Source organism: Lentimicrobium sp. S6 (assembly GCF_013166635.1).
Lineage (GTDB): Bacteria > Bacteroidota > Bacteroidia > Bacteroidales > UBA12170 > UBA12170.
Window position 1 is genome coordinate 1 of record NZ_JABKBZ010000048.1, and the last position, 42,403, is coordinate 42,403.

At 34.6% G+C, this 42,403-nt stretch carries 33 protein-coding genes; 18 read left to right on the forward strand and 15 right to left on the reverse strand.

Going from position 1 to position 42,403, the window contains the following annotated elements; all coding sequences use genetic code 11:
* Nucleotides 1–97: 97 nt before the first annotated feature.
* Nucleotides 98–2,902 (forward strand): type I restriction endonuclease subunit R, encoded by a 2,805-nt coding sequence (locus HNS40_RS14805; RefSeq protein ID WP_172282193.1) that lies wholly within the window; start codon nt 98–100, stop codon nt 2,900–2,902.
* 170 nt (nt 2,903–3,072) lie between these two features.
* Here HNS40_RS14805 and miaA read toward each other — a convergent pair whose 3' ends face one another.
* The 4 genes from miaA to HNS40_RS14825 form a co-directional block, all read right to left on the reverse strand.
* Nucleotides 3,073–3,972, reverse strand: a complete 900-nt coding sequence (miaA, locus tag HNS40_RS14810; RefSeq protein ID WP_172282194.1) for a tRNA (adenosine(37)-N6)-dimethylallyltransferase MiaA — start codon at nt 3,970–3,972, stop codon at nt 3,073–3,075.
* A gap of 21 nt (nt 3,973–3,993) precedes the next feature.
* Complete coding sequence (locus HNS40_RS14815; RefSeq protein WP_172282195.1) at nt 3,994–5,211, reverse strand: hypothetical protein; 1,218 nt, start codon at nt 5,209–5,211, stop codon at nt 3,994–3,996.
* Between the two features lie 9 nt (nt 5,212–5,220).
* Nucleotides 5,221–5,619, reverse strand: coding sequence for an Rrf2 family transcriptional regulator (locus tag HNS40_RS14820; protein ID WP_172282196.1), 399 nt, complete (start codon nt 5,617–5,619; stop codon nt 5,221–5,223).
* A 393-nt stretch (nt 5,620–6,012) separates the two neighbouring features.
* Nucleotides 6,013–8,277: an aconitate hydratase gene (locus HNS40_RS14825; protein ID WP_172282197.1), complete on the reverse strand. Its 2,265-nt coding sequence runs from the start codon at nt 8,275–8,277 to the stop codon at nt 6,013–6,015.
* A 192-nt stretch (nt 8,278–8,469) separates the two neighbouring features.
* Between HNS40_RS14825 and HNS40_RS14830 the strand changes: the two genes are divergently transcribed.
* The 5 genes from HNS40_RS14830 to HNS40_RS14850 are packed head-to-tail and all read left to right on the forward strand — an operon-like array spanning nt 8,470 to nt 12,172.
* Entirely contained in the window at nt 8,470–9,051 is a 582-nt protein-coding gene (locus tag HNS40_RS14830; protein WP_172282198.1) for an SIS domain-containing protein, read from the forward strand.
* Nucleotides 9,041–9,739, forward strand: coding sequence for a hypothetical protein (locus HNS40_RS14835; protein ID WP_172282199.1), 699 nt, complete (start codon nt 9,041–9,043; stop codon nt 9,737–9,739). The genes HNS40_RS14830 and HNS40_RS14835 overlap by 11 nt, the downstream gene beginning before the upstream one ends.
* Nucleotides 9,711–10,262, forward strand: coding sequence for an HAD-IIIA family hydrolase (locus HNS40_RS14840; protein ID WP_172282200.1), 552 nt, complete (start codon nt 9,711–9,713; stop codon nt 10,260–10,262). The genes HNS40_RS14835 and HNS40_RS14840 overlap by 29 nt, the downstream gene beginning before the upstream one ends.
* A gap of 6 nt (nt 10,263–10,268) precedes the next feature.
* Nucleotides 10,269–11,717, forward strand: a complete 1,449-nt coding sequence (locus HNS40_RS14845) for a sodium:solute symporter (RefSeq protein ID WP_172282201.1) — start codon at nt 10,269–10,271, stop codon at nt 11,715–11,717.
* Between the two features lie 2 nt (nt 11,718–11,719).
* The gene (locus HNS40_RS14850) at nt 11,720–12,172 is read left to right on the forward strand and encodes a GNAT family N-acetyltransferase (RefSeq protein ID WP_172282202.1); all 453 of its coding nucleotides are present in this window, start codon (nt 11,720–11,722) and stop codon (nt 12,170–12,172) included.
* Nucleotides 12,173–12,440: 268 nt separating this feature from the next.
* On the opposite strand, the gene HNS40_RS14855 is transcribed toward HNS40_RS14850, so the two are convergent.
* From HNS40_RS14855 to HNS40_RS14865, 3 genes are read right to left on the reverse strand one after another with little or no spacing between them, the layout of a single operon-like run.
* The gene (locus HNS40_RS14855; RefSeq protein WP_172282204.1) at nt 12,441–13,127 is read right to left on the reverse strand and encodes a DUF2490 domain-containing protein; all 687 of its coding nucleotides are present in this window, start codon (nt 13,125–13,127) and stop codon (nt 12,441–12,443) included.
* A 15-nt stretch (nt 13,128–13,142) separates the two neighbouring features.
* Entirely contained in the window at nt 13,143–13,907 is a 765-nt protein-coding gene (locus HNS40_RS14860) for a polyphosphate polymerase domain-containing protein (RefSeq protein WP_172282206.1), read from the reverse strand.
* A gap of 1 nt (nt 13,908) precedes the next feature.
* Nucleotides 13,909–14,643 carry a hypothetical protein gene (locus HNS40_RS14865; protein ID WP_172282208.1) on the reverse strand — a complete coding sequence of 245 codons (735 nt, stop codon included), beginning with the start codon at nt 14,641–14,643 and terminating at the stop codon, nt 13,909–13,911.
* Between the two features lie 452 nt (nt 14,644–15,095).
* Between HNS40_RS14865 and porQ the strand changes: the two genes are divergently transcribed.
* The 3 genes from porQ (at nt 15,096) to malQ (ending at nt 19,303) form a co-directional block, all read left to right on the forward strand.
* Nucleotides 15,096–16,142, forward strand: a complete 1,047-nt coding sequence (gene porQ, locus HNS40_RS14870) for a type IX secretion system protein PorQ (protein ID WP_172282210.1) — start codon at nt 15,096–15,098, stop codon at nt 16,140–16,142.
* A gap of 134 nt (nt 16,143–16,276) precedes the next feature.
* Nucleotides 16,277–17,653, forward strand: a complete 1,377-nt coding sequence (locus HNS40_RS14875) for an MFS transporter (RefSeq protein WP_172282212.1) — start codon at nt 16,277–16,279, stop codon at nt 17,651–17,653.
* A 159-nt stretch (nt 17,654–17,812) separates the two neighbouring features.
* The gene (gene malQ, locus HNS40_RS14880) at nt 17,813–19,303 is read left to right on the forward strand and encodes a 4-alpha-glucanotransferase (protein ID WP_172282214.1); all 1,491 of its coding nucleotides are present in this window, start codon (nt 17,813–17,815) and stop codon (nt 19,301–19,303) included.
* Between the two features lie 214 nt (nt 19,304–19,517).
* Here the strand turns inward: malQ and HNS40_RS14885 are convergent, their stop codons facing one another.
* Complete coding sequence (locus HNS40_RS14885) at nt 19,518–20,180, reverse strand: DUF2461 domain-containing protein (protein ID WP_172282216.1); 663 nt, start codon at nt 20,178–20,180, stop codon at nt 19,518–19,520.
* Between the two features lie 40 nt (nt 20,181–20,220).
* Here HNS40_RS14885 and HNS40_RS14890 point away from each other — a divergent pair, with 40 nt between their 5' ends.
* Together HNS40_RS14890 and HNS40_RS14895 are read left to right on the forward strand one after the other, a co-directional pair.
* Nucleotides 20,221–21,039: a hypothetical protein gene (locus HNS40_RS14890; protein ID WP_172282218.1), complete on the forward strand. Its 819-nt coding sequence runs from the start codon at nt 20,221–20,223 to the stop codon at nt 21,037–21,039.
* Nucleotides 21,039–23,165, forward strand: a complete 2,127-nt coding sequence (locus HNS40_RS14895; RefSeq protein ID WP_172282220.1) for a hypothetical protein — start codon at nt 21,039–21,041, stop codon at nt 23,163–23,165. The genes HNS40_RS14890 and HNS40_RS14895 overlap by 1 nt, the downstream gene beginning before the upstream one ends.
* Here the strand turns inward: HNS40_RS14895 and HNS40_RS14900 are convergent.
* Nucleotides 23,155–24,156 (reverse strand): DUF3078 domain-containing protein, encoded by a 1,002-nt coding sequence (locus HNS40_RS14900; RefSeq protein ID WP_172282222.1) that lies wholly within the window; start codon nt 24,154–24,156, stop codon nt 23,155–23,157. The genes HNS40_RS14895 and HNS40_RS14900 overlap by 11 nt on opposite strands.
* Nucleotides 24,157–24,517: 361 nt before the next feature.
* Here HNS40_RS14900 and HNS40_RS14905 point away from each other — a divergent pair, with 361 nt between their 5' ends.
* The 3 genes from HNS40_RS14905 to HNS40_RS14915 all read left to right on the forward strand — a co-directional run bounded on the left by HNS40_RS14905 (nt 24,518) and on the right by HNS40_RS14915 (nt 28,049).
* Nucleotides 24,518–25,978, forward strand: a complete 1,461-nt coding sequence (locus tag HNS40_RS14905) for a hypothetical protein (protein ID WP_172282224.1) — start codon at nt 24,518–24,520, stop codon at nt 25,976–25,978.
* A 168-nt stretch (nt 25,979–26,146) separates the two neighbouring features.
* A complete protein-coding gene (locus HNS40_RS14910) occupies nt 26,147–27,238 on the forward strand; it encodes an amidohydrolase family protein (RefSeq protein ID WP_172282226.1) in 1,092 nt (363 codons plus the stop codon).
* Nucleotides 27,239–27,344: 106 nt separating this feature from the next.
* Complete coding sequence (locus HNS40_RS14915; protein ID WP_172282228.1) at nt 27,345–28,049, forward strand: phosphoadenylyl-sulfate reductase; 705 nt, start codon at nt 27,345–27,347, stop codon at nt 28,047–28,049.
* Between the two features lie 39 nt (nt 28,050–28,088).
* Here HNS40_RS14915 and HNS40_RS14920 read toward each other — a convergent pair whose 3' ends face one another.
* From HNS40_RS14920 to uvrA, 5 genes are all read right to left on the reverse strand, one after another.
* A complete protein-coding gene (locus HNS40_RS14920) occupies nt 28,089–30,479 on the reverse strand; it encodes an ATP-binding protein (protein ID WP_172282230.1) in 2,391 nt (796 codons plus the stop codon).
* A 124-nt stretch (nt 30,480–30,603) separates the two neighbouring features.
* The gene (gene murA, locus HNS40_RS14925; RefSeq protein ID WP_172282232.1) at nt 30,604–31,908 is read right to left on the reverse strand and encodes a UDP-N-acetylglucosamine 1-carboxyvinyltransferase; all 1,305 of its coding nucleotides are present in this window, start codon (nt 31,906–31,908) and stop codon (nt 30,604–30,606) included.
* A gap of 16 nt (nt 31,909–31,924) precedes the next feature.
* Complete coding sequence (locus tag HNS40_RS14930; protein WP_172282235.1) at nt 31,925–32,620, reverse strand: DUF4290 domain-containing protein; 696 nt, start codon at nt 32,618–32,620, stop codon at nt 31,925–31,927.
* A gap of 99 nt (nt 32,621–32,719) precedes the next feature.
* On the reverse strand, nt 32,720–35,026 hold the full coding sequence (locus HNS40_RS14935; RefSeq protein WP_216663651.1) for an ATP-dependent helicase: 2,307 nt from the start codon (nt 35,024–35,026) through the stop codon (nt 32,720–32,722).
* A gap of 13 nt (nt 35,027–35,039) precedes the next feature.
* Nucleotides 35,040–37,859 (reverse strand): excinuclease ABC subunit UvrA, encoded by a 2,820-nt coding sequence (gene uvrA, locus HNS40_RS14940; protein ID WP_172282237.1) that lies wholly within the window; start codon nt 37,857–37,859, stop codon nt 35,040–35,042.
* 195 nt (nt 37,860–38,054) lie between these two features.
* On the opposite strand from uvrA, the gene HNS40_RS14945 reads away from it, so the two are divergent.
* From HNS40_RS14945 to HNS40_RS23750, 4 genes are all read left to right on the forward strand, one after another.
* Complete coding sequence (locus tag HNS40_RS14945) at nt 38,055–38,639, forward strand: RNA polymerase sigma factor (protein ID WP_172282239.1); 585 nt, start codon at nt 38,055–38,057, stop codon at nt 38,637–38,639.
* 60 nt (nt 38,640–38,699) lie between these two features.
* On the forward strand, nt 38,700–38,870 hold the full coding sequence (locus tag HNS40_RS14950) for a hypothetical protein (RefSeq protein ID WP_172282241.1): 171 nt from the start codon (nt 38,700–38,702) through the stop codon (nt 38,868–38,870).
* A 221-nt stretch (nt 38,871–39,091) separates the two neighbouring features.
* Nucleotides 39,092–40,231, forward strand: a complete 1,140-nt coding sequence (wecB, locus tag HNS40_RS14955; RefSeq protein WP_172282243.1) for a non-hydrolyzing UDP-N-acetylglucosamine 2-epimerase — start codon at nt 39,092–39,094, stop codon at nt 40,229–40,231.
* 310 nt (nt 40,232–40,541) lie between these two features.
* A complete protein-coding gene (locus tag HNS40_RS23750; protein ID WP_371742947.1) occupies nt 40,542–40,727 on the forward strand; it encodes a hypothetical protein in 186 nt (61 codons plus the stop codon).
* 273 nt (nt 40,728–41,000) lie between these two features.
* Here the strand turns inward: HNS40_RS23750 and HNS40_RS14965 are convergent, their stop codons facing one another.
* Nucleotides 41,001–42,293: a P-loop NTPase fold protein gene (locus tag HNS40_RS14965; protein ID WP_172282244.1), complete on the reverse strand. Its 1,293-nt coding sequence runs from the start codon at nt 42,291–42,293 to the stop codon at nt 41,001–41,003.
* Nucleotides 42,294–42,403 lie beyond the last annotated feature (110 nt).

Genomic DNA, 42,403 nt, shown 5'->3' on the forward strand with positions numbered 1-42,403 from the left:
AAATATTTAGGAAAATTAATGTGTGAAAATGAAACAAATTAATGTGTAAATTTAGCCTAGAAATTATAGCTGTTCACACTGGCACAATAACGTCGGTATGACTGGCACAATAACGCCGGTATATCCAATATTAGAACGCTTCGATAGAATAGCTAAGAAATATGGAATACTGAGGATTCTTAAAAAAGGATTAGAAGTGGAAGATGCTCATTTTATCTTTTTATATCAATATCCCCTAGCCAGCAGTGCACAACAGGTAAAAGAGAACTTTGAGAAAAACGAGTTTAGCGTCACACGCCAAGTGCAGTATAATACCGAAAATCTCCGCGAGGAAATAGATATGGTGGTTTTTATCAATGGAATAGCCATAGCAACCCTAGAGCTCAAAAATGCATGGACTGGCCAAAATGCTCGGGTTCATGGCATCAAACAATACAAATACAAAAGAGACATCCGCCAACCCTTATTAAACTTTGGCCGTTGCCTGGTTCATTTTACTGCCGATACCGACGATGTGTTTATGTGTACTCATTTAAAAGGTGCCAAATCCTTCTTTCTTCCATTTAATAAAGGTCATGATAATAGCAAAGGCAACCCACCAAATCCCTTTGGTCATAGAACCAGCTATTTATGGGAAGAAGTTTTTAGTAAAGTTAATCTGAGCCATCTCATACAGCATTTTATTCGCTTCGATGGAAAAGCCAGCGATGCCTTAAGTAAAAGAACATTATTCTTCCCTCGCTATCATCAAATGGATGTAGTGAAAAAGATGTTGGCCGATGTGAGCGAAAAAGGAATAGGCGAAACCTATCTCATTCAACATTCTGCCGGTTCAGGCAAATCCAACTCCATTACTTGGGCCGCCTATCAACTAATCGAATGCTATCCCAAACATGAGCAAGCAAAAGGCATTAAAAGCTTAGAGCAACCTTTATTCGACTCTGTAATTGTAGTCACAGATAGGCGATTGCTCGACAAGCAATTGAGAGACAATATCAGCGATTTCTCCGAAGTAAAGAATATTATTGCTCCTGCACATTCCTCAAAAGAATTACAAGAGAGCTTGGAGCAGGGCAAGAAAATCATCATCACCACCATACAAAAGTTTCCTTTTATTGTGGAAGGCATTGCCGATTTGAGTCATAAAAACTTTGCTGTGATTATTGACGAAGCACACAGTTCACAAAGCGGACAAGCAGCCAGTAAGATGAATCAGGCAATGGGGCAGCAAAGCGAAGAGGAAGAAGACGGACAAGACAAAATACTCAAAGCCATGCAAGCCCGCAAAATGAAGGGTAATGCCTCCTATTTTGCTTTTACCGCCACACCCAAAAACGCTACTTTGGAACGCTTTGGGAAAAGGCAGGCTAATGGAAGCTTCGAGCCTTTCCACCTCTATTCCATGAAACAAGCCATTGAGGAGGGTTTTATATTAGATGTATTGGCCAATTATACCACTTATAAAAGCTATTATGAGATTGAGAAATCCATAGAAGACAATCCCCTATTCGATACCATGAAAGCTCAAAAGAAACTAAGAGCCTATGTGGAACGTGATAAAAGAACCATTGCCACCAAGGCAGAAATTATGATGGAGCATTTTATCAGCAAGGTATTCAGAACCAAAAAGCTCAAAGGAAATGCCAAAGCCATGGTGATCACGCAGAATATAGAATCGGCCATTAGGTATTATCTATCCATCACTAGAATATTAGAAAGTAAAGGAAATCCTTTTAAAATATTGATTGCTTTTTCTGGAGATAAAACGGTAGATGGCATAGAATATACCGAAACGAGCATCAATGGTTTTGCAGAAAAAGATACCCGAAAGAAATTTGAGGAGGATGAATATAAAATGTTGGTAGTAGCCAATAAATACCTCACTGGTTTTGACCAACCCAAGCTCTGTACTATGTATGTAGACAAGAAGCTACAGGGTGTATTAGCTGTACAAGCCCTCTCCCGCTTGAATCGTTCTGCCGATAAATATGGCAAGAAAACTGAGGATTTGTTTATCCTCGATTTCTTTAATCAAGTGGATGATATCAAAGCATCCTTCGACCCTTTTTATACTAGCACCACCTTAAGCGAAGCCACCGACATTAGTGTATTGCACGATTTAAAAGACATGCTCAACGAAGTGGGTGTTTATGAATGGTCGGAGGTAGAAGAATTTAATCAGTTATACTTTGATGCCGCCGATGCTCAGCAATTGAGCCCTATTATAGATTTGGCTGCCAACAGATTCAATAATGAATTAGAATTGGAGGATGAACAAAAAGCAGACTTTAAAATAAAAGCCAAGCAATTTGTGAAAATCTATGGTCAAATGGCTTCCATCATTCCTTTTGATGTATTGAATTGGGAGAAGCTATACTGGTTCTTAAAGTTTCTGATTCCAAAACTCATTGTTATTGATAAAGAGGATTCCTTGATTGATGAGCTATTGAACTCAGTTGATTTATCTACCTACGGATTAGAACGCACAAGAGTAAATCAGTCGATTAGCCTCGACGAGTCCAATACAGAGTTGGAACCACAAAACCCAAATCCAAGAGGAGCCCATGATACAGGAGAAGAGCTAGACCCATTAGACGAAATCATCAGAAACTTTAATGAGAGATGGTTTCATGGCTGGGAAGCCACACCCGAAGACCAAAGGATTAAGTTTATGCAAATCTCTAAACATATTCAGCAGCATCCCGATTTTAAAGATAAGTTTGCGGAGAATCCAGATTCTCAAAACCGCGACTTGGCCTTGCATAAAATGATAGACGAAGTCCTCACCCGCCAAAGAAGACAGGAATTGGATTTATACAAACTTCATTCAAAAGATGAATCCTTTAAGCAAGCCTTTTTTGACACTATGAAACGCTTAATTGATTATGGGGATGTTGGGTAAGAAATAATTAAGCAAAATTTGAGATTTCTCCCTACGGTCGAAATTGGAGGAGAAATCTTATTCACCTTTTAAATGATTAGATTTCTATTAATTTATTATACACATAATACAATTTTTTGGTAAATATTAAATTACCAGCAAATAACTCAAGAGAATTGTACTTCGCTGTTTTACCTCAACAATGGCATCAACTCCATCATCTTCTGTTCATGGGTTAGATTTCCATTGAGCCAATGAATTTCGAATCCTTGTTTTTCCATTCTTCGGAACCAGGTCATTTGTCTTTTTGCGAATTGATGAATAGCTGTATTTAGCCTACGAGACATTTCATCGTAGCTGATTTCATCGCTTAAATACTGAGTAACGAAACGATATTCCAAACCATAGAATTTCAGCTTTTCTGCACTCACTCCTTGTGCTAGCAATTCTTCTACTTCTTCTATCATTCCACCTTTTAAACGCTCCTCTAAACGATCTGTAATTCTCGATCTCACTACTCTCCTATCAAAGTCTAAACCAAGGATAATAGTATTAATCTCAGGAAAGCTAGTATCAATATCGGGATTTTCATCATAATAGGTCTGTATTTCGATGGCTCTTAATAATCTATCGCGATCTGAAACATCTGTGGTATTATGCAATGCCTTAAAGTTCTCCAGAATTTCTTCCAGTTCTTGATCGGATTTTAGTTCTAAATCTTCTCTTAATACCTCATTTTCTGGAACATTAATTAACTTATAGCCTTTAAGCACAGATTCTATATACATTCCTGTACCACCACAGAGAATTGGGAAGCTGCCATTTTTCTCTATTTGCTCATAAGCCTTTAAAAAGTCTCTTTGAAACTCAAAAACATTATACTCATATCCAGGCTTAACGATATCGATTAAATGATGAGGAATCTGTCTATCCTCATACACATATTCCGAGAGGTCTTTTCCGGTTCCGATATCCATACCACGGTATACTTGACGGGAATCTGCGGAGATGATTTCTCCGTTTAATTGAGCGGCCACATAAACTGCAAAGCTAGTTTTTCCGGTGGCTGTAGGTCCTAATATTGTTATCATAAATGAATAAAAAGTGCAAATTTAAAACAAAGATTGTATCCTTCGGTATTTATATTCTAATTTTGTCAATTCATCTCTCAATATGCTCATATTATCCATATTTAGAGGCTCATCTGTTTTTGAAAAGTCTAGATAAAAGCAAGCAAATTCTTTATCATTTTCGGCAAACCACTTGAGGTTGACCATTAAATCTTCAATATCTCCTTTTGAATAAGAATCATGATTTTCTTTGAGATACTGTAGAATCCGTAGGCCATCCACTAATTCTTCACAAGCACGAATGAATTTCGCTTCTTTTTTATTATTTTTTCTTAAAGGGGCCCAAGGTTCTTCTTTTTTCAATTGCTTCTTTAAAAAGCCCGACATGGGAAAATCTATATTTTTTGAAAAGAGTTGTGAAAAAGCATCATAAGTCTGCTTAACATGTTGAAATAATGGAGGAGGGTAAAAAGGATAACTCGACCAATCACCTGTATTTCCTTTTATCATTGCTGGACCAGTACCAAAGTTAACTCGATCAGAAAAACGAGCCTGTGGGTATATCTTCACCTCATTATATTGATGAAGTGGAGCCATCTTCCTCATATGTTGCAGAAAATAGAAGTCTTCACCACTGGATTTGGGGCTTATTCCACCAATCTTAGTATAATTCTCGACTGTTGTTGCCATTCCTGAACCTATGGCACTAAAGGCATAAGGATTCGATATGAGTAGCATATTTATAGCATATACTCTCATATAGAGCTCATATCTTAATATGGCCATATCCTCTTCTTGCCTAGCAGTTAATTTATGATAATAGGGATTACTATGGGCTGAAAATGATTGAGTATTATTGAAAATGGATATAAGGGATTCAAAGTAGTTTGGAGGATAATAGGTATCGGCATCTACTGAAATAATGAGATCCTTCTTTTCCCCAAGTTCGGCAGCGAGGTCCATACTCAACTTTCTTGCCCAACCCACTCCCTTTTTTTTACCAATCCAACCTTTTCCAATAGAGCTTCTATCAATAATATGAATATCTAAATCACTAGACTCCTCTAAAAACTTTATACTATTGGCATTGTCATAGCAAATCTCAAGTTTATCATCATGTTTCCACCATTCATCAGCTTGGTTTACACAAACAATAAGCTTAAAGTTCTGATAACTTTGTAATCTGAAAGATTTTAATAAATCAGGGAGATTTTCATATTCATTCAGAACAGGCAAACAAATATATAAAATAGGATTCAATAGACTAGGCTATATATACTTATCAATAGTTTCTGCTTCCAAATAGGTTCTAAGATCGGAAGTAACTTTATGTATAATTCCACCCATCAAACATTTATCAAAAGGACAAACGGGACGTTCCATAGGGCAACCTTCAATTTCTATTGGTCCTTCTATGCTTTCATAGATATCATAAAGTGTGAATTCATTGGGTTTCTTCTTGAGCTTAAATCCTCCATTAGGACCTCTACTTGAAGCAACCAAGCCTTGCTTTCCGAGTCTTTGCATCACTTTTGCCAGGTGGTTCTTACTAGCTCCAGTAGCCTCTGCAATTTGATTTACGTTAATGAGTTTATCACTAGCTGCTATTAACACAACCGCATGTATGGCTAGTGAAGCAGCTTCAGATATATTTACAACTTTTGACATGATAGGTTTGTTTGCTGCAAATTTAACAATAATTTAGGTATTCGCGATACTAGATACTTATTTAGAGTGATTTCACACAAGAGATTCGGAAAGATGGACAAAAGTATAAAAAAGTATTCAAATACCAAATCCCTTAAAACCCAAATTCCAGGGCAAACGCCTACTTTTATTTTATCCGTGTTAATTTGTGAAAATTACTTTCAGTGAGCTCGCTTCGCTTCGGTTAGCGGAATCCGTGCTTAGATTTTCTCTTTATTAAAATATATGTCGATTCTAAATCATGAACCTAAAGATATGAGTCTGCCCTGACCCAAATTCGATTTCACACATAAAAAAAGCCGAAAACAAATATGTTCTCGGCTTTTCTTTTTACAGAACCTTACTAATCATAGTTTAAGCATTCTGCTTTTTAATCAAGTTCAAAGCACTTCCTGCTTTAAACCAATCAATTTGACTTTGATTATAAGTATGGTTTACTAAAATATCATCCTTCGTTCCATCTGCATGGTTTAATACCACTGTTAATGGTTTTCCAGGAGCAAATTCAGTAAGTCCAATAATGTCGATATTATCATCTTCTTTGATCAGATCAAAATCGGCTGGATTAGCAAATGTCAAACCTAACATTCCCTGCTTTTTTAAGTTTGTTTCGTGGATACGAGCAAAAGAACGAACGAGAACAGCTTTAACGCCCAAATTACGTGGCTCCATAGCTGCATGCTCTCTAGAAGAACCTTCGCCATAATTCTCATCTCCCACTACAATACTTCCCATACCAGCAGCTTTATATGCTCTTGCAACGGCTGGCACTTCTCCTTTTTCACCTGTCAACTGATTCACTACTTCATTGGTAGCTTCACCAAAATAGTTAACTGCACCAATGAGCATATTATTGGAAATATTATCTAAATGTCCTCTAAATCTCAACCAAGGGCCAGCCATAGAAATATGGTCAGTAGTACATTTTCCTTTAGCTTTAATCAGAAGTTTCATGCCTTTAATATCCTCACCATTCCATGGCTCAAACGGAGTTAATAACTGTAATCTCTCTGAATCAGGGCTCACTACAACTTCAACACCACTTCCATCAGCCGATGGGGCTTGGTAACCATTATCCTCAACAGCAAAACCATTAGTTGGCAATTCATCTCCTTTTGGAGGATCTAACATCACCTCTTCACCATTTTTATTAATCAGCTTATCTGTTAACGGATTGAAACCTAAGTCACCAGAAATAGCAATAGCAGCCACCATTTCAGGAGAAGCTACAAAAGCATGGGTATTTGGATTTCCATCAGCACGCTTGGCAAAGTTTCTATTGAAAGAATGAACAATACTATTTTTCTTAGCATCTGAGGCTCCATCTCTATCCCACTGACCAATACATGGTCCGCAAGCATTGGTGAAGATTTTAGCATTTAAATCTTCGAATATTTTAATCAAACCATCTCTTTCAGCTGTAAACCTTACTTGCTCAGACCCAGGGTTAATTCCGAATTCAGCTTTTGCAACCAAGCCTTTATCAACAGCTTGCTTAGCAATACTAGCTGCTCTAGCCAAATCCTCATAAGAAGAGTTGGTACAAGAACCTATTAAACCCCAATCCACTTTTAAAGGCCATCCATTAGCTTCTGCTTTTGCACGCATTTCGCTAACTGGAGTTTGTAAATCTGGTGTAAATGGACCATTCACACTGGGCTCTAATTCATCTAAATTAATTTCAATCACTTGATCAAAATATTTTTCTGGATTGGCATATACTTCCTCATCGCCAGTAAGATATTCCTTTACGCCATTAGCCAAATCAGCAACATCGGCTCTATCTGTGGCACGTAAATAACGCTCCATGCTTTCATCGTAACCAAAAGTAGAGGTGGTTGCTCCTATTTCAGCTCCCATATTACAAATGGTTCCTTTTCCGGTTGCTGATAAAGATTGAGCACCTTCACCAAAATATTCAACAACAGCACCTGTTCCACCTTTTACAGTGAGTATTCCAGCTACCTTAAGAATAATATCTTTTGCAGCGGTCCATCCATTTAATCGACCAGTCAATTTAATACCAATTAACTTTGGAAATTTCAGTTCCCAAGGCATACCAGCCATGACATCAACAGCATCGGCTCCACCAACTCCAACAGCTATCATACCTAAACCACCGGCATTTACTGTATGAGAATCTGTACCTATCATCATTCCCCCAGGAAATGCATAATTCTCTAGAACTACTTGATGAATGATACCTGCTCCAGGTTTCCAAAAACCTATACCATATTTATTAGATACGGATTCTAAGAAATTATATACTTCATTATTTTTATTGATGGCTTCTTGTAAATCTTTACCAGCACCAATTTTTGCTTGAATAAGGTGATCGGCATGTACTGTAGAAGGAACAGCTGCTGTTTGTTTTCCAGCTTGCATAAACTGCAATAAAGCCATTTGCGCCGTAGCATCTTGCATAGCAACTCTATCTGGAGTAAAATCAACATAAGACTCTCCTCTTGAAAAAGCTTCTGTTGGGTTTCCTTCATCAAGATGAGAATAAAGAATCTTCTCGGCCAGTGTTAATGGTTTTCCAACCACTTTTCTAGCAGTATCTACTCTTTCAGCGAGCTTAGAGTAAACTCCTTTGATCATTTCTATATCGAATGCCATAAAATTGTGTTTTTATTATTTTCAAATATGCTTGTTATAAAAGGCAAATTTAATAAAAACGAAGGGATTTGAAAAGATAAAAAAGTCTAAAAAGACCATTTATAAATAGCATTTTTTAGTTTTTTAGAATCAGCATATAAGCTCCGTAAAAAATAAAATAAATGTGTAGTTTTGCAGCAAACACAATTATATATGTCAGTAGAAAAAGCTTTAAAAGAAAGCATAGAGTTAAAAAAGACAGTACTTGAACATCCTAGTATTACTAGTGATTTAAATATATTAGCCCAAAAAGTAGTCGATAGTTTTAAAAAAGGAGGACGCGTTTATTTTTGCGGAAATGGAGGCAGTGCAGCCGATGCACAACACCTTGCGGCAGAACTCAGCGGAAGATACTATTACGATAGACCTCCTCTTGCGGCTGAAGCACTTCATGTGAACACCAGCTACCTTACTGCTGTAGCTAATGATTATAGCTATGATGAAATATATGCTAGACTATTCATTGCTTTTGGCCAACCTGCCGATGTATTGATAGGCTTGTCTACCAGTGGAAACTCTAAAAATGTAATTAGAGCATTTGAAGAGGCCAATAAAAAAGGGGTCCTTACAGTAGCTTTCACAGGTGAAACTGGTGGAAAAATGAATGAAGTAGCTGATATGATATTTAAGATACCTAGTACGGATACTCCAAGAATACAAGAAGTCCATATGCTATTAGGCCACAGCCTTTGTGAGATTGTTGAACAAAAAATGTTTCCTAGAAATGACCAATGAAGCGATAATTATTTTAGATCCAGATGATTTAAAAAACAATCATCAACTATTATTTGAAGAGATAAAAGGAAAACCATTCTTACATTATCAACTCAGCTATTTGGCGGAAAACCTCTTCAAGCATATTGTATTCTTAATCCCAGAAAATGACAATAGAGTTCAACGTCTTTTTGGTGAAGAATACATGGATATAAAAATAACTTATCTAGATTGGCATCCTAAATTCGGAAATGGAGGGAATATATTCAATGCCTTAGATTTTATAAAAGACACCTTTGCTTTTGTATTCTCTGCAAAGAATTATTTCAGATTGAATTTAAGAAAAGCCGATGATTTTAGAAGAATGAGAGATTCTAAAATTCTTCTCATCGGAAAAAAGACAACAGATTATGAAATTGATAAAATCAAGCTATTTTTAGATTTCAAAGGAAAAATCACTAATATATCCGAATCAATTATTACAGAAGAGGAAAACGCCTACAATACAAACACTTGGCTTATCAATAAAGTCTACTTTAAGAAACAATTTGCCAAGCTAAGCTTCTCTCTCTTTAATGATTACCTCAAAAAAGAATATAAAGAAAATCCTCAATATTGTTTGGCATGTAGACAATATTTTATCACAATGGAAGAAAATAAAGACTTAGAAAAAGCAAAATATGAATTTGCAGAATACTATTACCACTAAACGATTTTTATTTCTCGATAGAGATGGGGTGATCAATAAGCGAAAGGTTGGCGGCTACATTACTAAATGGGAAGATTTTGAAATACTACCCGGTGTATTAGAAGCTATTACTGTTTTCAGTAGCTATTTCGATCGTATCATCATAGTCACTAACCAACAAGGTATCGGTAAAGGTTTAATGTCAGCCGATTCGTTACAATATATTCATGAGCAATTTGGGAAATTGGTAGAAGAAAACCATGGCCATATTGATGCATTCTATTATTGTCCCATGCTGAAATCCGAAGCCGATAATTGTAGGAAACCAGGTATAAAGATGGCTTTAAAAGCTCAAGAAGATTTCCCAGAAATAGACATGAGCAAAAGTATGATGATTGGTGATACGGCTAGCGATATGAACTTCGCTAAAAATGCTGGAATGACTGCTATCCTTTTGCAAAACGAGCATACCATTGAATCCGACTTAACACTGAGTAATTATTCAATCAAAACTTTAACTGAAGTTTCTAATCTACTTAAATAAAACAACTTGACTCACACAACCATATTGCTTGTTTTTGCACTTTATACGCTTTTATTATTTGTCATCAGCTGGTGGACAAGTAGAAAAGCAGGTAACTCAAGTTTCTTCTTAGGAGATAAAAAATCGCCATGGTATGTGGTGGCTTACGGAATGATTGGCGCCTCATTAAGTGGTGTTACTTTCATTTCAATCCCAGGAACAGTTGGTTCAAATGGCTTTAGCTATATGATGATTGTTTTGGGATATTTATTGGGATATTTTGCTATTTCTAAAATATTACTACCCTTATATTACCGACTCAATTTAACCTCCATTTACACCTATTTATTGGATCGATTTGGTAATTCTAGTTATAAAACTGGAGCCTCTTTCTTTTTATTATCTCGTATTATCGGAGCTTCTTTTCGAATGTTTTTAGTGATAAATGTACTTCAATTATTTGTGTTCAATGCTTTAGGAATTCCATTTTGGATTACTGTATTTGGATTTGTTGGCCTCATTCTACTCTATACTTATCAAGCAGGTATAAAGACGATTGTCTGGACAGATACCCTTCAAACTACTTTTATGCTTCTTGCTGTAGGTATAACTATTTATTTTATTTCTGATGATTTACAAATCAGCATTGGAAACTTATACCAAAGCATTGATGCCGAAGGCTTAACCAAAATGGTAAATTATAATTGGAATAGCAAAACACATTACCTTAAACAATTCTTTTCTGGAGCCTTTATTGCCATTGTGATGACTGGTTTAGATCAGGATATGATGCAAAAAAACTTAAGCTGTAAAAATGTAAAAGAAGCTCAAAAGAATATCATCTCTTTAAGCTGGGCTTTGGTTCCTGTAAATTTCATATTCCTTAGCCTTGGAGGAATTCTTTTTTATTATGCTCAAACCAAAGGAATTATCATAGAAGGAACTACAGATAATCTTTTCCCAACCATCGCCTTAGATCATTTAGGAATAGGTGCAGGAGTCGTTTTTATCATTGGGCTTATTGCTGCAGCTTATTCTAGTGCAGATAGTGCTTTAACTTCATTAACCACCTCTTTTTCTATTGATATTCTCGGAATTGAAAGAAATACCAAGCTCACTATAAAAGATAAAGAAAAGCAAAGAAAAAGAGTTCACCTGGGAATGGCTGCTGTTTTGGTTTTAGTAATTTCTGCTTATCAATTAATTAATGACCAGGCGATTATAACAAAATTATTCACTATTGCTGGCTATACCTATGGGCCACTACTTGGCCTTTTTGCTTTTGGATTATTTACAAAACGAAGAATTAAAGACTCGTGGACTCCACTTATCGCTATTCTTGCTCCGCTTCTCTCTTATTTTATTAAAGTTTACGCTCCTCAAATTATAGATGGATACGAAATCGGATTTGAACTCTTAATTATCAATGGAGCAATTATGTTCTTGGGTTTATTCCTCATCTCAAAAAAATCGTAATTATGAACTATCAAATCACAAATGCCACAGAAAAACATATAGAAATTATAACTGATTTTCAGTTAAGGATGGCTCTCGAAACAGAGTCTATTCATCTTGACAAACCTACTGTTTTAAAAGGAGTTTCCGCAGTTTTCAACGACAAGAGTTTAGGCCAGTATTTTATAACCAAGGATAATGATAAAGTAATTGCTTCATTAATGATTACCTACGAATGGAGCGATTGGAGAAATGCCAAAGTTTGGTGGATACAAAGTGTATTTGTGATTCCAGAATACAGGCGAACAGGTGTATTCAGTCAGGTCTATCAACATATAAAAACAATTGTAAAAGAAGACGTTACTATTGGAGGACTTAGACTTTATGTAGATAAAACTAATGTTTCAGCTCAAAATACCTATAGCAAAGTTGGTATGAATGGGGAGCATTATCAGTTATTCGAGTGGATGAAGTAGCTTTATTGCTTGCCATAATATGCCGTCTTTTCTTGTTAGACTTGTACTGAAACCAATTACTTCGAATAAGTTCAGCACATCGCAATTACATTAGCATACTATTTGTTTTCAGAGTTCTCACAGATAAATATTTTCCTGCGTTCGTGAGCTCCCTTCGGTCGGTTCATACGTCTCAAACCTGCTGTTTCCTTATTAAGCAAAACAAGATATTTAGGTTCTTGGTAGACGCTAGTAATAAATGAAAAACAAAAATCATCAATGTTTTTCGTTAATTCAAATCAACAGAATAGGAAACCAATAAAATATAAGCTCGCAATGGCATATATTTGTAATATTCTCTTTGAATTCTATATGCCAAGCTTAAGTCCGACCATTTATTTATTGGATAACTGGCTCCAATAGTATATCGCATTTGCGCAGTTAACCATTTCAATTCACCATTTAAACCTAGATAATGTTCAATGGCGATAAAAGGCTCAATCTTGTTTTTTCTAACATCGTAGCTGAGCTCAAACTTTGAACGAAATAATTGTTCGCTATATTCCTGTTTATAATTGCTATAAAACCATTGTTGTTGGTAGCGTCCACGAATATCATAAGAGAATCGTCCAAATTTATTATCATAAACCAAGTCTAAATTCCATCGATGAATAGAGGTCTTACCAAATTCGTAATAATCAATAAAACGATATCGAGTTCCTAAAGAAAAGCGTTTATTTAACTTGTATTTCACACCTAGGTCCCAGTGGTATTGTTTTAATAATTCCGAGTTTTCTCTCGTCCTAATTCCCAGTTGGGTATCCAATCGAAACTTCTTATTGATTTTATATTTCGCTGAAATATCTCCCCAGATTTGAAAATCCTCCTCTTGAGCAGTAACTGGAAATGCTATTACAAACCCAATCATCACAAAAAGTAAGATAGATAAATATTTATAGACTAATTGATTAATCATTTTGGTTGAATTTGCTTATAAAGAGTCAGTTCCCATGGTTTTACTGATCATAGAAAACCGTCTCTTAAACCGATTAAATTTAAGATCTTTATGAAAAATATACATACCAGTGATAAATTTACTAAAGCCATTTGGATAGATATGAAACTCCTTTAGCTTACGCTGGATTTCACTCATTCCACCAGAACGCTCCGACTTTACCTCTAAAACTACTAATTTCTCTAATTTAGTCATTTCATCATTGTCACTCTCCCCAAAGCTCACATTCAAATCTATGGTTACACGTTCAGCACTTATTCTATTCACCAACATGATTCTTTGAAAGCTATTATTGAGCACATGTTCGAGATCATTCATACTAAAAGGAGTATTTTCAAGGATAAACTTCTTATCCTTTTCTGTATTGACATTATATAACCTTCTAGTTTTCTCAGTATTTCCTTTATTGGATTTGAATTTTATTTCTAAGAAATCCTGACCTGTCAACATATATTTTCTTCGACGAATCTTATATCTATTCAGTTTCCCATTTTGATGCCAACGCAACATTTGCCTATCTGCAGTATCGTAATAAACACTTTCATAGGGCATTATTCTAATGCCTTCAATTTCTAGTACATGATAATACTGCCTTATAGATTCTAGAATAGGAGCTAGATATTCTTCATTAAAATAGAACTTGGTATCTACCCTATCCATCAAACTCACTCTATCCATTTCTTTCAACGAAATAGCTTCCATCTTGTCAACTACTGCAATAGCTTCCTTTAAATCACTCATATTAATCTATTATATCTAACCTACCAACATTAACTGCTTGATTATTCTCTTCAATGTTAACATTAATAATGACCGGTATTTCATCTTGAGGATCCAACATTTCAGGATCACGACTATAAGCGAATATTTCATATTCACCCTGTGGTAATAATTGAAATACAAAAGAACCATCATGGTAGGTTCTAATTCTATCAAAATAATAATTATCAAGCTTACGAGCTATATAAACGTATTCATTTCTCACATAAAAACTATCTTTTAAAATAGTCATCTCTGAATTATAGTCATAAGCAAAAAGCCTTCCAGAAATGGAGTTTGACCCTTCATAATTTGTTACTTTATCCAAAACCAACATATCCTCAACAGTGACTTTTTTTCCATTTTTTTTAATAGCAACATCTCTCTCTACTACAACTTTACCACTTGTAGATTGACCTGTACTATCATCAGAATAAGTATATACACGATAATTACCTTTTCTCAAATATCCAAAATGATATGTTCCATCATAATGAGTTTCTGTTTTATCAGAATAGAAATCATCATCACCATAAACGATATAAACATCTTGAGATAGAGCTGGGAAATTAGCATAAGTGGTTTGAAAATCATCACTAACCAATTTCATATTTACTGTGCCCGAAATAGATGCTGTTCCGCCTTCACCCTCTTTTTTTGTACAAGAAGAAATAACTATTATTATTGCCAATAAGCCCAATGACCACCATTTTTTCATGAGTATTCTTTTTATTATACAGTTTGTGTAAATTTTGAACAAAGATACAATTCTATTAAAACCTCAGACATATATCCATTCTTAATCCTCACGTATTAATACTTTTTAATATTAATAATTAGGGCTAAAAATGGTTGCAAAGGAATTAGACTTTAAAAATAGTAAATAGTTTAAGCTCCAATTGTTTTTTTTAAATCTATTGGTTTGCCTAAAGACAAACCCAAATCCAACAATCTCATTAACAAGGCAATAATAAATGATATTCACACTAATTTTGTAAAAAACACAAACTAGCTAATTACTATAGTAATAAGCCATTTAAAATACAACTCTTTTTCATAGGATTTAATATATTTGCATCTGCTCATTTTTTGAAGATGTTTTTTTAATTTGGAACAATATAACCATTATAAACATCGTTAGTAGAGCAATTCATAAACAAATATTTTATTGTGAGAAAATTTACTTTAAGCTTACTTCTGACATCTCTTTTATTTGGCACTTTAGCATTTGCACAAAGTGGAGAAAAACATACTTATAAATTCCTTACGCTTCCAAACTCAGCCAGAATAGCAGGTCTAGGAGGAAATTTTGCAACCATTAATGATAATGACATTAATATGGCTGTTGCCAATCCTTCCTTGATTAATCCTAAAATGCACAATAACCTTGGGATGAGTTTTGTGGATTATCACTCCGATGTTAATTATGGATATGCTACCTATGGTAGACATTTCAATAAAATTGGAAGTTTTGTTGGAACCATGCAGTTTATTGATTATGGAACATTCGATTATGCGAATGAAACCGGCGATGTGCAAGGTAATTTCTCAGCTGGCGAATATGCCATGAATATAGGTTGGGGACGTTCTTTAGATAGTACTTTCTTCATTGGAGCCAATTTAAAAGGAATTTATAGTAGCTTAGAAAGTTATAATAGTTTTGGTTTAGCTGTTGATGTGGCAGGAACCTATTATAATGAAAAGGCAAAATTTACAGCCTCATTAATCTTTAGCAATATTGGTCGTCAAATTACTACCTATAATGGCTATAACGAAACCCTTCCTTTCGAAATAAAAGCTGGTCTTTCTAAGACCTTACAACATATTCCATTAACTTTTTCTGTGTTATTTACGAATCTTCAGAAATGGGATTTAACTTACCCAGAAACAGAATCATCATCTGGTTCGTTTAATAGTGAAGAAAGTTCTAAAAGTGGAATAGCTGATTTTAGTGACAAATTAATGCGTCATATTGTGATTGGAGCCGAACTTAGACCATTTAAAGTTATCCGTTTACGAATTGGCTATAATTATTTAAGAAGACAAGAAATGGCCATAGAAAGCAAACCCGGAACTGTAGGTTGGTCATGGGGATTAGGTGTAAAAGTTTATAAATTCGAAGTAGCCTATTCTCGTAGTGCTCAATACCTCGGCCCTTCTTATAACTTCTTTACATTAACTACCAATATTGACAGTTTCTTTAAAACAATAAATTAAGGACAGCTCTAAATTTTTTTCTAGACTATCATAAATTCATTTTAGAATTTATCCCCTATTTGTGTCTTGCGCAATAAAGTTTTATTATTAATTTTGGGCTCGAACCAAATAAATACAAATACAAAACTTTTAATATGCAAAAAAAACCAAGACTCAGTTTTTGGCAAATATGGAATATGAGCTTTGGATTCCTAGGAATTCAGTTCGGTTTCGCCCTTCAAAATGCAAATGCAAGCAGAATATTAAGCACATTTGGTGCCGATGTTGAGCACCTTTCCTGGTTCTGGCTTGCTGCTCCCTTAACCGGAATGATAGTTCAACCTATCATTGGTCACTTTTCCGATAAAACATGGAATCGCTTCGGTCGACGTCGCCCCTACTTTTTGTTTGGTGCTGTTTTGACCTCCATCGCACTCGTCTTGATGCCTAACTCCGGGAATCTTGCCGTATATATGTCACCAATGATTATTGGAGCTGGTATGCTAATGATTATGGATGCCAGTATTAACATCTCCATGGAGCCATTTAGAGCTCTTGTTGCTGACTTACTTCCATCCGATCAAAGAACACTTGGTTTTTCCATACAAACTTTCCTTATAGGAATTGGTGCCGTTTTTGGCTCATTTATGCCTTATATACTTGCCGAATGGGTTGGTATAAGTAAGGAAAGCGTCACTGGTGGAATCCCCGACAATGTTATTTTCAGTTTTTATATAGGTGCAGCTGTTTTAATTGCTACTATCTTATGGACCGTTTTTAGAACCAAAGAATATCCTCCAGAAGATTTTGAGGAATTTGCTAGACAAGAAGCCATAGAAAAAGGAGAGATAGAAGAAGGGGAAGAAATTATTAAAGCAAAAAAACAATCTGGTTTTTTAGAAGTTTTCAACGATTTCAAAAATATGCCCACAACCATGAAACAGTTGGGAGTGGTACAGTTCTTTAGTTGGTTTGCTCTATTTAGCATGTGGGTTTTCACTACACCCGCCATTGCACAACATATTTATGGTCTCGATATCACCGATGCTTCATCTGCAGAATATAATGAAGCAGGAAACTGGGTAGGCACCCTATTTGCTGTTTATAACGGAGTAGCTATGTTCTACGCCCTCCTCTTACCATTTATTGCTACCAAGATTGGTAGAAAAAGAACTCATGCTGTTTCACTTATTGCTGGTGGATTGGGATTAATTAGTATGTATTTTATTACAGATAAAGATTGGTTACTACTTTCAATGGTAGGAATTGGATTTGCTTGGGCTAGTATTTTAGCCATGCCTTATGCTATTCTTGCTGGTTCTATTCCTGTGAAAAAGATGGGAATTTATATGGGCATTTTTAATTTCTTCATCACTTTTCCTCAAATTGTAAATGGAGTTTTTGGTGGACCTATCGTTAAAAGGCTTTATGATTCACAAGCCATCATTGCTATTGTCATTGCAGGTGTATTTATGATATTAGGTGCCGCTTCTGTTTTCTTTGTAAAAGATAAAGATGCCATTGTAAAATAAAAGCTATCCATTTACAGCAGTGATAAGAAATTGTTAAAGCCTAAGCTCCCTTAGTTATAAAACTAAGGGAGCTTATCTTTGCAAAAAAAACAAACCATTTTTTTTATTTTCAATTAATAATATTTTGCTTGAAAATAAATATCGAAATTTAAGATTACTATGAACAGAACATCAGGAGTATTATGTCCTTTATTCTCTTTAAACGGAGATTATGGAATAGGACAAATGGGTAAATCTGCCTTTAATTTTATCGATTATTTATCGGAATGTGGATTTACACATTGGCAAATTCTACCTTTAAATCCAGTAGATTTTGTAAAATCACCCTACTCCTCACCCTCCGCTTTTGCAGGATATTTTGCTTTAATTGATCCTGATCAATTATTTGACATGAAACTTTTGAACAGAACAGAAATGCCTTTGCCCTCTCGGGAGAAGGAAGACCGTGTTTCCTATCAAATAGTAGAGGAGCTAATGCATAACACTCTAAAAACTGCTTTCAATAACTTTTATAAGTATGCAGATAATAAACTACTTACAGATTACGATTTATTTCTGAGCCAAAACTCCAAATGGCTGAATGACTATGCTCTTTTCATGGCCATAAAAGACCATCATGAAGGAAGCATGTGGACCCAATGGACTGATCAATATAAGTTTTACAATCAGCTTTCCCGAGAAGACAAACTCCCTTTTATGGAATCTGCTGAATTTTATAAGTTTATCCAGTTTGTATTTTTCAAGCAATGGAAAAAAATCACAGCATATGCACATCAGAAAAACATCAAAATTATTGGGGACATGCCCATTTATGTGAGTTATGATAGTGCCGATGTTTGGAGTCAAACTCATTTATTCCAATTGGAAGATGATTTAAATCCAAAAGCTGTAGCTGGTGTTCCTCCAGATTTCTTTGCGCAAGATGGGCAATTATGGGGCTTTCCTCTCTATGAATGGGAAGCACATCAAATAAGCAATTTCCAATGGTGGAAAGCAAGAACCAAACACCAATTAGAAATGTATGATCATTTGCGATTCGATCATTTTAGAGCCATAGAAGCTTATTGGTCTGTTCCCGGTGACCATCCTACAGCAAGATATGGACAATGGATTAAAGCGCCGGGGAAAGAATTACTAGATGCGATAGCTGGTATTAAGGAAAATGGACTCATAGCCGAAAACCTTGGAGATATTTCTGAGGAGGTTGAAATTTTGAGGAAAGACTTTAAAATTCCAGGCATGAAAATTCTACAATTTGCCTTTGGTGGACATATACAAGACCAACACCTCCCCTATAATGCCCCAAATGAAGACATATATTATAGTGGCACACATGATAACGACACCTTACATGGCTGGTTACAAACACTTTCTCCTCATGCTTTTGAACACCTCTGTAAATATTACGGAGTGACGGTTGAACAAGTTCATGTGGTTTGGTTAGTGGACAGAATCCTCAGTGGTCCAGCCAAATTACTCATACTTCCCATTCAAGATTATTGGGGTTTAACAGAAAGTTGCAGGTTCAACTCACCAGGTACTGTTTCTGATGACAACTGGACTTGGCGTTTAACCCAAAAAGAATTGGATAATAACAATAGCTCCAAAGTTAAAGAACGCTTACAATTTTTCGGAAGGACTAAATTATAAATGCAAACATAAGTTCAAGTAGCACTGCTCGGTAGAGCTGTGCCATAGATATAATAACCACAAACGAGCTAGATCGGATTTGTAACCCGGTCGTTTAAATTAAATTTTCATCATCTTTTAGAGTAACTTTATTTCGGAATTAGTATTAATTATATCATCGGATTGCAAATCCGATGGAGTTAGGCATAAGCATAACTCACTGCTTCAGGAAACACTAATCCATAGCCTGATTAAGGAAATGATTAAAGTCTTTCATCACTTTAAATGCCTCAATCACCTGATTTACAAATCCTGAATTATTCACCTCTGCATCCGGTACTTTATGAAGCACCGTATAGCTTTTAAATTTCAGTAATTCTACATCGGCAAAATCAGCTGGAAATCCTTTTGGTGGTCTTTTTAATTTCTCCCCCTCCACTTGTCCAAAGGTTTCAACAAACTTGTCCGACTCAATAATACTTTTGAAAACTTTGGTATTATACAAAACTTCTTCTCTAATTTTCTTTAGATTGGCTGATTCTGGCATATACACTCCTCCAGCAATAAAGCTATTTCCTGGCTCTAAATGTAAATAGTAACCTGCTTTGCCACTCTTCTTACCTCCAGGAACTATAAAACCACCCATATTATTTTTATATGGCTCTTTATTTTTAGAAAAACGAACATCTCTATAAATTCTAAAAACACATTTTTTTGCTTGTTGGTCGGCAACTGAAGAATCAAACTCCGCTATTCTCTCAATCACATTCTGAACCAAATCCTCCATTTCTTGTTTTGCCTCTAAATAACTCTGTTTATTGGCATCGAACCATAGTTTATGGTTGTTCTCACTCAGTTCACTTAAAAAGCTAATTATGTTGTTTTTATTTACGCTCATTTTTTCCTATTTTTATGATCATAAAAGTATAAACAATAAGATGAAAAATAAACTGTTTTTTCTAATTCTTTTGTTAATCTCTGCGCAAGTTAAATCTGCCCACGATCCTACATCCATTGGTGCAAAATCTGCATCTTTAGGAACCATTAGTGTGGTAGGTATTGATTTTAACAATCTCCATAATAATCAAGCTGCATTGGCCTATTATAATAAAATGACCATTGGTTTAGATTATGACCAAGGCTATTTTGTAGATAAAAATCTGAGCACAAAAACACTGGGATTTGCCATGCCTACCGGATTTGGTAGTATCGGTGTCAACATGAAGTATTTCGGCTACGAACAATATAATGAACAAAAAATTGGTTTGGCCTATGGTAAAACATTAGGTAAATACTTAGCCATTGGAATACAACTAGATTATTTTAGAACTTTTATTGGCAATGACTATGGTTCTGCCCAAGCAGTAAGTTTCGAATTGAGTTTATATAGTAAATTGAGTGAAAAACTAGAACTCGGAGCTCACCTCTTTAATCCTATCGGAATGCAGATAGGAGAACAAAGTAAAGAAGATATACCCATTTCTTTCAAACTTGGACTCCTTTATCAAGTTGATGAACGCTTATATCTTGCCACTGAAGCCGAAAAAGTATTAGATCAAAAGACTATTTATAAATTTGGACTACAGTATATGATAGTCGAGCGTTTCATTGCAAGAATTGGTGTAGCCACTAATCCCGGATTATATACTTTTGGTTTCGGATTGAAGTGGGACAGGTTGATTTTGGATATTGGAACAGGTTATCATCAGACTTTAGGCTTTACGCCACGTGTTTCATTACAGTTTAATTTGAAATAATGAATCTTAAAATCCTACATATTTGGAAGCTGATTTTCATCATTCTCATTTTGGGAATTTTCTCTATACCTTATCAGGCCTATTCTCAAGAGGCTGTCATTAAAAATATCATTGAGGATTTAACGGAAAAATCGGAGACCGAATTTGATTATTCAGATTTACTGGATGAATTTTTAGATTTAAATCAGAACCCAGTAAATATTAACTCCACAGAAAGCCAAAGCCTCGTTTCCTTATTTTTACTCGATGAGCTACAATATCGTAACCTTCGACAATATATTGATAGCAATGGATATGTATTTAGCCCTCAAGAACTTCTTCTTATTGATGGCTTTAGTCCGCAAAACATTATAAACCTCACTCCTTTTATTAAAGCAGGACCCTTAGAGGAGTCTGTTCAGGTAAAACCTTCAAGAATATTCAAATATGGTAGTCATCAGATATTTACCCGTTACCAGAGAACGGTGCAAGAAGCTGAAGGTTATAAAAACAGGACCGATTCCACCTGGTCAGCAAGCCCTAACTCAAAATACTTGGGAGATGCTAATAAATATTACTTAAAATATCAATTTAAGTACTCAAATATGGTGAGTGCCGGTTTAGTAGCTGAAAAAGACGCTGGAGAAGTGTTTTTCGAAAACATTGATCATCCCGTTTTAGATTCATTAATTGGAGATAAAATAAAAAAAGGCTTTGATTTTTACACTGCTCATCTATTTGTTCAAAAAATTGGAATCCTCGACCAAGCAGTAGTTGGAGATTACCACCTGCAATTCGGACAAGGTTTAAATATGTGGTCATCCTTAGCCTTTGGAAAATCGAGCAATGCCCTGAACATTAAGAAATACGAAAGAGGCATAAAAGCTAATACTTCTACCGACGAAAACAAATTCTTAAGAGGTGCAGCAGCCCAAATTTCTAAAGGAAGCTGGTTATTCACTGCATTCTATTCTTCTAAAGAACAAGACGCCTCTAGTTATTATGGAGCCGAAGATCAGGAAACCAATTTTGTAGAATCCATTAATGGAACAGGGTTTCATAGAACCGTAAATGAGCTTTTAAAGAAAAACTCCATTCAAGTACAATTGATGGGAGGAAGAATTAAATACACTAAAAAATTATTTAGCATTGGACTTATTGCCTCTCATGCCATCCTCAATAAAGAATTATTACCAACAGGAACCCCTTATCAATATTATAATTTCACTGGAAATGAGAATACAGTGATTGGCTCAGATTTTCAATTTAGGTTCAAAAATGTTGATTTTTTTGGAGAATTCAGTTATAATATTGATGGAGGGCTGGCTTATCTTGCTGGATTAAATGCCCCTTTGAGTAATAGAGTAGCCTTAGCCATTTTATTTAGAAATTATAATGAGAAGTATAACAACCTTTTCGGTGCAGCATTTGGAGAAAATACAGTCAATAAAAACGAAAGAGGAATCTATACAGGCTTAAGTTTTCAAATCTCCAAAAAACTACACCTTAATACTTATGTAGACTTATTTAGTTCTCCTTGGCTGCGTTACAGAACAGATGCACCTTCCTATGGAAGTGAGTTTTTGGCCTTGTTAAATTATGAATACAGCCGCAAAGTACAAATGCAATTCAGGGCCAAGTATAAAAACAAAATGCTGAATTATACTGAAGAATATGCCATGACATCAAGGCTTGAAAATCAAGTAAAATATGGCTTAAGATATCATATTTCCTATCAAGTACACCCTTTATTTACGCTGAAAAACAGAATTGAATACCAGATATTTGAGTCGAAAGATGTGGGACAAAAACCAGGCTTTTTAATCTATCAAGATATTAATTATAAAAGTAAAAATCAGAATTTAGCTATGAGTACGCGATTTGCGCTTTTCGATGTAGAAGACTATAACAGTAGATTATACGCCTACGAAAATGATTTGCTTTATGTATTCTCCATACCAGCCTATTATAATAGAGGAGTCCGTGCATATTTTGTTTTCAACTACAGAATAAACACCACTTTCCAGTTCTGGTTTAAGCTAGGACACACATGGTACGAAAATGTTAACGAGATAGGTAGTGGATTAAATACCATAGAAGGAGGAAATAAAACAGAAGTGAGAGCTCAGTTAAGAATTAAAATTTAAATGCAATTCCAAAACCATAATTTTGTTTCACTTGTAAATTAATACTTTCTCCAGTTTTAATCCTATCACCATCAACCACCTCATATTCAGGAACTTTTACATTATGATCATAAATCATATGTAAGTAAAGGTTGGCTACAAAATACTTATTAATGGTAAAATCGAATAGTGTTTCCCAATCCACATCGATATTCCATTGATTAGAAGGGTCAGGATCTGCATAGTTATTATATAAATTCATAGTTGAACTTACATCTATGTTTTTAAACAATTCTTTTCTATATCTTAATTTTATATTAACCCCCAATTCAGCCTTTATATTATCACCAGGAACTAATATATTACCTTCCTCATCCTTAACAGCTGCTTTAACACCGTAGCTACCCGCATCTGCCAAATCTTGATTCATTACAAATATTAGTTTACCTGCTACTGGAGCAAAAAACATAGATAAACCTTCGATAGATTTATTTTCAATGCCCAAAGACAAAGTTAGGTATGCTGGTGCAAACCAATCAGATACCACAGTAGAATCATTAGGATATTTAAAACCTTCACTATATTGGCTTTTGAAATCTAACTGGGCATTATAAAAATAATTCTTAACAAATTGATGAGCAACACTGGAGTTTAAATTTAATTTATCCTCAGATTTACGTGTCCCAGAATATCTATATAATTGTAAGCCATATGCAGTATTTAAATAATTCTCAAATTTAAAATTTCCTTTCTCATACTTTGCCACTAAATCAAAATATGCTGTTGTAGAAAAAGAGCTTTCTCCACCATCAGCCCAATTGCTTAATAAAATAGTATTCATATTAAGACGAGTTCTTCCTTCCCACCTCCAATAAGTCCCAGAATCATATACTTTAATAGAATCTATTGGCAATATAATGGCTGGAGGAAGCGTATAATCCTTCTCACTAGCCTTCACACCATTTAATAAGCCCAAAAGGCCAATAATAATTAATAAAACAACTTTTCTCATTTAAAATAGATTCTTTGCAAAATTAATAATTATAACAAACTACCCAATGATTTATTATCCATCAATGACTAAAAACATTTATTAATATTCAAAAGGACTACTATACGCCAATTAAGCAATTCTATTTTCATTAGTATTTAAATTGATAAAAAATTACAAATCTAAAACCTGACTGTTAATAAAATCGATAATATTTTCCCAATACGCTTACTGATTCCAATCTATGGACACTTTCCTTATTGAATACAAAATTATTAAATCCTGTATTTCAATACATTACATAATTGGCATCATTATTAATGTAGGAAAAGCATAATCAAAACAGGAATTAAATAAAATTTCAAAACTAAAAATAAATAAAATGAGAAAATTACTTTTATCGATGACCGCGGCAGTAGCATTATTGTTTACAGCTTGCGACAAAGACAAAGAACAAGACCAAGCTCCTGCTGAATCTGGCTTTGAATTCAAAATTGAACAAACAGACTTCAACTTCAAAAGTGATGTTCCAGAATGTGCAAACATTGAAATGGATTATGTAAAGTTCGTTATTGATGGTGTTACTTATACAAGTGATATTTATACTGTAGATGGTGAAATGCTAACTCAAGTTATCAAATTACCTGTTGGTGAATACACTATGTCTAGCTTCTTGGTTTATAATATCAACGGAACTCCAGCTGATGAGTCTGATGATATTTTAGTTAAAGCATCTCCACAACCAGGTAGCGAATATTATGATCTAATTGAAAACAAATTAAATCTTAATATTGCTGTTGAGGCTTTCTACAAAAAACAAATCACAGTTGATGTATTATGTTTTGAAGACCTATTCTATGAATCTTTCGGTTTCACATGGTTTCAATTTAACGATATCAAAATTGAAAAACTATGCTTCTTCGGTGATATTTGTACCGGTTGTTACGAAGACTTTGCAGGAAGTTTGTATGCAGATCAGCCAGAAGGCGTTCAAATGGATATGCCAGCCATTTTCCAAGTTAAAGTATTTAAAGAAGGTGAGTCTACTCCTATAAGAGTATTTGATAATACTTCATTTTTAGGTGTTGGTTCTTGTTTAGAGATATACTGGCCTAATGACTTAAGCAAAGAAGATAACTTTACATTCGAATTATGGGTTTTACTTCCAAGTGGTGATACTTTCGATTATGAATTGATTACTGTATGGGACGTTCAAGACGAGGTTGGTCCAAATGCTGGAGAAGACGGTGTTGTTGACTTTGTAATTGGTAGCTGTCAATATCAGAATTCTGATTATAATTTCCCTTACTGGATGAATCTTCCTGATGGTGAATTCACTATGGTAACTGGCGGTTCTTCACCTGGTTCACAAGGAACATATTTTGATGTGACATTCTCTGGTATAGGAAATGGTTATAATCTTTCAAATGGTACTTTCGGTGTTTATTGTGGAGACAAAGAAAATACAATTGGTTTAGGTCAAACTTTTAGCAATACCACAGCTTATAATTCTTTATCAACAACACTTCCTGATAATTTCCCACTAACATCTGAAGAAACCGTTATTGTTAACTATTTCTTCAACCATATTGGTGATTATATTGATGGTTGGGATTATGACAACCCATCAAGCTACGCAATTGTTCAAGATGTAATTTGGGGCATTACTGATGCTGATACTTTCACACCAAGTGGACAAGCTTTAACCATCTTAAATGATGTGATGGTTAATGGTGCTGGTTACGTGGTTCCTCCTAGTGGATACGCTGGTATTATCTTATGGGATAGTGGTCAAAACCCTGCAATCCAAATGATATTCACAGTTATTGATCCTTGTTTATAAGCAATATTAAAATATTTACAGGCGGCAATCTTAGGATTACCGCCTTTTTTTATGCCTGCAATTCACACCTGTTTTTTTACAAAAGAGGATTATTTTAGACGAACAACCATTATGGGATAAAGATTTACACTAACTTTATAGCCCAAATCATTTAAAATCGCTCGCATCATGTCATATACCATTTACAATTCGCATATCCACACTTTCCGAGATATAGATATTCCGCGTAAATTCTTACCTTTAGGATTGGTTCGATTATTGGCTAGTAACTTTGGTGCCAATATTTTCACTACGCTATTAAATCATGCAAATCCATTTTCGGAAAAAGATCTGCTTGACCGATATGTGAAATTTATCAAAATTGGGAAATTAAAAAGCCAAGAGAAGATATTTGAAGAATGCTCTAAATTCTATCCTGAAAAAACTCGCTTTGCAATTCTTCCTATGGACATGGCCTATATGGGTGCAGGTAAAGTTCCAAGATCATATATAAAACAACTCGATGAACTTGCCACAGTAAAAAAAAGATATCCCAATAAGGTCTTACCATTTATTCATATAGATCCCCGTAGACCAAATAGCTTAGAAATATTTAAAGAATACATAGAGCAACATGATTTTCACGGTCTTAAACTCTACCCTCCCCTTGGTATATTTCCATATGATGAACGACTTTATCCTATTTATGAGTATTGTCAAAAACAAAAACTACCAGTGATAGCTCATTGTAGTCCGAAAAATCCAGTGCATTATAAAGGAAGTAAAAACGAAATTTATGAGCTCCTAAAAAGATCCAAACTACACATTGATACAAAAAAGAAAAGTAAGAAAGAACTATGTTCATATTTTACACATCCCAACAACTACAAATATGTAATGACAGATTTTCCGGATTTAAAAATCTGTGCTGCCCATTTTGGCTCTGGAGACCAATGGAATGAATATATAGAGCAGCCTGGGAATCCAGATAATTGGTTTAGTATTATTAGAGAAATGTTAGAGCAATATCCTTATTTCTATACCGATATTAGTTTCACTATGAATGACAAGAGTTATTTTTCTCTTCTTAAGGTCTTGATGTGCGATGATAAAATCAATTCTAAAATATTATTTGGTTCTGATTATTACATGGTAGAAACCGAATCTGACGAAAGAAGGTTTGGAGTTGACCTAAGAGCATTTTTAGGAGAACAGAATTTCAGAAAGATAGCACATTCTAATTCGGAAACTTTTCTATGTAAATCGGCATTAAAACCTTAGGCTACTAAAAGCATTCTTTTATCACTATTCTCCATATTTAAAAATGAATAATAACTGATATATTACCGCTGAGAAATCCATATATTTGCAGCAAAATTGAATCATTATGACCCCAACAGATATCTCTGAAATAAGGAAAAAAGTAACTAACAAAAGTCCTGAAGAAGTAATTTCATGGTTTTTAAAAGAGTATAAAGGTAAGATTGCTTTATCAAATAGTATGGGAGCCGAAGATCAAGTGCTAACACATATGATTTGTCAAATGGACTCCTCTACTCCTATTTTCACATTGGATACTGGTAGGATATTCCCAGAAACCTATGATCTAATTGATAGAACTAACCAAAGATATGGAATTAATATTCAAGTGTATTTTCCAAAATATGAAGAGGTTCAAAAGATGGTGAATGAAAAAGGTGTTAATTTGTTTTTCAACAGTATAGAAAATCGCAAACAATGCTGCAATACACGAAAAATGGAGCCTCTAAAGCGTGCATTTAAAGGCTTAGATGTATGGATTTGTGGACTTAGAAGAGAGCAATCAGTTACTAGAACAGATATGCAAATAGTAGAATGGGACGAAAATAATGGCCTTCTTAAACTCAACCCTCTAATCGATTGGACCGAAGAACATATGTGGGGTTATATTAAAAAGAACAATATTCCTTATAACAAATTACACAATCAAGGATTTCCAAGCATTGGATGCCAACCCTGCACAAGAGCTATACAAGAAGGAGAAGATGTTAGAGCCGGACGTTGGTGGTGGGAAGACCCAGAATCAAAAGAATGTGGCTTACATGCAAAGTAGCATTTACCCTAGAAACATAACCCCGTTTCCTTCTTCTACCTAAGCTATTAAACTTTCAAGCAATGTTTTTAATTCAAATATTTGGTAAGGTTTATTGATGATGGCATCACATCCATCACTCAATATTTGATTTCTATATTTGATATCTGGCGAAGACATAATGAAAACAACTTTAGTACTTGCCTCTAATTGTAGTTTTAAATTTTCTTGAATCAAATGAAGAAGGTTAAATACATCACTTTGCTTTATTGGAGCTTCAACCAAAATAAAGTCTAATTTACCTGTTTTTAGAAGAGCAGAAGCGTGAGTTCTATTATTAGCAAATTTAGCTTGAATTCCAATTTCATCAAATTGACTTAAATACACTGATTTTAAGGAAAAATCTTCGAGAATAAAGAGTAATTTTTTATCGCTTAGCTTTTTAGAAAAAAGATTCTTCACCAAAGTCCTTGGTTTTAAATTCATCTCTTTTGAAAATACACCTTTATTAAACTTTACTTGAATAAAAAACATAGAACCCTCATTTACAACACTCTTTACACCTATTTCCCCATTAATAATTCCAGCTAATTGCTTGAGTATAGCAAATCCAACACCTTGGCTATTTAAAGTATAAAAATCATTCAAATCCTCACCAAATCTTATCTGATTTGGCATCTCTTGCGTCATTCCAACACCAGAGTCTTCTACTTCAAAAGAAATTTTTACCGAAGTCTCATAATCCTCTATCAATTTGGTTCTAATAATAATATTCCCTTGATTCGTAAAATATATCGCGTTAGTTACAAACTGTTCAATAATTAATTGAAGTTTATCCTCATCACCAATTAAATATTTAGGAACCATTTCATCCTTTTCAATTATCAAGTTTAAGCCTTTACTAATAGAATTCTCCAAATTCGCATTGACTATTAATTGAATAGTTTTATCAACATTAAAAACAGTGGAGGAGTATTCCTTTATATCATAGGGATAATCCCCTAATACAAAGTGCCGTTTTAATCGCTTATTAATCAAAATACTAGACTCCATTAGTTGCGATATCACCTCCTTATTTTCTTTAGTTTTATCTTTTCTACTTAACAATTCAACATTAGACAATATACTTTGTAATGGAGAACGAATTTCAAAATTAAACATATCAAAGTATTCCTTTTTACTATTTTTACTTCGATAAATAAATTCTTTACAATCCTTTACTTCCTTAGTCAAAATTTGAGTTTGGTTGAGTAATTGCTTTGTTGATTTCTCTCTCTTTTGATTAATCTCATTGATATCTTGCTTTAACACCTTTAAGGCATTATATATATCTTTATAATCACTACTAGGGTTATCCAAAACATTTTCCATTTCATAATCATCTGACCACAAAACCCCTCCAATAGCTTCGAGAATCTTTCTTTTTTCTACATCACTAGCTATTTTAAGTTTCTCATTTTCTTTTCTTAGAGCCAATAATTCATTAAAAACATCACCATTCTCCTTTTTATTTCCTTCAATTTCAGCGTTTTCTTTAAAATAAGTTTGGCCATATTTATGATTCAAAACTAACTTTACTGCCTCCTCAAATGAATCAGCGATTTTCACCTTATAGAACTTTGGATGAATGAGTTTCCCAAACTTAACAATGGCCTTCATAAATGAATTCAAACCATAAAAAACCATTAAATCTATTCGATTTATATTATTAATGATATAATTGGTAAAGTCTCTACGAGCTGACAAGCTACTACTCAATACCTCCGTATAATCCTGGATTCGATAATAATGGGCTTTCGTTCCTAATAATTTATAAACTACTTTATCAAAAAGCACATTTGCTGATAGGGAGTTTTCTTCTTCTATATAACCCACTGGCCGAGAAATAAAAATATTGGCATCTAAGAGATCTATTTTATAATAATATGAATTGCTTGGGTGCTGATAATTCCAACTCTTATCATGAATCATAATAAAACTCTTATCGATAATTTTAATATTATCCTTTATTATCCCAGTAAATGAGGAAGGTCCGATGGCTAAAGTATTCATTTTCTCTAGGCTACTTAACTCTTTAGCTTTGATTAATGCCTGATCTTCAGTATCAAATTCAAATACAGTAATATTGGAATCATTATGAAATAGTAAATGCAAATTTGCACTATACCCTATCTTTAATCCATATACAAGAATTTCGAAACCTTTATGTGGAAAGAAATTATTTTCAAAAACATATTGCTTGGCCTTAAACTCTATGGAAATAAATTCGTTTAAATCGAGAATTACATATATGGTTTGCTTATTCTCCTTTTCTTTAGAAAAATATTTTTCAATTTCTAACAGAGAAACCAATGACAAGTCACCTTTAATAGTAATCTTTATTAAATGCAAATCAAGCTCAACAATCTCTAAATTGTTTTTCTTAGAATTAATTTGATTTGCACTGTTCATATCATGATATCTTCAAGATGAGTATTAAAAGATTAAAATTACTTCTAATATAAAAAGAAAAATATACAATTGAACAAACCAAGGATTTCTAAGGATTAATGTACGGGTATAATGATCAAACGTTTTATATGCGTTTTATTTTTGCCCCTAGTTGATTAAGACGTTCATCTATATTTTGATAACCCCTATCTATTTGTTCGATATTATCAATAATTGAAGTTCCTTCAGCTGATAATGCAGCAATTAGCAAAGCTACCCCAGCTCTAATGTCTGGAGAGGTCATTCGTATACCATGTAGTTTATTTTGATGATCACTACCAATCACTGTAGCTCTATGAGGATCGCAAAGAATAATCTGAGCACCCATATCTATCAGTTTATCCACAAAGAACAGTCTACTTTCAAACATCTTCTGATGTACAAGTACACTACCCTTAGCCTGTATAGCGGTAACAATAGCAATACTAATTAAATCTGGAGTAAACCCAGGCCAGGGTGCATCAGAAATGGTAAGGATGGCTCCATCCCTATACTTTTGTACTTGATATGAATCTTGAGCAGGAACATATAAGTCATCTCCTCTTAATTCCATTTGTATTCCTAGTTTTTGAAATACTTGAGGAATAATCCCTAATTCCTCGTAATGTACATTTTTAATGGTAATTTCTGATTTTGTGATTGCTGCTAAACCAATAAAACTACCTATCTCAATCATATCAGGAAGCATAGTATGCTCTGTTCCTCCTAATCTATCAACACCAGTAATTTTTAATAAATTACTTCCTATACCATCTATTTTAGCTCCCATTCGACTCAACATACGTGCCAATTGGAGTAAATAAGGTTCACAAGCAGCATTAAAGATAGTTGTCTTACCTTTAGCCATTACACAAGCCATCAATACATTAGCAGTACCTGTCACACTAGCTTCGTCTAGAAGCATATAATTACCGGTAAGCTGTTTAGCTATTACCTCATAATAGTTACCTTCTTTATTATAGTTAACCTGAGCTCCTAATTTTTCCAATCCAATAAAGTGAGTATCTAATCTTCTTCTACCGATTTTATCACCGCCTGGAGTTGGAATTAAGGCTTTTCCAAACCTGGCCAATAATGGCCCCATAAGCATTACCGAGCCTCTTAGCATTCCACCTTTTTTAATGAAATTTTCAGAATGTAGATAATCTAAATTTACTTCATCAGCTTTGAAGCTAAATTTACCAGGAGCTAGTTTCTCAACTTTCACTCCCATTTCAGCTAAAATATCTATTAATTTATTGACATCACGAATGTCTGGAATGTTATTGATAATAACCTCCTCTGGTGTTAACAGAACAGCACAAAGAATCTGAAGAGCCTCATTTTTAGCTCCTTGCGGATGAATATCACCTGATAATTTATGCCCTCCCTCTATCAGAAATGAACTCATGGGAATGGTGTTTTTTTTAATTGGTTCTTTTTCTATTTGAAGTATAATTGCTTCGACCACTAGGACGATTATTATCGTAACGACCAGTCTTTTGCTTGTACTTACTATTGCTTTTGGATTGATAGCCACCTTTTTGCTGGCTACCTGTAGACTTCTTATTACCAATAATTTCTTGAGTACTAGGAAATACAAAATCATCAGGAACAGACAGTTTACCTCCACTCATTCTTACTAAATCATCTTTTATATGATCATCATCAACTGATGTACGATTCCAAGTAAGGTATGTTTTCTTTAAATTGTATGCGATCAATTTAATCAAGGCTTGCTTCTCTTCACCTTCCTCAAATTCACATGCTTTATCTATGATACCTTGTAAGTTTCTGCCATAAGTTCTAAATTTCAAGTTATCATCGGCATATTTCATTGGTTTGGGTTTAGCCGCAATCTTATCTCGGTCTGGCATTGGATATGGAGAATCCACATCTAAGTCAAAATTAGCGATAATATAAAAATGGTCCCAGATTTTCTGATTGTAATCGCCATAGGTCCCAGCTTGAGAATTCAAATTAGCCATTACTTTTACAATGTATTTAGCTGATTCTGTTCGCTTGTCTCTGTCTTCGATGCTCTTGGCATATTCTACCATTTTCTGAACATTACGACCATATTCTGGAATAACAAGTTTGTTTCGTGAAGTATTATAATCCATTAAAAATTTGTTAGGTGAAAAGATTCACTTTTTTGGGTAATATTATTAAATCCTGTAAATATTTGATGCTTATTGTAGGAAATCATTGCAAATATAAAATTATTTTACAATTCGAAGCCTTGCAAACCTTAAAATTAATTGTTTCTCTCCTTCTTTAAACTTCACTTTTGCCTTTTTATTGGCTCCTTGCCCTTCTAATTTAATAACTACACCTTGACCAAACCTTTGATGTTCTACATTCATTCCCTCAATAATATCATCTGGATCACTAGCTTTTAATGAGGATGTAGGTCTATTTACAATATTAGATGTAGGAGTACTTGTTTCTACTTTTTTGTAGGATGGTCTTGGAGGAGTTTTGGCTTCTACAGTTTTTGCTTTAATTCTAATTCCACCTCCCATGGGTTCCATTTTCTTGGGTTTCGGCCTTCTTGGTAAATCAAGATATTCTGGAGCTATTTCATCGATAAAACGACTTGGCTCACAATAATCTAATTTTCCCCATTTAAACCTAGACTCAGCATATGATATACTCACTTTCTTTTCTGCTCTAGTTAAAGCCACATAAAACAGCCTCCTCTCCTCTTCCAAATCAGCTCTAGAGTTTAATGACATCATAGAAGGGAAAAGGTTCTCCTCCACGCCAACAATATGCACAAAAGGAAATTCCAAACCTTTAGCTTGGTGGATGGTCATCAGAGAAACCTTTGGTCTATCATCTTTATCTTGCTCATCAGCATCTGTTAATAAAGCAATATCTTGCATAAATTCCTCCAGGGTTTTCACTCGTACTTCTCCAGTTACAGGATCAGCATTGTCTGTCTCCACAAACTCTTTAATACCGCCCATCAGCACTTCTACATTTTCGAAACGGGAGACTCCTTCAGGCGTTTTATCAATATATAAGGTGGATAATAATCCTGTTGATTTACCAATCTCTTGCCCTAAATCATAAGCATTTAAATCCTTCAACTGTGCCTTGAAACTTTCTATCATGGTCACAAAATCTACTAGTTTATTAGTGGTACCTGAATTCAATCCCAACTGCATAGATTTCGATTGCTTCATGATATCCCAATAAGGCATTCCATGTTGTCCACTGGCAACAATTATCTTTTCCATGGTGGTTTTACCAATACCTCGGACGGGATAATTGATGACTCTTTTCAAAGCTTCCTCATCGGCAGAATTGATAGTCAAACGGAAATAAGCCAATAAATCTTTTATTTCTTTACGCTTATAGAAAGATAATCCACCAAAAATGCGATAGGGTAAATTCAATCTCCTTAAGGCCTCCTCCATAGAACGCGATTGGGCATTGGTTCTATATAGAATGGCGAAAGAATCCAATGGTTTATTCTCATTCATCTGATCGGAGAAAATCTGATGAGCCACCATGCTTCCTTCTTCTTTATCGCTGCTGGCTCTAATCAGTTTTATTTTTTCGCCAACTTTGTTCTCTGTCCAAACTTTCTTAAAAATCTGAGCCTTATTATTATGAATTACGGTATTGGCAGCATTCACAATATTCTGAGTAGAACGGTAATTTTGCTCTAGTTTTACGGTTAAAAGCTCTGGATAATCTTTTTGAAAATTGAGGATATTTTCAATATTAGCACCACGGAAAGCATAAATACTCTGTGCATCGTCTCCTACCACACAAACATTTAAATTATTGGCTGACAGCTTCTTCACAATTAAATACTGAGAAAAGTTAGTATCTTGGTACTCATCCACCAATACATATTTAAACTTCTGCTGGTATTTATAAAGTACTTCAGGATAATCTCTAAACAGCACATTTATTTTAAAGAGTAAATCATCAAAATCCATTGCTGCATTGGCTAATAATTTCTTTTGATAGAGTCTATAAAGACTAGCTATTTGAGGTCTCCCACTGCTTTTATCTTGATTCATCAATTCCCCATTCTGAATGTAAGCATCAGGAGAAATTAAATTATTTTTTGCCGAAGAAATTCTACTTAAAACAAAAGAATCTTGATAAACCTTAGGATCTAGATTTTGAGATTTCACAATCCCTTTCATGGTGCTTTTACTATCATCGGTATCGTAGATGGTAAAATTGGAAGGAAAGCCTAAATAACTGGCTTCCACCCTCAAAATCCTAGCAAAAACAGAGTGAAAAGTTCCCATCCAAAGGGAACGAGCAATTCCATGCCCTACCAAATTACCGATACGCTCTTTCATTTCACGAGCTGCCTTATTGGTAAAAGTAAGGGAGAGAATATTAAAGGGATCTATTCCTTTTTTCAGTAAATAGGCTATACGATAAGTCAAAACTCTAGTTTTACCTGATCCTGCTCCCGCCACTACCATAATTGGTCCATCTGTTCTTACTACTGCTTCTTGCTGCTTATCGTTTAAACCACTTAATAATTCTTCCAAAATATGTCGTTTTCTAAAGTTCTAAATGTATTTTTAAGGATTGAGCGGTGTGGGTATCCGATTTCAATAAATCTTCCGGAAGCCCAGCAAATACAATTTCTCCTCCTTTGTCTCCTCCTTCTGGCCCCAAATCTATTATCCAATCCGCATTTTTCACCATATCTAAATTATGTTCTATCACAATTAATGAATGCCCTTGGTCTATCAATGCATAGAATGCCTTCAATAGGTTATCAATATCGTGGAAATGCAAACCAGTAGTTGGCTCGTCAAAGATAAACAAGATAGGGTCAATATTTTGGCCTTTAGACAAATAATAGGCCAATTTAATTCTTTGGGCTTCTCCACCACTTAGAGTACTGCTGGCCTGTCCCATTTTTAAATAGCCTAATCCCACATCTTGCAATGGCTTTAACTTATTGATAATGCTAGTCATGAGTTTATACTGTCCTTGATGTTCAGTAAAGAATTCCAAGGCTTGATTGATTGTCATATCTAGGATTTCAAAAACATTCTTTCCTCCAACTTGAACATCCAACACTTCATCTTTAAAACGCATTCCTTTACACTCTTCACAAACCAAACTGATATCAGCCATAAACTGCATTTCAATCTTCACCGTTCCTTCGCCTTCACAGGTTTCACAACGACCTCCTGGAATATTAAAAGAGAAATAACCAGGCTTATAGCCTCTCATAGTCGAAAGTTTTTCTTTAGAGAACAGTTGTCGAACATCATCCCAGGCTTTTACATAAGTAGCCGGATTGGAACGAGAGGAGCGCCCAATTGGATTCTGATCTATCATCTCCACATCGCTGATTCTATCGTAATCCCCTTTTAGCTGACCAAAGTTTCCAGTTTTTTGAGCATAGCCCCCAAAATGTTTCTTTAGGGCAGGATATAATATCCCTTTTACCAAACTCGTTTTACCCGAACCACTGACTCCAGTGACCACTGTATAATTATTGAGCGGAAACTTAACAGTTACGTTCTTCAGGTTATTCTCTACCGCATGAGTGATTTCAATATAATCTCTCCACTTTCGAGTATATTCTAAAGAGGCCACCTTCATCTTTCTCTGTATATAATGTGCGGTAAGCCCCTTTTCTTCTTTTTGTAATTCTTCCATATTGCCAGAAAAAACCAATTCTCCGCCTAAATATCCAGCCTTGGGTCCTAAGTCGATAATATGATCGGCAGTACGTATGATTTCTTCATCATGTTCTACCACTACCACCGTATTTCCTAAATCTCTGAGGTCTTTCAATACTTTAATCAATCGTGAGGTATCTCGAGAATGAAGTCCTATGGAAGGTTCATCTAAAATATAAATAGAGCCCACCAAATTACTCCCCAAAGAAGTAGCCAAATTAATTCTTTGGGATTCTCCACCTGATAAACTTCCAGCCAATCTATTTAAGCTTAAATATCCCAATCCTACATCAATCAAGAATTTCAATCTTCTTTTAATCTCTATAAGAATACGGCTTCCCAATTGCAAATCATGATCGTTAAGCTCTATTTTATCGAAGAATACTTTAAGATCAATTAACTGGAGCTTCACCAAATCACTAATGCTTTTTTCATCTATCTTTACATAATTGGCATCATGTCGAAGACGCGTCCCTTCACATTCAGGACATTCTGTTTTTCCTCTATAACGAGAAAGCATGACTCTATATTGGATTTTATAGGCTTGCTCTTCTACTTCTTTAAAAAACTCATTTAAACCAGCGAAATATTTATTTCCAGACCACAGAAGGCTATGTTCTTTCTTAGATAATTCACTAATGGGTTTATGTACTGGAAAATCAAAATGGTGTGCATTCATCAATAATTGATTTTTCCATTCGCTCATTTTCTCACCTTTCCAACAAGCAATAGCGCTTTCATAAACGGATAGGGATTTATCGGGAATCACCAAATCGGGATCTATTCCGATGATGGTCCCAAAACCATCGCAACGCTTACAAGCACCATAAGGATTATTGAAAGTGAATAAATTTAAGGAAGGTTCTTCAAAAGTAATTCCATCCAATTCGAACTTATTACTGAACTCATGAATGATTTCTCCTTCTGGGCTCATCTGATGAAGATGACAAATTCCTTTCCCTTCGAAAAAAGCAGTTTGAACTGAATCCGCAAGGCGCGACTCAAATTCATTATTATGTTTTACAACAAGTCTGTCAATTATAACATGAACAAGGCTATTCTTTTCAAGACCATCTATTTCTATAACCGTAGATATATTCTCCACTCGTCCATCTAATCCAACTCTAGTATAGCCTTGCTGAAGCATAATCTTCAACTGATCATAGAAATCCCTACCTTCTGGTACTTCCGCAGGAGCTGAAATCATTAATTTACTTCCTTCAGCCCATGATAAAGTTTTATCAATAACATCGGCCACAGCATGCCTTTTCACCACTTTACCACTAATGGGAGAATAAGTCTTACCAACTCTAGCGAATAAAAGTTTAAGGTATTCATAAATTTCGGTACTCGTGCCAACCGTAGAACGAGGATTACGAGAAATCACTTTTTGCTCAATAGCAATGGCAGGTGATATGCCTTTAATATACTCCACATCTGGTTTATCCATCCTCCCCAAAAACTGGCGAGCATAACTACTTAAACTCTCTACATAACGTCTTTGTCCTTCGGCATAAAGCGTATCGAAGGCCAATGATGACTTTCCAGAGCCGCTAAGTCCCGTTATTACGACCAATTTATTACGAGGAATGGCCACATCTACATTTTTTAGATTATGGATATGCGCATTCTTTATAAGTATATATTTCTTAGGATCAAGCTTTTCAAGGTTGATTTGCATTTAAAACAAGGTTTTTTGAGGTTGTTTTCACAAAATTCCAGCAAAATTATTAATTAAATTTGCATCTGAGTGTTTTTTTTCCTTAATTTGCGTTGATTAAAACACGTTTTATTAACAATCTTAAATCTTTGGAGGATACCATATAGAATAAATCTCTACTCTTTATAGAAAAATCAAATCAAAAAAGGAGGTTTTATGAATGCGCTCACACCAAGTGATAAAGAGCTCATCAGAGATTATTTGAATGGCCGCGAGTCTTCCCTTGAGAAAATCATTCTCAGACACAAAGATAAACTCTACGCTTATATATTTACCATGGTTAAATGTCATCAAACTACCGATGATATCTTTCAAGATACCTTTATAAAGGTAATCAACACCCTAAAAATGGGCACTTACAATGAAGAAGGAAAGTTCATTCATTGGGTAACTAGAATTGCTCATAACTTAATTATCGATCATTTCAGAAGAAATAACAGAATGCCAATTCAATCACAAAAAGATGATCAAGATCCTTTTGAGAGAATCTATTTACCTTCCCCTTCTGTGGAGGATTTATTAATAGAAGAGCAAATACATAAGGATGTAAAAGCTCTAGTAGAAGAATTACCAGCAGACCAAAAAGAGGTTTTAAAGATGCGTCATTATATGGGCATGAGCTTTAAGGATATTGCTGATTCTACTGATGTTTCCATCAATACAGCCTTAGGCAGAATGCGTTATGCCATTATTAACTTACGTAAGTTTGCTTCGGAAAGAGATATTATTTTAACACGTTAAACAATAAGCTTCGACTTTTGCCGTTTCCTTTAGGAAATAAATAATAACAAAAGTCGATTTATGAATAAATTTTACACTCGAGAAGCAAAAACCATATCAAGTAAACAAGAAGGAATAAAGATCAAATCTGGACCTTCGGATATGGCCATACAAAACATCCTAAACTACTCTCGTGCACTTAATGTGATGAAGAGTAGAAGAAATCAGACAATAGAAATTGTCTTAAACTAAGATATAAAACCAGGCTTGAAGTCTGGTTTTTTTATGCAGTGTGATTTGCACCAAGTTGTTTGAACTAGGGATTTATTTGCCACTCATTAAAGGCTTAAAATTGTTAAAACCTTTGCTATTTCGACAAGCTCAATGACCTAATGAAACCAAGAACAAAGTGACGCTTTTACTTTACAGTATTCAACAGGTTTTTTATTAATTTCGCATCATAAAGCAAAAGCATGAAGAAAATCGTTACTATTATTGGGGCTCGCCCACAAATTATAAAAGCAGCAGCATTAAGCAGAGCCATTAAAAATCACTTTCAGGACCAATTGAAAGAGATTATTGTTCATACGGGTCAGCATTATGATGCGAATATGTCGGAGGTGTTTTTTGAGGAGTTAAGTATTCCACGTCCTGATTATAATCTGAATGTGGGTTCTGGGAAACATGGTGAGCAAACTGCTAAGATGATTCAAGGGATTGAAGAAATTCTAATTAGCGAAAAGCCCAATGCTCTGGTTTTATATGGTGATACCAATTCTACATTAGCTGGAGCCATTGCTGCTAGCAAAATCCACATTCCTATAGTTCATATCGAAGCCGGACTGCGCTCTTTTAATAAAAGCATGCCCGAAGAGATCAATAGAATTATGTGCGATCATGCTTCTACCCTTTTATTCTCGCCTACTCCCACTGGATATCGTAATTTGATAAATGAAGGATTTAAAGAATTAGAGGAGGGCCCGTTTAGTGTAGATCGTCCTAAGGTTTATCATTCTGGCGATGTGATGTATGATAATAGTTTACACTTTAGCACCTTGGCCAAAGAGAAGTCGAGCATTTTGGTGGACGAGAAATTGGAAGCTGGAAGTTTCATTCTGGGGACCATACACCGCGATAATAATACTGATAATCCAGAGCGATTGACAGCTATTTTTGAAGCTTTATTAGAGATTGCCCAAGAAAATAAAATCATATTACCGCTTCACCCACGCACCAAGAAAAAGATGCAGGAAGTCCTCTCCCCTGACTTGTTAACACAAATTACTAATTGCCAGAACTTACAATTGATAGCACCGGTCTCCTTTTTAGACATGGTCTTATTAGAAGACTCCTCAAAAATGATTATTACCGATTCTGGAGGGGTACAAAAGGAAAGCTTCTTCTTTAAAAAACCATGTTTGATATTAAGACCAGAAACCGAATGGGTAGAAATAGTAGAAGCAGGCGCTGCTCGTATTTGTGATGCTGATAAAGACATCATTTTAAAATCTTATAGAAACTTCATGTCAAACCCTCCTCAAGACTTTGAAGGGATTTTTGGAGATGGTCAAGCTTCTAAGTTTATTTGTGGGGAGATTTTGGAGTGGTTGTAAACTTTCTACCTTTTAAAAACAGTATTGATTAATACAAATCGTTTCTATTTCTCTTACTTTTCAAAAAAAACAATTCCCATAGTTATGGCTATGCAAAGATTTTATTTCTCAATTAAGAAAAATAAAATGATTCACTGATTATTTCATTTTAAGGAGTAAATGAAACGCTTTGCTTATTTCAATTTATTTTTCCATCATAGGGATATTTAAATGGTATGTCCGAATTACCTTAAATCATAGCACAATTCTCAACTGTAAGTAAAACCGATGTATTTGCTGTATTAATGGGATTAACAGAGGTGATACCCAAATCGGCAGTGGAAAAATAATCAGATTAGGTACCATTGATAGCTTTAGTAAAGGAGTAAGTTCAGAACCTGTTGATGCCGAAGAGAAAGCATCTTCACATCAGGTAAGAAAGCTAAAACTGAATTTCCGCCCCGATGCCAATTTAAAAGCAAAGGTGGAAGGATTTCATGTGGTTAAATCCTCATAAATTGAGGATTGTATTTTGCATAAGTGCTGGAGTGCTCTTGAGGAGAGCGCTCCTTTTTTTGTGTGGGTTTGAGCTGAAAGAGTAACACAGCTCTCTGAGCTGTGACAAAACATATACAACTATGAAACCACAAGCTAAGCTGGGTCGGATTTGCAATCCGACCACATACAACATCACTATTCCTCCATAAGTAATTGTTACCAATATTATCGGATTGCAAATCCGATAGAGCTAGGAATTACGTCCAGAAAGATCTATAAGGTTTAACTCCTATCAAAACTGTCCTTTAAATTTCTCTAATACTTCTATTAAAATAGAATAAAAATTATCTGAGCTAAACTCAATATTATCAGGGTTAACTGGAATTTTTTCTTCATTATCTTCTAATACATAAGCATTAGTAACATCAAAATAAGAAGGATGGTCTGAAATAGCATAAGATATTTGGTATTTTTTCTCTTCATGTTCTATAATTTGTTCATAAAGTCTATCCTGATGACCTAGAGTAATACACGCATTTATTGTCAAGCGATTATAGTTTCTACTATTATCATCTTTAAGCTTAGCTAGGCAGTCATTTATTTTCGAATTTAAATCTCCCCAACTCATTATCCGACATAAAAAACTAAAGACAATAATATGCTCAAAATATCTATATTCCAATCTGTCTTGTCCAAAATCAAGATATTTGGCCTCCAATTTATTCAATCTCAGCAACTCCCGTAATGACAAATTATTTGTTCTAATCATATCCCAAATAAACTGATTCAAAAAAGTGCTATTATAGTCTTTGTTTATATTATTGATTAAAAACTTTACTGCATGATGGTTTTTATATTGAAATATTTCCTCACTAAAGAATTTATCAATATAACCATCAAACTTGGTTTCAGCGCCATATTTATGATGATATATACTTTTGATATTCTCTATATCACAAACGATAATAATTTTACTAAAACCAAACTTATTACTTCCCTCTTCATCTTTATACTCACTATCGAAATGAGCACCAAATACATTTAGAATCCTAAAGATATGCTCGGGATCCATTCTATCTAAATCATCTACGACTAATACTGTTTCTTTTCGAATACCATGTTTACTATGCTGACTCTCTATTTGTTTTAATAATTGTCTTATTAGTTGAGTAATAAAATCATCTTCATAAATTGAACCTTCTTTAGAGTAATACCTAGATAAAAATTCTGTCGCTATTTCTTTATCATCAACAGTATGCTCTTTATGGTAACCTCTAAACTTTTTAATGATTTTAACTACATCATCAGAAATTGAATGCACAGTTTTTCCTATTAAAGGAATTAAACGAGTAAATGGTAGTAGAATATCTAAAATATTATTTTTAGCGAAAAGGGCAATGGATTTAAATTTATCTGGTTCAATTTTATCAAAGTCCACATTCCTTCCGAATAATTGAAAAAGAATCTCTACTTTAATATATTGCATGATATCCTCATTGTTAGCAATGGAATAATTTACAGGAAACAAATGAAAAACTTCATATTCATCTTTTTCTTTAAAGAATTCTTGGATAGGCTGACTCATGTTGTGCCACCTATACCGATGTAACTGTGCCACTCAAACCGGAGCAAGTTGTGCCACTCATACCGGAGCAAGTTGTGCCACTCGTACCGGAGCAAGTTGTGCCACTCATA

Coding starts and splice junctions, on each gene's coding strand:
- HNS40_RS14920 (WP_172282230.1), bottom strand. CDS start 30,479: ATGAACAGTGCAAATCAAATTAATTCTAAGAAAAACAATTTAGAGATT.
- HNS40_RS14900 (WP_172282222.1), bottom strand. CDS start 24,156: ATGAGAAAAGTTGTTTTATTAATTATTATTGGCCTTTTGGGCTTATTA.
- HNS40_RS14860 (WP_172282206.1), bottom strand. CDS start 13,907: ATGAGTGATTTAAAGGAAGCTATTGCAGTAGTTGACAAGATGGAAGCT.
- HNS40_RS14835 (WP_172282199.1), top strand. CDS start 9,041: ATGACCAATGAAGCGATAATTATTTTAGATCCAGATGATTTAAAAAAC.
- HNS40_RS14895 (WP_172282220.1), top strand. CDS start 21,039: ATGAATCTTAAAATCCTACATATTTGGAAGCTGATTTTCATCATTCTC.
- HNS40_RS14890 (WP_172282218.1), top strand. CDS start 20,221: ATGAAAAATAAACTGTTTTTTCTAATTCTTTTGTTAATCTCTGCGCAA.
- HNS40_RS14865 (WP_172282208.1), bottom strand. CDS start 14,643: ATGAAAAAATGGTGGTCATTGGGCTTATTGGCAATAATAATAGTTATT.
- HNS40_RS14885 (WP_172282216.1), bottom strand. CDS start 20,180: ATGAGCGTAAATAAAAACAACATAATTAGCTTTTTAAGTGAACTGAGT.
- HNS40_RS14840 (WP_172282200.1), top strand. CDS start 9,711: ATGAATTTGCAGAATACTATTACCACTAAACGATTTTTATTTCTCGAT.
- miaA (WP_172282194.1), bottom strand. CDS start 3,972: ATGATAACAATATTAGGACCTACAGCCACCGGAAAAACTAGCTTTGCA.
- HNS40_RS14875 (WP_172282212.1), top strand. CDS start 16,277: ATGCAAAAAAAACCAAGACTCAGTTTTTGGCAAATATGGAATATGAGC.
- HNS40_RS14930 (WP_172282235.1), bottom strand. CDS start 32,620: ATGGATTATAATACTTCACGAAACAAACTTGTTATTCCAGAATATGGT.
- HNS40_RS14830 (WP_172282198.1), top strand. CDS start 8,470: ATGTCAGTAGAAAAAGCTTTAAAAGAAAGCATAGAGTTAAAAAAGACA.
- HNS40_RS14905 (WP_172282224.1), top strand. CDS start 24,518: ATGAGAAAATTACTTTTATCGATGACCGCGGCAGTAGCATTATTGTTT.
- HNS40_RS14850 (WP_172282202.1), top strand. CDS start 11,720: ATGAACTATCAAATCACAAATGCCACAGAAAAACATATAGAAATTATA.
- uvrA (WP_172282237.1), bottom strand. CDS start 37,859: ATGCAAATCAACCTTGAAAAGCTTGATCCTAAGAAATATATACTTATA.
- malQ (WP_172282214.1), top strand. CDS start 17,813: ATGAACAGAACATCAGGAGTATTATGTCCTTTATTCTCTTTAAACGGA.
- HNS40_RS14805 (WP_172282193.1), top strand. CDS start 98: ATGACTGGCACAATAACGCCGGTATATCCAATATTAGAACGCTTCGAT.
- HNS40_RS14825 (WP_172282197.1), bottom strand. CDS start 8,277: ATGGCATTCGATATAGAAATGATCAAAGGAGTTTACTCTAAGCTCGCT.
- HNS40_RS14855 (WP_172282204.1), bottom strand. CDS start 13,127: ATGATTAATCAATTAGTCTATAAATATTTATCTATCTTACTTTTTGTG.
- HNS40_RS14910 (WP_172282226.1), top strand. CDS start 26,147: ATGTCATATACCATTTACAATTCGCATATCCACACTTTCCGAGATATA.
- wecB (WP_172282243.1), top strand. CDS start 39,092: ATGAAGAAAATCGTTACTATTATTGGGGCTCGCCCACAAATTATAAAA.
- HNS40_RS14950 (WP_172282241.1), top strand. CDS start 38,700: ATGAATAAATTTTACACTCGAGAAGCAAAAACCATATCAAGTAAACAA.
- murA (WP_172282232.1), bottom strand. CDS start 31,908: ATGAGTTCATTTCTGATAGAGGGAGGGCATAAATTATCAGGTGATATT.
- HNS40_RS14945 (WP_172282239.1), top strand. CDS start 38,055: ATGAATGCGCTCACACCAAGTGATAAAGAGCTCATCAGAGATTATTTG.
- HNS40_RS14820 (WP_172282196.1), bottom strand. CDS start 5,619: ATGTCAAAAGTTGTAAATATATCTGAAGCTGCTTCACTAGCCATACAT.
- HNS40_RS14965 (WP_172282244.1), bottom strand. CDS start 42,293: ATGAGTCAGCCTATCCAAGAATTCTTTAAAGAAAAAGATGAATATGAA.
- HNS40_RS14915 (WP_172282228.1), top strand. CDS start 27,345: ATGACCCCAACAGATATCTCTGAAATAAGGAAAAAAGTAACTAACAAA.